Source organism: Legionella fairfieldensis ATCC 49588 (assembly GCF_000621525.1).
Taxonomy (GTDB): Bacteria; Pseudomonadota; Gammaproteobacteria; order Legionellales; family Legionellaceae; genus Tatlockia; species Tatlockia fairfieldensis.
The window spans coordinates 57,672-115,342 of the sequence record NZ_KK211300.1 but is presented as its reverse complement, the minus strand read 5'-3'; the positions used below and the strand labels follow the sequence as shown (position 1 = coordinate 115,342).

Below are 57,671 nucleotides of genomic sequence, written 5' to 3'. Positions count from 1 at the left end.
ATTAATTAATGAGTAGCAAGTGTACATGATAGTTAGTATTTGATCAAATGCTTGTCGTTTTAGACTCCACTCGCTTTGCGAAGAATTGCTGTTAGCTCGAAATGTGATTATTGAAAGAGAAGAATTATGAACTTTGGCGGAGAGGCAGGGATTCGAACCCTGGGAAGGTTGCCCTTCAACGGTTTTCAAGACCGCCGCTTTCGACCGCTCAGCCACCTCTCCGACAGAGCAGAATACTATATCAATCGCTGAGTCATTGCAAATAGTTTTCATCTGTTTGAAATTCTTTTTTTTAAGGATTTTTCCTTATTCTTATAGTTCGCAAAATTTTAGCGGATGAGTATAATGAGCGCATCGAAATAGTTGTTGTAACAGGTATTTATATGAAACGAATGAAAGCGCTGCTGCTGATTAGCTTATTAATTTCTTTGTCAGCCTGCTCAAAATGGTGGTCGCGTAGTGAAGATGATAATCCTTATCAAGGGATGACTGCCAAACAATTGTTTACTGAATCCAAACAGGCGATAGCTAAAGAACAATATGAAAGTGCTACAAAGCGTTTGGAAGCGTTAGAGTCGATGTATCCATTTAGTGATTATGCAGAAAGTGCTCAAATGGATCTGATTTATGCTTATTATAAAAAAGGGGACTATGCTTCGACGGCAGCAACTGCGGAGCGTTTTATCCATCTTTATCCGCGAGCCAAGCATGTTGATTATGCTTACTATATGAAAGGGTTGGCTAATTTTCAACAAACCAGAGGGGCTTTGGCTTCCACGTTACCTATTGATGAGTCTTGGCGTGATCCGGGTACGCAATCACAGGCTTATTCTGATTTTGCAACGTTGATACAGAAATTTCCAGAAAGTCGTTATAAACCCAATGCCCTGCAACGCATGATTTATTTACGTAATATGTTTGCCCATCGCGAACTGAATACAGCAAAATATTATTATGAGCGTAAAATGTACGTGGCTGCGGCTGAGAGGGCTGGCTTTTTAGTAGAGAATTATCCCCAGGCCCCTAGTGCTAAAGAGGCTTTGGTTATTCTTTATCATGCCAATTCGGCCATGGGTTTGAAAAAAGCAGCCAATGATGCGCTAGCTGTTTATCAGGCCACCTATCATAGCCAGCTTCCTGGCATGCCTGCTACTGGCTAATTAGAATGAAGCAGCCGAGGGGATTAATTTATCTGTTTATATTAGGGTTTTTCTTCCTTTCTTCAGCGTGTGCGTTGTCAGTAAAAGAAGCTCAATTGGTGGAGAAAGGGCATCAACAGTATCGGGCCTGGGTATTAAGCCGAGATTATTTTTTCGGTATGACACGCAAGAAGGACTGCATTAAAGCGTTGGCCTGGCAGTTCGTCTATGTTGGACTTCTGCCTCCTTCCTATCCTCAAAAAGAACAGTTACTTGCCTTCTATAAAGATAATTTATCGTCAACGGAAATTTCCTATGCTAGTCAAATAGCGAAAAATTTGCGCCAACGCCATCATTTACAGCAGCCTTTTAGCGAAGCAGAGTTATCTATTGCCTATGCGTTGCAAGAAGAAACTCAAGAGAGCAATAAAAAAACAGGGGTTGTTGGTCGTGTTTTACCCTGGTTTGGGGTTGAAAAATCTAATATGTTATTGCGTTTAATAGAAAAAAGAAAAGATAACAACACGTCACATTATTCTGCAATTTTTTTAACAGTAACTAATAACGGCCAATTTTACGTAACCGGTTTAAATCCAGGACGTTATGAATTGTTTATTAATACCGCAAACATTCAAGCTACGAAACGATTTTCGATCCGGGAAGGTGAAATTCGAGGTTTATCATTAATTGATTTACGAAAAAAGATTTAGAGATACCTTACACATTCCTTTTAGTCCCCCGTCAATGGCGTCAATTTAAGAAGAATGCCTACGTTCCACGGCTTGTCCGTGGAATCCAGAACGTACGTCAATCCTGGGTCTTGCGGACAAGCTGTGGTACGTAGGCGGTAGATGAATTGTCAACACGTTAAACTTTCTTTATCCGGGAGATTGATGCTATCTTGTGTTGGTGTAAATTCTGCCAGTAAATCATTCGTCAGAGCGCGTAATTCCCCGCTAAGCAAAGTAAGCTCTGCATCGCGTTGTTGAAAGTCTTCTTCCAATTGGTGGATTTCATTAAATTCGTCAATTAAATAATCAAGACATTTCAAGCGCTTAATGTTAAGGTCGTGCGTTAAGGTGAATTGAATGCGCTCATTCCAGATTAAGGAAATTTCAGCGGCGGCTAACCCTTGAGATAACAGTGTTATTATTTCTTCTGCCGGCATTTCATAACCTTTACAGCTAATACGTTTTTTTTCATCATCCAGCGCAAACAAAAGACAATCCGAAGCCAGCTGAAAATTCGAAGAGAGAAGAGCAGGATTGTTAATCCATTGTGCAAAGCGTAAGGCCAGATTTTCTGCTGGTACCAGAGGTTCCATATGAATGCCAGGTATTGACTTACGTAATAAAGCGGTTAGTTGAGAGGCCTGATTTGCGCTTGATGCATTGATAATCAAGCGATGAGTTACCTTATCTAACAAGGCCATTAATCTTTTTTGTATACAGAAAGATTTGGGTAATAATTCAAACTCCAGATCTTCTGCCAGTTGTGCTTTTTCTGCACGTTTAATAGTTCTTCCCTGCTGAGTTTCTATCATCTGAATACGTTCAGCAAGTAGACGTTTGATGACTCCATTGGGTAAAATTCGTTCTTCTTTTCCGAGGCAAATCAACGAGCAACCTGCAACTTCCTGTACGAGTTCATCAGTAAGAGCAGGTAGCCAGCCATAAATAAAGCGGGCATGTGGTGGACAAGATTTAAGCACATCTTCAGCAAGTAGTGATGTCAAATCAACCTTATCGTTCATTTCATAATGATAAATCATTGCATTATTAAACCACATTGGCTTGTCCTTTCTTTGCAAAAAAACGCATGCTAACAAATTAATGAGGATCTTACCAATAGGCATTTAATGCAATGATATAAGAAATAAATTTAGAGGCGTTGCGCCCTGTTACTACAAACCAGGGGCCGCCGATAAGGCCGACATTGGCATTGAAATTATATTCAAGGGCTGGCGCCAGGGTGATCAGATCAATAGTACCATGGCCAATTGTGCCTGGTGTTCCATCAGGTTCATTACCGATAATCCCCCTGAAATGAGAACGATCTCTGCGAGCAATAAAGGTTTCCATTACTGCGACCCAGTTCTGTTTCAGTATCAATTCTCCCGCTAAATCAATACTGGAAAGATTACCGGGACGGATAATACCCTCTGTCCTGTAGGTTCCTCCGTAAACACTCACACCCTGAATATCTACCCGCGCTGCATAAACATAATTTAAAACCAAACGGGTGCGAAGATAATTGATCTCGTTAAACTGTAGTAAATGTTGAAAATTAAGTGCGAAGACAGTTTGATAACTGCCCAGACCGCTTACATCGGTACCATTCATCGACGGATCAAGATTTTTAAAATGACCAAGAGGTATAATTTCTTGCAGGCTCAGGCGTAAATTGGGCTGCCATTTTGACTCCTTTTGCTCAATGAGTTGATAACCCAGAGCAATGGAAGTATCTCCTATATAATGAGCATTAGCGCCGTGGCTTCGATTATAAGCATCGGGTAGGCTGAATTGTATGTCCATTTTGTCTGTAATACCATGAGTAAAAACAGGGTTGAAAACAATGCTGTTGCTCGTAGGTCTGCGAACTCTAACCCAATGATTGTTGTAACCTCCAAGATTTAATGTGTAAAAATTGTAAACTTCAATACTGGTATGGCCATTAGGTACTGTTCGCCCCGCAGCAGCAAGCAGGGGACCTGTGAACCACGGTTCGGCTAATACTATCTGGTTTGAAAAAAGGAAAATAAACCAGACAAAGAAAACGGCAAAAAAACGTTGCATAGAAATCCCTTAAATGCTGAATAAAAAGACGGCGGCATTCAATACAATCTGAAGAGGAGCATTTCGCCAGATTGAGTCAAAAATACTTATATTCCAGCCTTACACCCTGAAACAGGGGGATGATGGACAGCATGGAATATCAAGGTTTTTGGATAAGATAGTAGAAATGGTCACTCACCCTGGTGTAGATTAGCTGACTTTTAGTCTTTGGGAAATAGAAATGAAAGCTGCGGTTTATTTACATAAAACCAAACAAAATACGGTAAGTCGTGGACATCCCTGGATTTTTCCAAAAGCGATTACCAAAACAACCGGACCATTGACCAACGGGGCTTTGGTTGATGTGATGAGTGCAGAAGGAAAATGCCTTGCGATAGGTATCTATAATGAGCACTCTCTTTATCGGGTTCGCGTTGTGGCGCAGGCATGGGAGAAGGCAGATAATTGTTCGTTGGATTTCATTGTTAATAAGCGTTTGCGTCAGGCATTGGCGATAAGACAAAGTCTTAATCTTCCTAATGAAATGACTACTGCTTACCGGTTATTCAATAGTGAAGCAGATGGTTTGTCAGGTTTGACCATAGATCGATTTAATCGGATTTGTGTAGTAGCCAGTTCGGCTTATTGGGTGGAAGCCAATAAAGCATTAATCAGTCAATGTCTGCATGAATTAATGCCTGATGATGAAATCATCTGGCTGGCTCAGGCAAAACCACTTGCGCAGGATGGATGGACGTTGAAGGAAGAGCCGCCTCAGGGAACCACTACTCAGGTTCGTGAAGCTGGCATAGTTTATCAGGTCGATTTTTCAAATACTCAAAAAACAGGATTATTTCTTGATCAGCGAGAAAATCATCAACGTATCGCTGCTCTGGCCAAAGGAAGACGGGTATTGGATTTGTACTCCTATACGGGGGGATTTGCGCTGCATGCAGCAAAAGCAGGCGCAGTGAAGGTAACCGCCGTGGACAGTTCTGCTTCAGCTATCTTACAGGCGAAACAAAACGCGGAGCTTAATCATCTCGAATCCATTGATTTTATTGAATCGGATGCACGATCTTACTTAAGCACAGCAGGAGATTACGATCTGGTCATTCTGGATCCCCCTAAATTAGTACCTTCCAGACAGCATCTTGAGCGAGCAAAAAATTATTACCGCTTTTTACATCGTGAGTTATTCAAAGTCATGCGTTCCGGTACTTTACTCATGACATGCAATTGCTCGTCTGCGCTTTCCGCTGAAGAGTTTACGAGTCTTGTGAGCAGCCAGGGTATGATGGTAGGTAAGCAGATAAGATTATTAGGTATTTTTGGCCCGGCAAGTTGTCATCCTACTTTAGCTGCATTTCCAGAAGGGCATTATTTAACGGCAGTTTTGCTGGCGCTGGTTTAAGAATACTGGTTGAAGCGTTCTTGACAGCCTTCATAATTTACGTTGTGATGGTGTTTTTGCTGGAGGAAGAAAATGCTGCTAACGAGAGAAAACTCATGTTTATTACTTATTGATGTCCAGGAAAAATTAGCGCCGCTGGTTCAACAGGCGGATAATTTAATGAGTCGTTGCCAGTGGTTAATCCGTTTGGCGAAAGACTTGGATGTTCCTCTCCTTATTAGCGAGCAATACCCGAGTGGCTTAGGATTAACTGTTGAATCTTTACGTACATTGACACCACAAAGCGAGCCTGTTGAGAAAATACAATTTTCCTGTTTAAGAGAGCCACTATTCAAACACCATTTGCAAATACTCAATAAGAAGCAACTTGTATTGGCAGGCATTGAAACGCATGTTTGTATTTTGCAAACTGCTCTGGATTTGCAAGAAGCAGGTTATGAGGTTTTTGTGGTGGTTGATGCGGTGAGTAGCCGTGCCGAACTTGATTATCAATATGGCCTTCAACGTATGAAACAACAGGGCGTCCATTTGGTGACCTCGGAAATGGTTTTTTTTGAATGGGTAGGACAAGCAGGTACCCCACAATTTAAAGCATTAAGTAAAGCCTACCTCCAATAACTTCAGGAAAAGGAGATCACAATGAATTTAGATAATCAGATTGCTGTAATTACGGGGGGCGCATCGGGCATGGGGCTGGCTTGTGCACAGCAATTAAGTGCCCGCGGTGCTCAGGTCGTTGTCTGGGATAAGCAACAACATTCGGATGACAAGGTAGCTTTGGCTCTCTCTTGTGATGTCAGCTCGGCAGAGGAAATTGAACAGGCAATACAAACAACGGTTTCCCGGATTGGCATACCAAGAATTTGCATTAATTGTGCAGGTATTGCGCCAGCCAAACGGATGGTCGGAAAGGAAGGTGCCATGCCTTTAATGGCTTTTAAACAGGTTATTGATGTTAATTTGGTGGGAACTTTTAATGTCATGCGGGTAGTTGCAAAAGCCATGTTAAATCTTGATCTGGAACCTGACTCTCAGGAACGAGGTGTTATTATCAACACGGCCTCTGTCGCTGCGTTTGAAGGACAGATTGGTCAGACAGCTTATAGTGCCTCAAAAGGTGGCGTAGTTGCCATGACTCTCCCTGCGGCGCGTGAACTGGCTCAACAGGCTATCAGAGTTAACGCAATCGCCCCTGGTTTAATTGCTACACCGATGCTTCTCAATATGCCGCAAGAGGTACAAGAGAGTTTGGCTGCCACGGTGACCTTCCCCAAACGTTTAGGAAAACCGGAGGAGTTTGCAGCTTTGGCTATCCATTTGGTTGAAAATACGTTGATTAATGGAGAGGTGATTCGCCTGGACGGCGCGTTACGCATGCAGGCACGCTAATTCGGCAAGTAAAAAGGCTCAATCCAGTGTTTTAAGCCTCTTCATGTCGGTGTGATTCCGCGGTTTTTTTAACATCACCGTGAGCAGTATAAATATCAATTGCAGCGGAACTGCTCTGACCCGACAAAATAGTAATTAACTCCTGCCGCCTGCTTAAATTAGAGCTGATGACTTGCCCATTTATTGTATTAAGCTCTCGGCAAGTGGTCAGTTCTTCTGCAAGATGGTTATTTAACTGATTGATTTCACTAACTTCTTCTGCTGAGCAATGAGTTAAAAAAGCCTGTAAAGCCACTTTGGCCTGATTTTCATGGTGATTAATTTCAAGCAGCTCCATCCGTTCTTTGGCACTTTGTTCGAGCTTGCCGGAAAGCAACTCCTTTTGCTCGGCCAGATTTTCTAAATTATTAAATTGTCGCGCGGACAGCGCAGTTTTTTCTTCGGTCAATAATGTAATTAATTCCTTAACCCATTGGATTTCCTGCTGGAGAAGACGGGTAAGTTTAGCTGCTTTTTGATCGGTCATATTATTCCTTTTAGCCTTGTACAAAAGTATGTCCTGTTGTTTGGATGTTCTTGCGTCAGGCTATTTCGACATCGGCAAACATCTTCATGGCAATTTGATCATTCCCAATGCGATAACGTCCACCTGACAATTCTTCTTTTAAGAACTCCACGCGTGCTTTATTGATATCTGGAGCTGTGAGAATGTATTCTTTCAGGGCTGCCATTTGTTTTGAAATGTCGCTTAAAGTAACCGGGTTCATTTCATCGGCAGATTTTTCAGCGGAGGACGTTTTCGCCTCTGGCCAATTATCCGTATCAATACGCTTGAAATTATTTGAATCATTAAGAGGACTGACCATAACATTACTCTCAATTGCACTCATGGTTATATCGGCTCCTGTATCAAAATCTTTAGGGTTATGTCACCTTAAAAATTGGGAATTTTTCTCTATCATATTGTTATTTTGTGTTTATTAGCAACTCATTCTTAATGAATTAAGTATTTTATGCCGGCCAACTGTTGAAAAAGTGGTTCCTCATGGTGAAGCGTTATTGTCTGGCATAATGGTTAAGAATAAGAAAAATTTCAAATAGAAACTTTCACGAGTTGATTTCCACTAACCTGCGCTTCTATTATTTTTTTAGAGGAAAGATTTTGTACTTTAATGAGGTCGCCTAAAGCACCATCACTTAGGGCTATCCCGTTCATACTGACATTGATCATTTCATTAATTGCCTGAATACTGACTTGCTCACCTTTATGTACTAATGGTGCAGTTTGTAGATCATAAAGAGTAAGAACACTTCCTTCCCCTATAGGGTGTTTACAAAGTTGACCTATAACGTCGCTTTTTTTCGTGAAATAACCACTTTTGAGTTGACTGAGATCTTTTTTCTCTTTTTCAAGATCATTGTCAGTAATTTGGGTACCCTTGGACAAAAGATGTTTGGCAACCAGGACATTTCTTTGCAAAGTAATTTTAACAGGAACATATAACGTCCAGTGAGCGTCTGTTTCCTGACATTTAATACCCATAATAGTGGCATGTAATAATGACGTTTTATAAGGATTGAAGACTTCAAGTTTATCTTCCCGGCAAGGTTTAAGATTTAGCCTTGGATCAATCTTTTCAGCCGATACCTGAAGCTCAACATCGTCATTATGACGGTTAGATAATTCATTAATCAGGTGATTTTCTATTTTTTGTTTGATTAATGCCAGAGATTGGATGGTTTCAGCTTGGGATGAAAAACCTGTAGCAATCAGTAAAAACAGGAAAGTAATACGTTGTAACATGGGGTTATCTCAGTCTAAAAAGGCTCAAGTAAAGCAAATTATGTGCCACTTTTTGTGCGCCCCAACGATTTAATATACAATTATTTACAGAAAAAATTAAAGAGATGTAGCATGGTTGGGTGTGTAAAGTATTTTTTTATCAGTCTGCTTATTGGTTTGCCTTTTTCTTTTGCTTTGGCGCAAACTCATCGCCCCCAGGAATTTCTTGATTCCATTAGACGATCTAAAAATGAAGGAGAGCAAATTGTGCAACATTTTTGCGCTAATTGTCATGCTCTTAAACCTGTAATCGAGTTGGGCGCCCCTAAAACAGGTCAAAAAAAAGATTGGGAAATAAGAGTTAAACAAGGTCTAAATACCTTATTAGATCATACCAAAGAAGGTTTTAATGCTATGCCAGCAAGAGGAGGTTGTTTTGAATGCAGCGATGAGCAATTACTTTTGGCTATTTTGGCAATGCTTCCTCAGGCTATGAAAAACGAGAATAAAGATCATAAATAAAACAATTAGTTAAAAATAAATGTAAAAAATACTAAATATAATCAAAATTATCCCGATAACATAAAAAAAGAAGGAGGGATAATAATGAAAAAACAGCTACTCGTTGGCTCTTTATCAGTATTGGCTGCTTCATGTGCCTCAATAAATCGTTCAGTACCTATTGTTGATGATGCAGGTTTTACGCATTATACGATGAGTCTGGATTCAGATACCAAGGGCAGTTATCATTTTCCCCAAAAACGCGAGGCAACAGGTCGAAAAGTTTTCATTTTTGATCCTAAAGCTACGGCGTGGGCTGCTTATGATGCTCAGGGAAATCGAGTCAGAACGGGTAGTGCCTCTGGGGGGAAAGACTATTGTGAAGATATTGGCAGAGGTTGTCGTACTGTCACAGGGACCTATCGTGTTTATTCCAAAAAAGGAGAAGAGTGTAAATCCAGTCTTTATCCTGTAGAAACGAATGGGGGCGCGCGAATGCCTTATTGCATGCATTTCCATGGTGGTTATTCTATTCATGCCGCTTATGAAGTGCCCAATTATAATGCCAGCCATGGTTGTATAAGAGTTTTACCCAGCGCTGCCAAATGGTTGAATCAGGATTTTATGGATATTGGAACGACGGTAGTTGTAAAGTCTTATTAAACAGTCACCACAATCTGCTTTTAGCAGATTGTGGTTTTATCAGCTCCTCCCAGGTTGAGTGCTTTCACCAATTGATGTTGAGCAGTTTTCACCTGGTGCTCTTATCAGAATATTCAAACCCATCTTTAACTGTAACTGGACGGCTCTCCCATTATAATCAGCCAGGATTATTACGTGAACGTTTTGCTTCGGGTGCATTTGTTTCTTCTGGTTCAATTTGTACTTGAACCGGATTTCTGTTATCAATATTTGGGGGTACGGAGGTTAAAGGCCGCTTATTGTTGACAGCGGTGGCTGGTCTAAAGAAACCAGGTACACCTGGAGCTGTATGTACATTGACTGTAGAAAGATTGTGCGAAATAGGCTTTTGATTGAATGTTGGAGGAAAAGAGTCTTTTGGTTCTGGTTGAATTAATACCAGGCCAGGGTAAGGTTCTTGCACGATAGGTCGTTGATTGTTTGGATTTGCCGCCGAATTGTTCGCAATGGTTCCAGCAGTATTTTCTTTTGCCTGTAGCATACCCTGTCGTATTAATCCGAAAAGAGCATGAAATAGCCGAGTGTTTTGTGCCAAATATTTTTTATTTTCTCGATACGGTACCAGGTTCGTAAAGAATCTGCTGGCATCTTTTTTCGCTTGAGGCGTACCCTGTTGCATTAATGTGGCAAGAGCAGGAATCAGTTGAGGCACTTGTGCCATAGTTTTTTGATTGTCTGGATTCACTGCCAGGTTCGCAATAGATAAGACTATTTGATTTATTATCTGGATGTGGTTTTCATTGGGTTTTACTTTTAGGATAGGTATCAATAAATTGAGTTGGTTTATTATATACTCTTCAATGATAATCATTGTGTACCAGTTCGTAATATAAAAGGTGTTTCATTATCCATGATTTATTTTTTAGATCAATAATATTTAAGAGACTGAACTGGTGTAAATGGGTATGTTAATTTAAATAGTCTCTCAGTATACGATTAGCCTGTTCAGGGTCGGCTCGTCCTTGAGTTTGTTTCATTACCTGCCCCACAAAAAAGGCCAATAATTTTTCTTTGCCAGCGCGATAGTCGGCAGTTTGTTGGGGATATTGATTAATAATATTTCGAACAATATCTTCCAATAGTTGGTCATCATCGAGTTGGGTATAACCCTCCTTTTGCATGATTTCATCGACATTGCCTTCACCAGCCCATAGTTTGGCAAAAATCTGTTTGGCGATTTTATTGGACACGGTCTGATTAGCTAATTGCTGCAATAAAGGAGCTAAGGCCGCGGCAGATACGGGTGGATTGGTAAAATCAAGATTTGCTTCATTAAGAAAGGCGGTATAAGGCCCTCGCAGCCAATTAACAATTATTTTTTCATCCACCTGACTGATCTGTTTTAATTCATGAAAAAATGGGTAAGTTTCTGGTGACGAGAGAAGAAAATGAATATCTTCTTCATGCAGTGTTTTATTTTCCTTAAGTGTCTTTTTAATCTGATCCGGTAAAGTTGGCATAGACTGCCTGATTTTTTCCAGATCTTGTCGATTAATGACAATGGGTAGTAAGTCAGGATCGGGAAAATAGCGATAATCGTTTTCATTTTCCTTGACTCTTAAGACTTGTGTGGTATCGGTTGCAGGACAATAAAGCCGGGTTTCCTGCTGAATAGGTTGACCATTTTCCAGTAAATCCTGGTGCCTTGCCTGTTCATAAGCAATGGCTTTTTCAATAAAACGAAAAGAATTAAGGTTTTTTAATTCAGTTCGTGTGCCTAAAGTAGTTGAACCCTGTGGTTTAAGCGAAATATTGACATCACAACGAAATGAGCCTTCTTGCATATTGCCATCACAAATTCCTAAAAAACGGACCAGGAGATGCAGGGTTTTCAGGTAATTTATTGCTTCCATCACTGAAAAAAGGCAGGGAGCGGTAACGATTTCAAGCAGGGGGGTCCCTGCACGATTGAGATCGATTGCCGTATAGTTTGAATGCCTGTCATGCAAGGATTTGCCTGCATCTTCTTCTAAATGAGCGCGGGCAATCGTCACTTTTTTTTCATTTCCATCAGGAGTAACAATAGTCAGGTACCCATTAGAAACAATAGGGCGCTGATATTGACTAATCTGATAGCCTTTAGGTAAATCAGGATAAAAATAATTTTTACGTTCAAAATACGAATGATTATTAATCTCTGCTTGAATGGCCATGCCAAACTGAATTGCCATGGCGACAGCCTGTTGATTAAGTACTGGTAAAACACCAGGAAGACCCGCGTCAATCAACGAAGTTTGCGAATTGGGTTTTGCACCAAAGGTGGTTGCAGCCCCTGAAAAAAGCTTGGATTTCGTTTTTAATTGCGCGTGAACTTCAAGGCCAATTACAGTATCCCATGCCATAAATCACCTTTTGTCGGTTGGTCTGGCTTTATGCCAGCCAGTATGTTGCTGATAAAAATGAGCGCTTTTTAATAAGAGCGCTTCGTTAAAATGATTACCCATTAATTGCATACCAATCGGTAAGCCTTGACTAAATCCTGCGGGAATGGAAAGAGCGGGTAGACCTGCCAGATTCGCTGCAACAGTAAAAATATCAGCAAGATAATTTTGTACCGGATTGATGTTGGTTTCCCCTGACTTAAATGCACAAGCAGGCGTTGTTGGACCCAGGATCAGATCAACCTTATCTAAAGTTTGCAGTAGTTCCTGTTGTATTAATCGTCTGATTTTCAGGGCCTGTAAATAATAAGCATCAAAATAACCCGATGAAAGTACATAAGTCCCTGTAAGAATACGCCTTTTAACCTCAAGTCCGAAACCCTCTATGCGGGTATTCGTAATTTGTTCGCGTAAACTGTTGCCTTTTGTACTGCGGTAACCAAATCGTATGCCATCGTAACGCGCCAGGTTTGATGAAGCTTCTGCACACGCAATGACGTAATAACAGGGTACCCATAACGGTTGAAGCGAAAGATTAAGTTCAATAATGATAGCGCCTTCCTGTTGAAACAATGTGACCGCTTTATGAATGGCTTGCTGAATGTCCTCATTAATTTCTTTTGAGAAAAAACAGGAAGGTAAACCAATCCGTAAACCTTTTATAGAACCATTTAAGGTAGATAAATAATCAGGAATTATCCGATTGGCTGAAGTGGAATCGTTATGATCAAAACCTGCCATCGCCTGTAAAATCAACGCCAGATCTGCTGCGCTGCGCGCCATGGGGCCGGCTTGATCAAGGCTTGAAGCATAGGCCACCATGCCAAAGCGAGAGATTAAACTGTAAGTAGGTTTAATGCCTGAAATACCACAGAAAGCAGCGGGTTGTCTGATAGAACCTCCTGTATCTGAACCGGTAGCAAAAGGAACCAAATCAGCCGCCACTGCCGCTGCAGAACCTCCTGATGAACCTCCCGGCACGTAATCGAGATTCCACGGGTTTTTTACAGCACCAAAGTAACTATTCTCGTTTGCTGAACCCATGGCAAATTCATCCATGTTGGTTTTGCCCAGTAAAACAGCCTTTTGTTCCCTTAATTTTTTTACCAGGGTTGCTTCATAAGGCGCATAAAAATGCTCCAGCATTTTTGACCCACAAGTGGTGGGCAGATTTTTTGTGCAAAAAATATCTTTATGAGCCATCGGTATACCTGTTAAGGCATTGGCCCGGCCCGTTTGCAGTTGTTGATCCGCAATCGCAGCAAATTTTAGTGCCTGCTCTTCATCGATACTGATAAAGGCATTCAGTGAGCTATGTTGTTTAATTCGCTGGAGATAATGTTGAGTCAATTCCTCGCTGGAAAATTCACCTTGCTGCAATGACTGAGATAATTCAAATAATGATTGATTGTGCATGTCTTATTGTTCTCATTCAATGACTTTGGGTACGAGATAGAAACCATCTTCGAACAACGGGCTGATTTCTTCCAATTGTTCAATGCAATCATTTTCACTGATTACATCGGCTCTTAGAGGCTGGTGTAAGTCAAGAGGGTGAAAAAGAGGAGCGACTTCTTTGGTATCGAGTTGACGTAATTTTCCCACAAAATCCAGTATGGCGTTAATTTCTTCGGCCAATTGGGCTGTATTTTCTGGTTCATCATCAAGGTACGCGAGAGAGGCTACCGTCTCTAATGTAAAATTATTTTTACCAGCTGTCATGATTTTCTTCCCAAAATAAAGCAGGAAAAGTATACCTTGCCTCTTGCAAGATACAATCCTTTTGCTATAGCCATTTTGTGAACTATACTGAAATTATTGAGCGGATCTTATGCCGGACAATATTTGTTGCACTACCTTCTGCCTATTTGCAGGGGCTTTTGTTCGGCACAAAGTTGGTTGATGTATGTAAACATGTTTTAAAGTTCATAGATAAGAACAATAATAATTGGTGGGAGTAAACCAATATGAATGAGCAAAACAAGGATGTTATACAACTTCAACAGTTTTTTGAGCGCTCAGCTGATAATTTCCCGGATAATATTGCACTTGTCTGTGATAACAGAAGCTTTACTTATCAGGAACTGGAGCAGCGCGCCAATCAATTAGCGAATTTTCTATTAAGTGAAGGGATCAGACCGACCAGCATTGTCGGAATACTCATTGAGCGCTCTGCAGATTGTTATATTGCTATTCTGGCAATTTTAAAAACAGGTGCGACCTATGTGCCCATTGAAGTAGAGCATCCTGTTGAGCGTATTAATTATATTTTTTCCGATTTATCGTTTCAGGCAGTTCTTATTTCTTCATTACAGCAGGCTCGCGAAGGTTTGGAACCGCCTCAAATGATTACCATTGATGATCAGTTAAAAGAGCGTCTTGCTAACCAGTCTGTGGAAAGACCAGTTTTATTGGCTGGTGAACGATCTCCCGATGACTTAAGTTATATTATCTATACGTCAGGTTCAACTGGTAAGCCTAAAGGAGTAGAAATTACTCATCGGAGTATTTGTCATTATGTTCGTACGGTAAGCACCATTTATCAAATGACCGAACAAGATAGAGTTTATCAGGGATTTTCCCTGGCTTTTGATGCGTCACTGGAAGAAATCTGGATGGCGTTTTCTCACGGCGCTTCATTAATAGCCTGTACTGATAAAGATACTCGCTCTGGTGTAGGATTGATTGAATTTTTACAGCAACATCAAGTCAGCGTTTTTTCTACTGTTCCTACCTTGTTATCCACGCTGGAAGGCGGTTTGGCGGAGTTACGTTTATTAATTCTTGGTGGTGAAGCCTGTACTGCCAATTTAATAAAACGATGGAGCAGACCTGGTTTAAGAATACTGAATACTTATGGTCCAACTGAAGCAACGGTCATCACAACTTACTCGGAATGCCACCCGGATAAACCAATGACGATCGGGCAACCTTTACCGGGATGTGAAGTCCTCATACTTGATGCTGATTTACAGTGTATGCCTGATGGTGAAGAAGGGGAGTTATACATTGGTGGTTGTGGTCTGGCGCGAGGGTATGCCAATCTTCCTGAGATGACAGCTATTAAATTTGTGCCGCATCCTTTTCATAAGGACCAGCGATTGTATCGTACTGGTGACCTGGCGTTGCGATCAGCGAATGGTGATATTCAATTTGCTGGCCGCGCGGATGATCAAATAAAATTACGTGGTTTCCGTATCGAATTAAACGAAATAGAAACAGTTATGTTAGAGCATGAGGCTATTAATCAAGCGGTGGTTCTATTGCATAATTTAGAACAACCTACATTAATTGCTTATCTGCTTGTTGATAAAAAAGTCAAGTTTGATTTGGAGCAATTCAAGTCTTTTTTACGGAGTCGTTTACCTCATTACATGATCCCGGGCTGTTTCGAAATGGTAGAGATGTTTCCTTTGTTAGCCAGTGGAAAAGTTGATCGCAAACAATTACCTTTGCCACAGCAAATAATAAAAACGATGGATTACGAGGCGCCATCAACTGTCTTGGAACAGGAAATTGCTCACGTATGGGAAAACGTTATCCAACATTCCCCTATTTCCATTTCGGCCGATTTCTTTTACGATTTGGGCGGGCATTCTTTAATAGCAGCGAAAGTAGTTTCTAATTTGCGTCAAATACCTGCTTTGGAAAATATATCCATTCTCGATTTATATCAAAATCCGACTATTAAACAATTAGCTCACAAGTTTGAAAAATCTTCCGCAGAAAAACCTGCCTCAAGCCAACAAAGCAGGCCACGAAAGCAAAAAAATAATGCAACGCCTTCATGGATGTATTATTTGTGTGCTGTAGGACAGTTTTTTGGTGTTTTATTCCAGTGTACTATCAATGCCTGGCAACTTATTGCAGTGATTATCTGTTACACTTGGGCAACAGAACAATACCCATTATTTTCATGGCATTCATTCGGGATTTTTTTAAGTCTTTTCCTAATCATGCCTGTTGCGTCGTTGGCACTGACTATTAGTGCAAAATGGTTGCTGCTCGGCCGGGTAAAACCAGGGAAATACCCTTTATGGGGTTGGTTTTATCTACGCTGGTGGTTAGTTGAGCGTTTGCAAAAAAATATCTTTTCACCAAGACATTTAATAGGCTCTCCTCTTATTGTCCTCTACTATCGTTTATTGGGCGCTAAAATAGGAAAAAACTGCTATATTGCTTCAGTCTATTTGTCTACACATGATACGTTGGAAATTGGTGATAATACGTCGATTGGTTATGATGCTAAATTGCTAGGCTATGTGGTTGAGGACGGTTGGTTAAAAATAGGTAAAACTACCATTGGCAACAATTGTTTTTTAGGCGCTCGCAGTGTTGTAAGTATTGATACTTTTATTGAAGATAATGCTGCCCTGGATGATATGTCCATGTTGCCGCGATACAGCATTATTCCTACAGGCCAGTTCTTTTCCGGTTCGCCAGCCTGTCTTGCTATTGCGCCTTTTAATCATATTACCAAACAAAATAAAGTAAGCAGCGCTACGCGGACAAAAACAGTGACTTATGGTTTCTTACATTATTTTTGTCTGACTTTTGCCATGGCAGTTTATTATTTGACTTATTTACCGGGCATCATGGTGGTGACTCATTTTTATGAGCATAGCTCCTATGTCAGTACGATATTTTTTGCCACGATTACGGGTGCTGTGATCTTCATGACTCTTTATTTTTTTTCTATCTTTGTCTGTAAAAAACTAATTATGGACAAGGTTAAACCCGGAACTTATCCGCTGAAGAGTTTTTATTATTTAAGGCAATGGACCATTGTACAAATGCTGGATCGCGATGAATTATACGTCATGGCTGATAGTTTGTTCTTCCCTGTTTTATTGCGTTTTTTAGGTGCAAAAATAGGGAAAAAAGTAGAAATGGGGGAAGTACCTCATATTATTCCAGATTTGGTTACCATTGAAGAAGGGGGATTTACAGCGAGTGTGGTGGCTCTGGCCTGGCCAAATGTTTTTAACGATTCGATTTGTTTTGCACCAGTTACTATTGGCAAACGTGGTTTTGCCGGTAATATGAGTTTGCTCCCCTCAGGAGCACGAATTGGAGAGGGTGGTTTGTTAGGCTGTATGAGTATCACACCCCCTAATAATAAAGCGGCAGACGCCAATACCGCCTGGCTTGGCTCTCCCGCTGTTTTTCTCCCCAAACGTGAATTGGTAACAGGCTATTCAGAGCAACAAACCTTCAATCCATCTAAACGTTTATATTTAACACGATTAGCTATTGAATTTTTTAGAATAATTACTCCGACTACTTTTTCCTTAATCATGTTATTTAACATCCTTTATGCTCTTGATTTCCTGCTTGGAAAATATTCATTATTAACGACGTTACTGGTATTACCCGTGATGGAGCTAGGTATTGTTGTTAGCCTGGTTGCTGCTTTAGTAGGACTGAAATGGCTTATACTTGGCAAAATAAAACCGGCAACGAAACCCATATGGGATATTTTTATCTGGAAAAATGATGTAATTGAATATTCCTATAATTATTTTGTGAATCCCTTTTTTACCAACATGATATTGGGAACGCCTTTCGTTTCGTGGTTATATCGTAGTTATGGAGCAAAAATAGGAAAAAGAGTTTTTATTGATACCGCTGATTTTACTGAGTTCGATCTGATTAAAGTGAGTGACGAGGTTTGTCTCAATGCAGAAGCAGTGATGCAAACTCATCTTTATGAAGACAGAATATTCAAAATGTCGCCTATTGAGATTAAACAAGGCTGTAATGTAGGGACTGCTTCAACAGTGCTTTACAACACAGTAATGGAAGAAAACTCAACACTTGGTAATTTTTCTTTATTAATGAAAGGGGAACGTTTACCTGCTGATACAAGCTGGCGAGGGGTTCCTGCTCAGGCCGTATCAGTTGATGAGGTTATGCATTCCGATAATTTGCTAATCCCGATATAGGAAGCATTCACACAATGATGTTACTTCAATGCGAATCAAGGAGCAAAAAGCGATCATTTTATTTTTGTTCTTGATTCGCGTACAGAGAGGTTATTTTCTCCTATGAAAACTTCACGAAGCGAGGCTCTTTAAATGTTCATGAGTGGTAGCAGTTCCTTGTTGCTGATTTGAACTCATAAAAAAATTAGCGGAAGAGGTAGCTGTAGACGTCATGGTTGGTGGAAGAGTCTGAATGATTTTTTTAAATAAAGGGATGAGCGATAATTCGTCTTTATTGAGAACAGGTAATACTAATTGGTCTAACAGGGCTTGTAACCAAATCTGTCTGATTTTGGCTCGTATATTTTCCCATAAAAAGCGCTTGAATTTATTGAGGGTGTTATCCACTTGTTCGATGAGTTCTTTGTTATCTGAACCATGCTGTGAAATTCCTGGCCAAAATAAAGTGGCTAAAAGTAATAACCAGGCTTCGTTATCCGATAGGTTATAAAAGGTTATTTCGCTTAAAATCTGAGGAATGAGCTCTACATTGGCCTGTTCTTTTTTAAGCAAGGATAATAATTGAAATTGATTTAATAAATTGAAGCATTCAATGGCTTTTTTATTAATCAATAATTTATGAAGCTCTTGCAATAACCGCATGGGTGGCTCAATTTCAAAGGAAGCACATTGCCTGATTGTTTGTTTTGTTTGCTCTTCAATCGAAAAATTTAATTTTACGGCGAGGCGGACTATTCTTAACATTCTTACCGCATCTGTGCGAAAACTATCCAGAGGGTTGCCAATGGTGCTTAACTCATTTCGGTCAAAACTTGCCCAACCTTCGCCGGTAGGATCTTCTATTTCATCAGTGAGCAGATTGAGGTACATCGCATTCACAGGTACGTCTCTATTTTGAGCATCTTCTTTAATGTCGGTGCCTGAAAAGATGGGCACGACCAGCCCATTATCTAACGTGACATAATGTAGCTTTTTTTGTGGAGAAGTGCCTTCCAGAGTAGCAAAATCATAATGTTCCTCAGGATTAGGCCCTGTTTGGATACGAGCAATCGGTTTTCTGGTGCCAATAATCTGAACGGTGTATCCCCGCTTTTCTGCTATTTCCCGAATTTCCTGAGGGATGGCGGTAGTCACGATATCAATATCAGTGGGTACCTGCTCTACCTTCTTATCGCTGTCAGCAATGACATAGCTGTCAGCAATAACCCCCGTGACAGCACCACCGACGATGTAACAGCGATGGTTCCGTTGATGTAATTCATCAATAATGGCTTGTAATGGAGGAGGAATCGAGTTTTTTATCGTATTAACGATAGTTTCTGGCGAAGGCCGTTTTTTCTTACTCGGGACCGTATCAGGTTGTGCCACGGCCAAGCTGGTTGGATTGAGAATCAGCGCACCCGCTACTATTCCATTATTTGAGACAAGGGAATGCTGTGCATCAAAAAACGTTAATTTCTTCGTTGAGGTTTTTGCAGGCAGTTTCGCTGTTTTTTTAAGTGAAGAAGTATTTTTATTTGCATCAGTCAACGCGGTCTCTTGTTTTTCTACTTCTTTTTTGAGTTCATCCCAATAATTTTGGGGTCTGAGCGAGTGGAGTGATTCATTAATAAAGTAAGACCATGCGCGCCATTCCTCGTTATCCGCGTTTTGTTTTGCCCCCACCGTGATTTGCTCTAAAGCTTGTGTATAAAAAGAAATCGCTTTTTTTTCTAACTCTAAACCAAGCTTATCTCCTCCCGATTTTTTTTGAAATTCAAACCTGGACCAATAGTTGTAACAATCACCAATGCTGGCTAATATTCTAACGTGTTTTAAGCGATTTTGTTTCGTTACTTTTTCTTCTTTCAAGCTGGTATAGGCTCGTATTGCTTCTCTAAAATTTTGGTTTTTAAATAATTCATAAGCAATATCTTCCGGATTAGACGTTGGTGTTTGATTCCTTTTCTCGGGGGCATTACTTTTTCTGGGCTTTTGAGCAGGAGAAGTCGTTTGATGAGAAACAGGTTTAAGAGATTTTCTTCTTATTAAATCCTGTCGTGTCAGTTCTTTTATAAATTCGTCAGATTGGATTTCTTTTATCTTAATACGATTATTAACTTCCTCTAAATAAAATTGATGATATTGATGAACTTTCAATAACTTTTTTTTATACTCCATTAAATCTGTATTAAAATTCATGGAAAAAAAATTGCTTGCCTCTGAAATTCCTATGGAAAAATCCATAAATAACTTGATCTTTTTTATATCAGAACCAAAAAAATCGTTCATAACGATATCAATGGACTCAATGAAGGGTTTTTGAAGGTTATCAAATTTGTATAAACGATAAATACCAAATATTTTATAGAAATATTCATGATAAAAAAGTTGTGCAATAGGGTGATTTATTTCTTTAAAAAATGAGCCATCCAAAATATTTTTTGGAAAGTTATTCCATGCTTTAAAAACTATCATAATTAAATATTTTATTGACTCAAAACTATAATATGGATATTTAACTATAAACAGTTCAGAGGCTTTATTAATTAGATTTGTTTTTGTTATTTTTATTTTTTCACGCTTATTATTTATTATTAAATTTGTTTTAATTAAGAGGTATTCTCGTTTAAATTCTTTATGTATATTTTCAAAAAAAGAAATTAATTCTAATAAAACAGTATAGGACTTAACTTGTTGTTGATTAGCCAGATGAGGAAGAAGATTTTTAATTTCATCACGACAAGCCCTTGCTTTTTCTTTTAATGACTCATTTCCTGGGGGGGATAATAACATCAAAGCTATTTGTGCCAGATGATCCAGTTTGATGTCAAGAGGGCATTGATCATGGACTTCCTCTTGAATCTTAATAGCAGCGTTCTGAATATTGTATAATGTTTGTGCAAAAGGATTTTTATAGTGAATATTAATGAAATTATTTTGGTGTTCTTTCAAAATTTTTATTTGATCATTAAGAGTATGCATCTCGTTCGCTTTCCACTGTGAATTAATAATTATTTAAAGAATTTAATTTATTAGAGTGGCGTGTTTTAACAGAAATATTCTGGAATAGTAAGAGTTGTCTTTAGTATTATTCGGTTATGTGTAAAACTTCTTTGTGTCGTACAAAAAATTCAAAAAGCACCGAATTGCCGATGAAAGTCGGTAATTCATGTCAATGGGTATTTTTTGTGCGACACAAAGGGGAAAAACTTGTATTTTTTAAGGCTATTAAAAAAAAATGGCAGAGCTATGATAAATAGAAAGCAGAACATACAAAATAAAAGGAACTGATTTCTGTAAATTATGTTGTTTTTTCATGGGCTTATCATCATTCATCAGAGGTTAACTGTATTAGATTCAAGAATTATGCCGTTTGAAATAAGAGTAGTGTGCCCTTGAATTGGCGAGTGGTAAAGTAAAGATAGCATGACCGGCAGCGTAACTAATTTGCCGTTATCCGGCAAAAATTGGATCAATTGTTTGGAAATAACGGCATTTATTAGCGATGTAAAAGGTGTCAGACTGCAGTTTTTCGTCTACACTAAATTTACCACAAGGCAGTTCATTAATGAAAATAATTTCAGGGAGAAGACATGAACAATCGCGTTTATCAAATTATTGAATTGGTAGGTACTGCAGAAGAAGGGATTGAAGAGGCAATTAATAACGCCATTGCTCAGGCTGCGAAATTGCATGGTAAGCTGGATTGGTATGAAGTGGTAGAGACTCGGGGCTTTATTGATGGTTCTAAAAGCAAATACTATCAAGTCCATTTAAAAATAGGATGTCATGCTCATTAGTAATAGCTGCCAAGTCAGGATAAAAACCCGGTGTTCAGGAATTACCCCTATAAGTACGCAGACATTTTAAAAAATGCGAACCATAATGATTGAGTTTATGCTGTCCTACACCAGAGATAGCCAGCAATTGCTCGGTGGTTTGGGGTTTATCTCGTACCATCTGATGTAAGGTTGTGTCACTAAAGATCATAAAGGGTGGTTTATTTTCTTCATCAGCCAATTTGCGTCTTAATGTACGCAGGATTTCAAATAACGGGTTTTCCGTAGGAGGTGATAATCTGTTGGCTTTATGAGTGTTTGATTTAGTTTTTAAATCGGGTTTTGGCATAGAAATGAATACTTTTTCCTCACCTTTTAAGACAGTAATTGCTTTTTTAGAGAGTCGTAACACATTAAAATGACTGATATCCTGATAACAATAATCACGGTGGATTAACTGCCAGGCTAATTGTTTCCAGTAATGGGTCGATTTGTCTTTTCCAATAGCAAAAGTGCTTAAGAGATGATGTCCAGCCTGTTGAATTTTTTCCGAAGTACTGCCTCGCAATACGTCTGTAACATGTGTCATACCATAGCTTTGGCGTAGTCTGTAAACACAAGAGAGAAATTTTTGTGCGTCTTCCGTTGCATCTACTGTTTGAGGTGGATTATCGCAGATATCGCAGTAATTGCAGGTTTTATCACCTGACTCGTCAAAATAACGTAATAAAATCTGGCGGCGGCAGTGAGTTGCTTCCGCAAAAGCTAACATTTGATTGAGTTTACCGGTTTCAATTTGCTGTTGAGTTTCATTGGATGTATTGGTAATCCAGCCTCGTAATCTGGCGCTATCTGCCGGATCATAAAGAAGTAAGGCAAGCGCTGGTAAGCCATCACGCCCTGCTCGCCCTGTTTCCTGATAATAACTTTCAATATTTTTAGGTAAATCAAAATGAACCACAAAGCGTACATTAGGTTTATCAATACCCATGCCAAAAGCAAGGGTGGCTACTACAATGTCAATGCGATCATAACGAAATAAAGACTGTACTTTCCTGCGTTCATTATAAGGAAGTCCTGCGTGATAGGCTTCAGCACGGTAACCTAGTTCTTGAAGTTTGGTCGTTAACCGTTCAACACCATTGCGTGTACCGCAGTAAATAATACCGGATTGCTGTACTTGAGTTTGCAGAAACTGATTCAATTGTTTGAGTGGATTATTTTTAATAATGACACTGTAATGAATGTTAGGCCGATTAAACGACGCTACAAATTGTTTAGGGTGGTAATTGAGTTTTGTCACAATATCCTGTCGTGTCTGCTGATCGGCCGTGGCCGTAAGAGCAATAACAGGAATGTTTGGAAAATGGGTTTTTAATAACCCTAGCGCTGCGTATTCAGGACGAAAATCATGCCCCCATTGCGAAATACAATGAGCTTCATCAATAGCGAAGAGTGCAATGGAACAATCCTGCAAACGATCGAGAAAAGAGGGGCTTATCAGGCGCTCAGGTGCGATATAAAGTAAATCCAGTTCATTATGATGTAATTGGGTCAAGACCTGCCTTGCTTCTTCACTGGTTAGAGACGAGTTGTAATAAGCGGCGCGAATACCCTGTAATCTAAGAGCGGCAACCTGATCTTCCATCAAGGCAATCAGAGGAGAGACAACTATTCCCACGCCCGCGCGAGCCAGGGCGGGAATCTGATAGCAAAGTGATTTTCCACCGCCGGTTGGCATAAGAACGAGTAAATCATTACCCGCTACCAGATCATTAATAATTTCTGCCTGGGGGTCGCGAAATGAATCAAAGCCAAAGTAATCTTTTAATATATGTGTTGTTTTTACACAAACAGGTTCAGGGTATATCGCGGTTTCCATGTGATTTATTCTTTTTTTGTTTCACGGACGCCAAAAATTGGTAATAATATCATTATTTAAAGAGGTATCATAAAGATTGTTGGGAAAATCGGGGCTTATTTTTCTTATTGACTAAAAGCGTAGGCCCTGTCGAGACGGTTAATTAAAGGATGAATCATGGACTTTAAACTCAATGATGAGCACTTGGCTTTCAGAGAAATGGCAGCCGAATTTGCGCGTAACAAATTGGCTCCTCAGGCCCAGAAATGGGATGAAGAAAAGTATTTTCCACTGGATACCTTGCGTGAAGCTGCAACGTTAGGCATGGCTGGTATGGTCTCAGCAGAAGATATTGGGGGCGCCAATTTAACGCGTCTTGGTGCGGCTCTTATTTTTGAGCAATTAGCTATTGGTTGTATTACTACCAGTGCTTATCTTTCGATTCATAATATGGTTACTTCTTTGATTGATCGTTACGCTGATAAAACACTGCGTGCGGTCTGGGGGCCACGCCTGACATCCATGGAGGTATTGGCAAGTTATTGCTTGACCGAACCTGATGCTGGCTCTGATGCTGCTTCGCTAAAAAGTCGTGCAATCAAGGAAGGAGATCATTACCTCTTAAATGGCGCAAAGGCATTTATTTCCGGAGGCAGTGTCAGCGATGTCTATTTGTGCATGGTCAGGACGGGCGATGATTCTCATCATGGGATATCTTGCTTGCTTATTGAAAAAGATACCCCGGGTCTGAGCTTTGGCAAGCTTGAAAAAAAATTGGGTTGGCGCAGTCAACCCACTTGTATGGTTTATTTTGAAAATTGTCGTGTACCGGTTTCTCACCGCGTGGGCGATGAAGGTACTGGGTTTAAAATTGCTTTAAATGCGCTAAATGGCGGGCGAGTCAATATTGCTTCTTGTTCCTTGGGAGGCGCTACCGCTTGCTTGCGGTTGACTCAAAATTATCTCCATGAGCGCAGGCAATTTGGTAAATCGTTAACTCAGATGCAGGCATTGCGGTTTTATTTTGCGGATATGTTGACTGATTTTGAAGCAGCTCGATTAATGGTTTATCGTGCAGCGGACGCTTTGGATAAAAATGAGCCGCAGGCTCCTATGTATTGTGCGATGGCCAAGCGTCTGGCCACAGATGTTGCTTTTCGTATCAGTGATAAAGCGATGCAGCTTCATGGAGGCTATGGTTATTTACAGGATTATCAAATAGAGCGTTTATTTCGTGATCTCCGTGTGCATCAAATTCTGGAAGGCACGAATGAAATCATGCGAGAAATTATTGCCAAAGCAAGTTTGGACGAAGACTATTTTATTGATTAACAGGAGGTTTTAATGAATTTAATTGAACAGAAATTAGATGACGATGGTATTCTTACACTGACTTTGAATCGCCCGGAAAAGTTAAATGCACTCAATACAGAGGTTTTGCAGCATTTAAGTGAGATTTTTAATACAGCCAAAGAAAAGCCGACTGTGAAAGCGTTACTTTTAACGGGTTCTGGCAAAGCGTTTTGTGCCGGAGCAGATATTTCCCGATTGGCGGAATGTAACGCACAAAGTGGGTATCAGTTTGCCTGTGAAGGTCAAGAGGTATTCAGACAATTAGAAACCTTAGGTAAACCCTCTTTGGTCGCTGTTAATGGCTTTGCATTTGGAGGTGGCTGTGAACTTGCTCTTGCGGCAACGTTACGTATTGCCGCAATAACAGCTCAATTTGGGCAACCCGAGGTGAAACTGGGTATTATTCCAGGTTATGGGGGCACCCAACGTCTGGCGCGATTAATCGGGAAAGGACGCGCCATGGATTTATGCTTAACAGGCCGATTTATTAATGCAGAAACTGCCTTGCATTGGGGGCTGGTGAGCGAGGTGGTGGAGAGTGATTTTCTTTTGGAACGAGGCAAACAAATTTTAAATAGTATTTTATCCATGGCTCCTTTGGCTGTTACTGGCATCATGGAGGTTATCGATCATGGTTTTAATATGTCTTTAGAGGATGCTCTTCATCTTGAAGCAATCCATTTTGCCAAATTATGTGCCAGTGAGGATAAACAAGAAGGCGTTTCTGCCTTTCTCGCGAAACGACAGGCCGAATTTAAGGGAGAGTAGTATGACGGCTGATATTGCTTTTACTGAGGAGGGACATCTTGGTATAGTCACTTTAAATCGTCCTCAAGCATTAAATGCACTGACTTTGGATATGATTAAAGCCTTGCAACAGCAATTGTTATGTTGGGAAAAAGAGAATAGTATCCATGCTGTAATAGTGCGGGCAGAAGGTGGAAAAGCATTTTGCGCAGGGGGTGATATACGGCGATTGTATGAAACTGGCCGCAATGGTGAGGATAAAATGTCATTTTTTTGGCATGAATACCGTTTGAACCATTATATTCATCAGTTTTCAAAGCCGTATATTCCTTTAATGGATGGGATCACGATGGGCGGAGGTGTTGGCATTTCTTTACATGGCTCTCATCCAATAGCCACGCAAAATTTCAGTTTTGCCATGCCCGAAACGGGGATAGGTTTTTTTCCTGATATTGGTGCCAGTTATTTACTGTCACGTTGTCCTGGGGCAATGGGTATTTATTTAGGATTGACTGGTAATCGTTTATCTGCCGAAGAGGCTAAAGCACTCGGCTTGGTGAAAGAAGTAGTCGCTGCTGACAGGCAGGAAACAATATTAGAGCAGCTTCTTACAATCGATTTATCAACTAATGCCTCTGAAAAAGTAACGGCTACTTTGCGAAAGTTTGCCTTACCCCTTGAGGAGTTTGCTTTAAAAGACGAGCAGCAGGCAATTAATACCTGTTTTGCACTTAATACCGTAGAAAAAATTTATGCAGCGTTAGAGCAAAGAGACGATGAATGGGCAACGAATGTTTTGTGTAATTTAGAGAAGAAATCACCTCTAAGTTTGAAAATTACTTTGGCGCAAATTCTTAAAGCAGAATTTCTTTCTTTGAAAGAGTGTTTGGAAATGGATTATTGCCTGGTGAGTCATTTTATGCGGGATCATGATTTTTATGAGGGAGTGAGGGCTTTATTAGTTGATAAAGATAAAAGACCTCATTGGCAGCCGGAAAATTTATCTTTAGTAAGTGATACGAAAGTGGCTGGTTATTTTGAATGTAATGAGCAACTATTTTTTTGATTAAAGAGGTGAGCAATGTTTAAAACTAACTATACGAATGAACTTTTATTAGTAGATGATACCCCATCTTTTTTCAGTGATCATCGAATAGAGCCTGCCGAATGGCCAAGTTCCTACAATGATTATCAATCCGACAATCATTCTCAACAAAATGTTTTATCTGAGGCTATAGATCCTGATGTAGAAATAAAGTTAGAGGCTGAACCACCTGTTATTAATCAGACCTACCTATCCCCATTCGGTTTTTTTCATTTTCAGCCAGATATTAATTTTTCTCATGATAACAGGGCTTCTCAGTCACAAACAGCAAAGATATTACCCGCTGCTAATCTTTTTTTCGTTACAGAAGAAAAGCATTCTTTCAGGAAAGAAAAATCCAATGAAAATTCTGAGAAATCGTTGGTCTCATTGGAACTATTGGAAAAGAAAGAAAAAAAAAACTCTTAAGGCAGATGAAAAAAAGGAATATCGAAGGTTAAAGAATCTACGCTCTGCACGCGAGTTCCGGCAAAGAAAAGTCGAGCAATTTAAAGCGATGGAGGCTAGAATACAAGAACTTGAAAAAGAAAACAGTGAACTTCGAGGTCAATTAAAAACGTTGCAGGAACAACGAAGTAATGCTTATCAATCTTTTCCATAACCATCAAAAGATGAAATAATGGCATTGTCAGTAAAATGCTTTCAGGTTTCGGAGCCAGTTTTATTTTGTTATCTTAATCCTGTCCAGGTAAGCTATTTCCTGCCTTTGAATTTGTTGATGTGGGTAAATAACTTAATATTGTAATTGCTCTTTCATTTCCCTTAAAATGCATAATTCAGTGGATTACAGGTTTTTTTATGGTTTCTTTTTACGAAGATTTCGCCAAACGGCGGACATTTGCTATTATTTCTCACCCTGATGCCGGTAAAACGACAGTAACTGAGAAATTGCTGTTATTTGGAGGTGCAATACAGCTTGCCGGGACGGTTAAAGGACGTAAGGCAGATAGGCACGCTACTTCCGATTGGATGGAAATGGAAAAGGAACGGGGGATCTCTATCACCACTTCGGTAATGCAATTTGTGCATAATGAGCATGTAATGAATTTGCTGGACACGCCCGGTCACGAGGATTTTTCGGAGGATACTTATCGTACTTTAACGGCTGTTGATTCTGCGTTGATGGTTATTGACGTTGCAAAAGGGGTTGAAGAAAGAACAGTTAAATTAATGGAAGTCTGTCGTTTGCGGGATACACCTATCATGACTTTTATTAACAAATTGGATCGTGAAGGACGCGAACCAATCAGTTTGCTTGATGAGGTTGAAACTGTGTTAGGCATTCAATGTGCTCCCGTTACCTGGCCTGTGGGTATGGGGAAGCGTTTTAAAGGAATTTATCATCTTTATCAGGATACTACCTATTTATATCAGCCCGGTAAAAATACCCAGAAACAAAGTGCATTTCAGATTAAAGGGTTGCACAATGCCCAATTGGATGAACTTTTAGGGGAGGCAGCACAGGAATTGCGTGACGAAATCGAATTAGTCAAAGGCGCCTCCCATGAGTTTAATCTTTCTGATTATTTATCAGGCAAAATGACCCCCGTTTATTTTGGTTCCGCCATTAATAATTTTGGCATCAAGGAATTGCTGGATGATTTTGCTCAATATGCGCCAGGCCCCATGCCTCGTGCAGCCATTGAGCGATGTGTTAAACCAGAAGAAAATGCTTTTACTGGTTTTGTATTTAAAATTCAAGCCAATATGGATCCCAAACATCGCGATCGTATTGCTTTTTTGCGTATTTGCTCAGGAACTTTTAAAAAAGGAATGAAGCTAAGTCATTTGCGTTTAGGCAAAGAGGTGCAAATTGCCAATGCCCTGACCTTTATGGCGGGTGATAGGGCACATGCCGATACGGCTATGGCAGGAGACATTATTGGTTTACATAATCACGGAACTATTCGTATTGGGGATACATTTACGCAAGGCGAACATTTAAAATTCACTGGTATTCCTAATTTTGCTCCGGAACTTTTCCGTCTGGTTCGCTTAAAAGATCCTTTAAAAAGTAAAGCGCTGCTTAAAGGTTTGATTGAATTATCAGAAGAAGGGGCTACGCAGATATTTAGACCGCTTAATAGTAATCAATTAATTCTCGGGGCCGTAGGTGTTTTGCAATTTGATGTGGTGGCCCATCGTTTAAAGCATGAATATAAAGTAGATTGTGTTTATGAGGCTGTTAATACCAGTTGCGCTCGCTGGGTGTATGCTGAAGATGATAAAGCTATGACAGAATTTCGCACAAAGGCTTATGATTATCTGGCATTGGACGGTAGTGAGGCGTTAATGTATCTGGCACCTACAAAAGTTAATTTAACAATGGCAGAAGAGCGTTATCCAAAAATAAGATTTTCTGCTACACGAGAACATTAGTCCTTAATAATGAGTCTGAAGTATTCGTAGGCATACCGCGGCCTGTTCTTGATTGATTCCTGCGAATTGCAAAATATGCCTAAACTCATGAGATGAGCCGGATGGATTTTAATGGACGTTTATTCATGGTCATCCGGCCATTCTTTATCACCAAACAGAGGGCCAAAAACAGCAGGTTGTTTCACTGCCCGACTCCAGAACAGATTGCCTATATCAAAATGCCACCATTCATATTGATAAGACGTAAAACCGGCGTGATTCATGGTTGTATGTAAAAGATTTCTTCTATACTTAAAGTGCTTTTCTTGAGCTGAGAGCCGGGTTTTAAGATTAAAATAATTACTGTGAGCTCGCTCTGAACTTTCGTCAAATGGTGTTCCCATGTCTAATTCTTTGTTGGTGGTCATCTCGAACAATGTTAAATCAATGGCGCCGCCACTAAGGTGAGGTGGACAATAATCTTCGCCAACTCTGGAAGGGGGGGATATATATTTTTTTGTTTCCTCATAATTTTCTTCTTCGCTTAGGGCAGGTAATTTTAAACGGATCTCTTCCCTCACCCAATTGAAAAGTGTTTTCTGCACAGATCGAGGCCGGTATACATCCCAAATGAGAAAACCATAATCTTGAGGCAAAAATTTCAATGCCTGAAGTAGACTTTTAAGCACAATAGCGCGACCGAAAACCTGTGCTATTGAGCTAAATCCCAATTTAAAATACATGGGATAAACTTGAATCCGCTCATTGATGTTATTATGAAATTCAACTATCTCATAATCATTTTTAGAAAACTTACGAATGGTCAAAATTTCCCTGATGTCGATCAAAATCCTGCAACTATTATATTTTAATTTTAATGCACTTGCTATTTTACACAGTATTGTCTTTTATTAATAATGTATTGATTCAAATAAAGAAAGTGTATCAAATTCCAAAACATCTTTTTAAGGAGTGGAAAAAATTGTTCCCAGAAGTTATACCCAGATATTTTTCTTTTAACCTCGCATCCTCTTTTAATTGAGCGGACTTAGTGGTTGGAAATTGTTTTACAATACCAGTTATAAACCGGTAGCCAGAGTATAAATTTATATCACCTCCTATAAGAGATCGAGTTGTCCCGATATTGGTTTCGTACCATTCACTATATTCTGGTTCGTGTTGAATCAGAAGTTTGGGAAGCTCTTTTTTTAAATCATCCACATCCATATGTAATAAAACTTTATGCGTTAAATCTTTTAATGCAGTAACTAAAGTACCAGCAAAAAAATAAGTCGAATTTATTTGTGAATAATAAGAAGCTATCAGGTCTAAATAATGGTGACATGTTGTATTCTCATCACTCAATTCCAGGTTATTTTTCAATTCAATAAAAATTTTTTTACCAGCTTGATTTTTAGATTTTTTAAAATTAAAGTTGGAAATCATAAGTAATGATTTTTTTAAATCACCAAGTAATTTATCATCAAGATCATCGGGAATCATTTTTCTGTTTTTGTTCTTGCCAAAAAGCCCTTTATTTTCAATGAAATCTATGCAAATTTCTTTTAAACTTTTTGGTTGATTAAACACTTTTTTTCCTAAAATAATTGCTTACGTATCATTATAACTGGTTTTCATTAAGAAAAAATTAAATGCGTTTTTATTGGTTTGGACTCTTTTCGTGCCGGACAAAAAATCAAAAAGTACCGCGTTGCTACCAAGTTGGCGCTTCGCGTCAATGGCTATTTTTGTCCGGTAAAAAGTTTTTAGGTGCTTTTACCATTGGCCATCGGTACTGATAGAAAGATCCTTCCAATTAGTGAGTTCAGTCTGCTTTTGTTCAATCACGTTTTTTGCCCAATCAATGGCATCTGAACCGGCTACAAATGATACGGGAGGATTTTTAACTTCCGTCAAGTGGAGAATAACAGTGGCAAGTTTTGCAGGATCACCCAATTGATTGTGAGAACGATTGTTGAGAAAATCCTGGTAATCGTTCATCGCTTTATCATAATCACTGATGAACCGCTTTGAATAGTTCACGGAACGTTCATCAAGGAAATCAGTACGGAAAAATCCTGGAGAGATACAGGTTACATAAATGTTAAAAGGTGCTAATTCTTCGGCAATTGATTGGGAAAATCCCTCAACTGCGAATTTGCTCGAATGATAGAGCGCGCCACCAAAACTACCCTTAAGGCCGGCAATTGAAGAGATATTGAAAATATGCCCGCTACGCTGCCTTCGCATATGAGGGATGATGGCTCTTGTTACATCCATAAGGCCAAAGACATTCGTATTAAACTGCTCCCGGACTTCTTCGGAAGTCGATTCTTCAAAGACACCCAGATGACCATATCCTGCATTATTGATGAGCACATCTATATTTCCAAATTTCTTAATGGCAGTATCGATGGCAACATTGATTTGCATTTCCTGAGTGATATCAAGATCCAGAGCAAGCAGGTTATCAGACGTTGCCAATTGATCGCTTATCTTGCTTGAATTACGAGCGGTAGCTATGACATTATCGCCTTTTTTAAGCACTGTTTTTACGATTTCTAATCCAATACCGCGGGAAGCCCCCGTAATAAACCAGGTTTTAGCCATACTTTTATCTCCATTGAATGATGGATAAATTATAATTAAAGTTACCAAAATAGTCGATGACGTTTGCTTTAACCACACTGCTTAATCATAAGATAAAAACAGGAAGGACAAGTATATAGGATAAAGGAAAGCATAGAGTAAAAGCCAGAGAACACTCTGGCTTTTCTACTTGTTTTAAACCGGAGGATTCGATTCGAAAGTCACCTCATTTCGTTTGCATTTCATCCCCAGACAAGCACCTATGCAACTGGATAATGCACCAATAAAGAACAAGGTAAATATTATCCACGAGCTGCCTGTTAAAGTGTCTGATGATACTTTAACAACAACAGGTTGATCGGTCTTGTCTGAAACAGTAGTAGAAGGCGAAGTATTCTTTTCTGTTGTGACATCAATTTTTTGTGGCATTGAATCCGAAACGACTACTTTGGGAGCCAATGTTTTACTATAAGCCGACGTGTGTTGTGCCAGAGGGATAGCAAATATTGCAGCTAATAACAGGGCCATAGTCCATGTCAGAAAGCCATAAAGAACCCCTCCACAGTGGGAATGGTGAAAAAATCGTCCCAGATAGCCTGCTACAAAGCCCGCAGCGCCCATTGAAGCAATAGTTCCTATTAAAAGTCCAAGTAATCCTCCAACAGCAATGGTAGTAGCAGCTCCAGCGGAAGGTGCGTTATAGGCACTCAAGCTGATGGCCATACCAAACAGATGAAGTAAAAAACCCAACCCTAATCCTACGAAGGCACCGGAAAAAACGGCGGACCAGGATACGCGAGAATGATAGGGTGAATGACAAGTCTCTGTAATTGTATTGTTTTTCATAATAAATCCCTTTTAAATGTGAGAAACTATCCAAATTAATAATAAAATACTAATAGGGACGCCTAATAACCATCCAATGATGTAACCCATGATAATCTCCTTAATCATTATTAGTATAGTAAGGAGTATAGTAAAGATACAAAATTATTTAAATGAGAAATAGTATTAATAAACTCTCCTCATAAAACTTGTCTTAAATCAGTCAATTTTCAGAAGGTATATTCAACAGCCTGTTTCTTTCTCTTCAAAAGAAAGTCAGGATTTTCTGTCTAACCACCATTGAATAGATTGTTCGGTGTCATGAATCACTTTAATTAGTTGCTGATAGAGTTTATCAAGTAATCTGTCATGTCCTGCTTTACGATATCGCTCAAGGTATTGGCAGGCATATTTCAGGCGTATTGTGCCGCAATAAAGGGCGCTGCTTTTTAAATGATGAGCTAATTTTTCAATACTGTCCCAATTCAAAACCTTGTAAGCTTCTTTTAAGCGACATAAGACCTGGGGAATTTCTTCTGAAATCATTGAGTTGAGTAATTCGCGCAAAATAGTTTCATCACCGAGATGGGTAAGGCTCTCTTTCACATCAAGTAAAGAATAATCGTTCAGTAAAAATAACTTATTCTCCGTATCCGGCAGATCAGAGGCGAAAGAGATATTTTTATTCTCTTCGTCAGGGGAGAGCGGCGTGAATTGAGCAGGGAGAAAGTGAGTAAGAACAGACTTTAACATGGATAATTTAATGGGTTTTGAAAGTATTTGATTCATCCCTGCCTGGAGGGAGGTATTTTCTGTTTCATCCAAACCATGAGCTGTTAAACCAATTATTGGTACGGGCGATTTATTGAAACGTTTCTCCCACTCTCGAATTTGTTGAGTTAATTCATTACCTGATAATCCCGGTAAACCAATGTCTGTAATAATTAAATCGAATTTTCTCGATTTAGCTATTTTGAGTGCTTCTTCTCCATTGGTGACTGAGATGTAATGACAGCCTGTTTTTTCGGCGTTCATTTCAATCATTCGTAAGGCGATCTCATTATCTTCGACCAATAAAAGTAAGGGTTGAGAATTCGCAGCAGAATTTAGAGAGGATTTTGCCGTGCTTTTTGTAAGTGAAGCAGGGTGGTCATTATTTTTTGTAGGAGTTAAAGGCTTGGCTAATGAATTTTTTTCCTCACCGATGGCTAAAGAGAGAATAAAATAAAAAGTTGCGCCTTGTCCTTCAACACTTTCCAGTTGAAGTTTACCGCCTAATAAATTGACATATTTTTCAGCAATATGTAAACCAACGCCATGACCTTGATGATCGCCTAAATAAGAAGGAGTAATACGATAAAATTGTTCAAAGACTCTGGATTGCAAGGATTTGGGAATACCTGGACCGGTATCACTGACACTAAACAGTAGTTTCACGGTGTTTTGATCGCTGGAAAGTTGTTTAATGTCCAGTGCAATATAGCCTTGTTGAGTAAATTTTATCGCATTACCTATCAAATTAAGTAAAATGCGATTTAATTTAAAACGGTCGCAAATAATAAATTGTGGAACCTGCTTATCGATATTGATTCTGAATTCAAGATTTTTCATTTGAACGGTAGGTTTTTCCAATTGAACAATATCCTCTACACTTTGGCGGATATCAAAACAGTCGGTTAGAAGATCATGTTCCGAAAGATGTGCGGCGGATACTACATCAAGAACCCCGTTTAATAATTTTAGTAATTGCTCCCCACTTTCATTGACCCATCGCGCATATTGTTTTTCTTCCGGATCGCTTGTTTTTTCTTCTAAAAAACGAGACATACCAATTATACCGCTAAGTGGTGTGCGAATATCATGGCTCATATTGGCGATAAACTCCGTTTTGGCAAGATTTGCCAACTCAGCGTTTTCTTTGGCAAGTTTCAGATCTTCTAATAATTTTTTTTGCCTGGTAATATCTATGGATGTTCCAACAATACCAACGGTATTTCCTTCATTATCTCGTAAAGGTGCTTTAATCGCAGTAAAATATTTTAATTCACCCGTTGCTATATCCGCAATTGCTTCTTCCTGAGCAAGAGTTTTTCCTGTTCTCATTACCTCTTCATTGTGACGTTTAATATGATTGGCCATTTCCGGCGGATATAATTCAAAAAGTGATTTGCCCACATAGGCTTCAGCAAGCATCGCACCAGTTGCGCTAAAAACGGCTTCATTACCACCCAAAAGAACACTATCCACATCTTCCCAATAAATTGGAGCAGGTAAAATTGGAGCGACTATTTTAAGAAGTTCGAGTATATTCATTTTACTTGTCACGACCTATCTCCTTTTTTAAATAGTTGCTCACAGTTTCGTCTGTTACAGGAGTCCATTCAAAATTCATTGCTCTTAAAATATGTTGGGTCCTGTCTTGTAAAATACGAATATTGGTTGCATAGCGACGCTGTTCGTTTAACCAGCGTCTATGAAGCAAAAAAAGCTCAATGGCCTGATTATATTCAGGATTATCCAATTGATTAATGATAGTAGTAATAAATTGATTAATAGTCACCATCTTAACATTGAAGAGTTCTTCTTGTGCAAGGATCTCCCCCCAATGACATGGGGTGGGGTTGAATACATGAAAGGTATTATTGGACAATTCTTTCTTATCAAATAGCTTTACAATTGCTTGTGCTGTTGAATCAACGGGAGAAATTTCTTCCATGCTGATTTCAGGAGCAACCATTTTCAAAGTGATCAAACAAGAAAGGCGAGTAAAAAAACCATTATCATCAATATTTTCCTGCGCTCGATGGTTAGACGCCATGAACGCTAAATTGCCTACCCGGTAAATATTTCCCATAATACCGTGTTTCCTATACTTGATAACCATTTTTTCACCTTCATATTTAGTTTTTACGTAAATATTAGAACGATCTTCCAGGTTATCGCCCTCATCGTCTTCTGTAAAAACATAATGGTCGCAGTTAGGAACATATCCTTCATTTAATACAGAAATGGTTGAAATATAATGAAAGTGTTTTAATTCCGTTAATCGGCATAATTCTAGTAGATTACTGGTGACCTGGACATTGGCCAGGTAAAATGTGTCATATTCACCGTAATGTTTTGTAAGAGCCGCTGAATGAATAATACTATCAATTTGGGAAGCCAGGGTTTGATAAGTTTCTTTTGAAACACCCAGATCTTTTTTTTCAATATCGCCTGCATAAACAAAAAGTCTTTTATTATGATAAGGATATAAATTTTTTTCAAAGTAAAATTCAAATTTTTTATTTACTCGTTCAAAGGCTTCGTCGTTGGACTGTGCACGAACTAACAAAAAGATACTGTAATCGGTTGTCGTTAATAATGTATTCAGTAAATTCGATCCTAAAAATCCAGTAGCGCCTGTAAGTAATACATGGGTGATAGGTGCTTTCTCCACGCTAATTTTTAATTGATGAATGTCTTCAAAATAGTTATCTAATTTTGTTTGAAAAGGTTGCTCATCAAAGGAGCGAGTAGCTAATAATTGATAGTCAGATCTGATTTTTTCCAGATTATTCTTCAAATTATTTTTGATAAAAGGAATATCTCGTGCAATTTTTTTAGCGGTTTTCAAGTTAAAAATATCCATCACGTTCACATCAAAATTGGCTTGCAAGTTTGCAACCAAACTAATCGCCATGATTGAATTTCCACCTAATTTAAAGAAATCATCCTCAATACCCACTTTTCCTAAACCTAATACCTTCGCAAAAGCATTACAAACGATGATCTCCTGATCGTTAGTAGGAGCAATGTAATTATCTGACCGTGTTAATTCAGGTGTGGGTAATGCATTTCTATCCAGTTTTCCGTTAGAGGTAACGGGTAATTGCGGTAAGTGAACCAAGGCACTGGGTTGCATATAGTTGGGTAAATGGAGAGCCAAATACTCCTGAATTTTGTGTTCGTCAATTGTTTCATCAGCAACATAATAGCCAACCAGAAATTTATGGCTTGTCAGAGCATCCTCTCCATCGCTAAAATTTTTCACTAATACGACCGCTTGTTTGACATCAGGATAATTAGCTAAAGCGTTTTCAATTTCTCCAAGCTCTATGCGGTATCCTCTAATTTTTATTTGAAAATCGTTACGACCAATATACTCTATATTGCCATCGGAGCACCATCGAACTAAATCCCCTGTTTTATAAATGCGATTATTGATGCCTTGTATTTTTTCATTATCTGTTTGAAAGGGATTAGAGATAAACCGTTCTTCGGTTAGCTCTCGTTGATTTAAATAACCTTTAGCTACACCTTGCCCTCCTATATACAACTCTCCGATAATGCCAACTGGTTGGGGTTTTTTTTCGGCATTTAATACGTAAGCTGTAGTATTAGCTATGGGTTTGCCTATCAAATGGACCTCATCTGTCTTTATTTGGAGTCCTGTGGCGTAGATAGACGTTTCCGTAGGGCCATAATAATTATACAATTTGGTTTTATTTGACCAATAACGTGCTGTTTCACTATCGCAAGGTTCTCCCGCATAAATCAGTCCTTTAAGGGAAGGGTATTTAATTCGTGGCAAGTTAGCAAGCAAGACAGGGGGTAAATAGACATAATTGATCTGATTTTCATTAATGTATTTACTGGTTGCTAAAATATCCCTTCTTAGGGTTTCACTTAAAAGATGTAGCTCATCGCCTCGCAAGAGAGGAACAAAAAATTCAGAAACAGAAACATCAAAGGCATAGCTGGTGAAGGCAGTAATTTTTAAAGGTGATTTGGGTGTTTCCTCGTTTCGTTGATACACCTCATTCAAAGCATACAACGTATTGAGAACGTTTTTATGTTCCACCATAACACCTTTAGGTTTTCCCGTGGTACCGCTCGTGTAAATGACATAGACAAGATTAGTACCCGTGTCTGCCGTAATGATGTTTGTTTTCTCAAATTCTGCCAGTTTTTTTTGAATTTTTTGACTGTCAATAACAATAATATCTGCTCCATTGCGAGTAGATTTATATTCATTTTCAGAATTTAAACAAGGAGTCAGCTTATCCAAATGACTTTCATTGACAAGAATCATTTTTACTTGTGTATCGTCAAGAATGTATTCAATTCGTTCGGGTGGATAGCTGAAATCAAGAGGAACATAGGCGCCTCCGGCTTTTAAAATAGCCAGAATAGCAATAATGGTATGTTCATTTCTTTCCAACAGCAAAGCAATTAAATCATCCGGTTTAACCTGATGATGGGTTGTCAGGTAATGAGCAAGCTGATTGGCTTTTTCATTTAATTCCTTGTAAGTAAGTTTAATATCTTCAAATATCAGCGCTATTCTTTCTGGTGTTTTTTGAACTTGCTCTTCAAATAAATCAATGATTGTGCCACCTTGGGGAAAGTTTTGAGTGGTCCTGTTAAATTCCGATAAAATAAGTTTTTCTTCGGCAGGAAACAGTAAGTCAAGGTTTGATAACAATTGATTTGGATTATTCAATAATTTATCGCAATAGTTAAAAAACCGAGGCAGAATTGTCTCCGAAAAATAGTCAGGAAATATTCCGGTTAATAGATCCATACTAAAAAAAAGCTCTTCATTTTCTTCTTTGTATTTTACATTCAGACTTGAATTAGCAATTTGAGGATAGCCTTTGCCCACCAAAGGTTTGCCATTCATTACCAAATTCCCAGGTTTGGCAAAATAGGAATTGGCAAAACTTGAGATTGGACCCAAATTAAGGCGAGTTCTCAGTTCAATTTTGGCGAGTTGCTTAAACAGAGAAAATTTATGGATTAACCCTTTGATTAAGGACAAATAGGTCGCTTCAGGTGTGAGGTTTAAGGGAAAGACAATCATATTGACAAAGCAGCCTGATATGGATTTATCCTTGCGAATATTAACAGGGTAGTTCACCAACGTATTTTTTGTATTGCCGAGCTTGATAACAAAGACGCTCCAGGCCAATAATAATAAGTTAAAAATGCTAAGATTATACTGCCTGCTTGCATTATCCAGTTTCTTCCTGATGGAATCAGGGAGTGCTTGCGTAAAATAAAGCACTTCATTTTTGGTATTGGTATCCACATAGTCCAGATTATTCGCAATATCCTGAACATCTTGCAGGTAGGTGATAACGTCCGTATTATTATGTTCTTCTTCCAGAGACAACTCATTTTTTAATCGCGATAGATAAGTGTTGGCATTTTCCCCGGCAATTTTTTCCCCCGCAATTAACCGATTTAAGTCACTGATGAATTGTTCTAAACTATAACCGTCCAAAAGAATATGATGGATATTAAAGAGCGCAATACGACAGTCATTAGTGGTTATTTTTATTATATTCAGGCGAATGGCAGAGTGGGTTTCGAGATCATGCTGTTCTTTAACAAGCGTTTTTTCCAGATTATCCAGCTCTTCAGGCGAAGAAGTAAAAAAGTGGATTTCAGGTGGAAGATCATTATGAATCTTTGTTATTACCTTATCGTTTTCCAGGGTAAAGGTTTGTCTTAAATGAGCTTGTGATTTGACAAGTTCTTTCACCTTTTCAATTAATAAAATGGTCTGACTCTCATCCTCTAATGAATAGGAAAAGCATAAATTATATCTATTTTCGTTATTAACCTGAAATTGATGGGCTAAATAAAAAGGCAATAAGCTATTATGTGCATTATATTTTTTCATAATTAACCTTTATTTGGCTGGAAAGCGGAATTAAGTAATTCATCATGTGGTACTCTTTTTTTTATTGGTTATAAAGTAGTAATTAAAACCATTGGTTATGAGGCAAGTGTTACCCATGAGTACGCTTACTTGCCTCGACCGGTGATTAATTATCACTCTAAACATGATTATATTTTAGCATGAATGCTTGTAATTTAATTAACTTTGAGGAAAATCGTAGAGAGGTATTAATAAAGTCGATAGTTTCATGTTAGGAATTCATTAATAGATTAGGGTTGATAAAATGGGTTTTTACTGATTTCAGGTAATTGATTGTTGGAGGAAATTTCTTTAGGAGTAAGGGTACAATCTTGCAAAAATTCCTGGATTTTACCTTTAAAAACCTCAGGCTCTGGAGATTTTAGTAAATAAACGTGCCAGTCACCTTCTTTTTCTTCGGGCGGCACTATTCGAGTTTTCCCTTCGTTGTGCATTGAGGTTTTAATAGTCAGTTTTCGACCCTGATTTAAAAAAGCTTTTCCTAAACTCATTCCATAATTTAGTAGCGAGCTATCTTCATCGGCATCGGAGACAATAATCTCTATTTCTTTAACAGAGGAAGGCAATCCATTTTCTAATAATTTATTGGCTAAAATTTTTGGAGCTATTTTTTTTTGAAAAGAACCATCTGCTTTTAAAGAAAGTAAAATCAGTTTACTATCCTCATTTTTTTCGAATTCTAAATAAGGGAACTTTCTAATTAAAGTATGATTTCCTTCTAACTTTAAAGCCTCAATCCCTTTTTCGTTTAAACTCGAACCAAAATCAAAAGAAATAATCATTTAATTATCCCCATTATTTAAACTTTACTTTTCAATTTCTTTGCAATTGAATTAATCAAAAGTTAATAATGTCAATTTATTCTATAATAATAGCAAATATCTATAAAAGGTTATTATTATGATAATTATGTTAGATGCAGATAATACAATTATCAAGGCAAAGGACATAATTAAAGGAAATGATTCAGTTGAAAAGGTTCAACGAACCAGAGAAGGAAATTATACGCTAAGGGCGAAAAACCATAAATTTTTAACTGAAAATGAGGGAAAACCCGTAACCCGGATCACGTTTATCGGGCATAGTGCCTATGAAGAAGAGACCGGTATTCAATGTTATGGCGGCTATGCAGCAGAAGATTTTTCAGATTTGCTCATAGAGCGACTTAATCAAGCAAATGACTCTTCAGGAAGAGAGAAAGGATTTACACAGAACCTGATTGCTATTGATTTAATAGGCTGTTTTCCAGGTTACGTTTCTCCTGCAGGGAAAAGTTTTGCTGGAGAGGTTGCAGAGCGATTATTGAAAGCTGGTTATGATATTCCTGTCAATGCATTTACTAACCGAAATCTTCCTGAACCCCATGCTATTTTCAGTATGATTTCCATGCCCTGTGTGGAGGAAGGAAAATTATATATTCGCGGATTTTCCAGCCCAGACTATCAGGAAAAATATAATAAAATGAAGGTGGTAATTGCCGGCATTATAAACGATAGAGATGCTGATAACTATAATTTGGCAGAAATAACAGAGACAATCAGACTAAAAGAAGAGGAAAAGGGCGCGCTTGAAAAAAAATACACGGTTGTCGAAAGCAAAATGCATGAAATGCAAGGCCAATATGAGTCCATAAAAAAAGAGATTAAAGAACTGGAGGATAAAATAAAAATCAATGATAAGAAAAACTTTTCTCGTGAAGAACTGGCTAATCAGGTCAAGTCGGTTGTGAAATATGCGGACAACACCAATTCCAAATGGAAAGATAAAGTAGGTGTTTTATATAAAGAAATCGAACAAATAAATTCTTCTCAAAAAACAGAAAAGGAGAAGTCCAACGCGACTATGGCAATGATAGAAAGAACTATAAATAATATACGTAGCCATTTTTTTACGGGAAGGGGAAGCACTACTGCCAGTTTACTGCAAGATATAATCGATAATAAAGAAAATGATAATTCGTTTAATTCGCTGAAATCCCTTTTAACTGCTATTCAGCAGGATGCAACAATCAGACAGTCAAAGTGGAAAGCAAAAACAGATGATTTACTGGTAAAAATTAACAGTATTGCTCAATCTGATAAAAATGAGCATGAAAAATTTACCAAGGCATTCGAATTAATTAAGCATACATCTAAAGATATTCGCGGCCATTTTTTTGGCGGAAAAAGAAGTACAGTAGCTACTCGATTAGAAAAAATACTGGAAAAAAAAGACAGGTATTTTTCTCAAGCTATAGAACAAGATGATCTCCATAATAAATTATTAGCGAAACAACATGAATTAAATGAACTTAAGACGGGATCTGAGGTTAAAAATACAAAAATTAGTGCTTCTAAATTGAAAAAAAATATTGATATTCTGGAGGGAGAAATACAGCGTCTCAAACCAGACGAACAAACTTTCAAACAAAAGGTAAAAGGCTTGAATAAAAAAATAGAGGAAGCTACAGCAAGAATGGTTTCTTTTGCTATAAATATAGTGTGTACTGATAATGTGCGTAATTATCTGGATTCTCATCCTGAATGCAATTTCACGCAGGCAGTGAAAGATAGACGGTTAAAAAAAGATCGTACAATCCAAAATTCAGGGCAGGCCGGTTTTTTTCAGCAACCTTCGCGTAATACTCCAGCGTCATGTAAAACCGCTGCTATGGTGATACCATCCCGGACTAATAAAATACGATAGGAGAATTCTTATATTCTTCCGAGATTGAAGCGGTTATTCTAAATAAGTTGCCAGAGAGCAATTCACTTGATATCTTATAAATAGATTAAAAGTTGAAAGGTGTTATTTTATTGATCAATGGAGTGAATAATGAAAAAAATTATCATTGTGACTTTTTCCATTCTGTTTTTAACACAGTATGCTTATGCTACGGCTTCAGGACCATCAAATCAGTCGATAGAACAATTAAATAACCAGCTACAAACGCAGTTAAAGCAGCTACAAGCCCAGCAACAAGAACAAGTTACTACATTAAATTCGCAATTACAAAACCAGATTAAGCAGGTGCAAACTCAATTAGAGGAGCAAATTCAAAAACTCAATACACAAACTCAAGCTCAAATACAACAGGTTCAAACCACTCTTCAACAGCAAATTAAAGAAGTCCAACAAGAAGTAATTCAGGCTCAGGCGGTAAAAAAATAAATTTCAATCCAGGATAAGCGTGGATCACGGTAAATGCCGCCTACGCTCGCTATTTATCTCATAATTTTTAATAGAGTTAACTCTGATCACGCAAGTAATCTGAATGCATTTAACAACGAAAATGATATGATCAGAAAATAGCACAAATCATATAGAACCCACTGATTGATGCAAATAATTTATTTAATAATAACAATCTTCATGAATCTGTTCTTTCTTACAAAAAGCGCTTGTGGCGCTGTGGATCAACTATTAAATAATAATTTTTTTCAAAACCCGGCAGAGCTTAACCTGATTAAGCAACGTCAATTGATAATAGGTAATGTATTTATTGCTCCAGCATTAAAATTTACAGGAACAACGGTTTCAGGTTCTGGTATTGTCAGAAGTAAGGTCAATGATTCGCTTCCTTATTTATTAACAGCGTACCGATTTACCGATCGTTTTGTAATTGGGTTAAATATAACCCCCAGTGGATACGGCCACCTGGATTGGCCAGTTGATTCTATTGTTGCTGCGCAATCAACCATAACCCGTTTATTTTATTACAGGATAGGTGCCCAATCGAGTTATCAATTAACTGATAATTTGGCGATAGGAGGAGGATTTAACTTGCACTATAACAAACGTGAAGAGCTGGATTTTGTGATACTCAATAAGGGTAATCAAATTAATAAGGTAAACGGGATTAATTATAGCGGTGATGTTGGTCTTTATTACAAGCTTACTCCACGGAATTATTTAACTATGATGATTTATACACCGGTAAACACCTTTGGTTATGGTACGAGTTCGCTCGGCCCAACGACTGTTAATAATTTTGCGCTCAATATACGAGAAGCGGCAGTAGCTGCTATTGGACTTCAACATCCAATAAACAATAAATGGTTTTTGGAAGAAAAGATATATTGGTCTGGCTGGTCTATTGAAAAAGAAATTAATTTCATTAATACCACCACAGGTAATACTACCATTCCAGCCAAATGGAGGGATACATGGTCATTTCAGGGGATTACTCGTTATGTAACCACAGATAACACAGCGCTTCTTGGTGCCATTATTTACGAAACCAATGCCGCGCCAATATCCACTAACGCAATCGGGTATCCTTTGGCAGCGTTTGGTTCTATCTCGGCAGGACTCGATTTAACGTTAAAAAAAGCACTTTCAACACAGTTAGTTTACAGTTATGGACGATTTCTTCCTAAAGCAAAGATAGCAAATGCTCTCAGCTATGGATCGATATCGGCCAAGACGCAAGCAGGCGTACTGCAATTTACTTATAAAGTATAAATGTATTTAACCACTTCACACTCTATTAGCTTTTCTTTTTTAACCAACTATTTATTGATTTGTTATTTTCACCAATAACTTGAATTAATTGATGGTATAATGGTTCAAGTAATTTATTATGCCCCGCTTCACGATAGCGTTCTAAATATTATTTAAAAAAATGGATTCCAAATCCATTCGTCAGTTGGCTATAGAATTAGCTGTTTTAGGAGGTGAAATACTTAGAGCTCTTTTAGGTAAAAGCCAACCAAAAAATTATTCGGCAACTGATGGTAATATATATTATCGGCTTTCATCCTATATACCTATTAATGAAGATAAAATATTCACAGATGCTAACAATTATTTATTATTAAAAAATATATTTGAAGCAAATGAAGTTTTTCCAACAGAGGGAAAGCCAGTTATAGGGGCAGTCATGCAGGCTGTTTTTTCTTTTTTCTTATATGATATTGATCATCGTAATTTTGGATCTATTAATGAAGAGGAAAAAAAATTTGTGAGAATTATTCGGTTTGATCCTGGATGCTGTTTTGGATATCCTTTTTGGGAATTTGAAGAGAGAGATATTTTAAAAAATATACAATTTATTGCGGATTCTAAACTGGATGATCTTGACGATGAGAAAGAGGAATACGATAAATTTGAATTTAGGTTAGAATATCTTGAAGAAGAGAAAAATAATGAAAAAAATTCCAATTATTGTAATAAAATATACCTTTCATGTTGGCGAAACTTTGAAGCTTATGCTGCATTGTCCAGATTATTTGAGTTGCCTTGGAAATTATATGAAGATTTAATTGAAACAAATATAAATCCAAAATTTGTTGAAAAGCAAAGTTGAAAAATATATTTCGAAAACGTCTTGAAATTTTTAAAACATGTGCTTACGCTTTGAAAGATTTTGAAAAATATTACCAAGCTTATTCTGGTCCTACTCATTTAGGAAATTTTTGGCACTCTTTTTTTGATGATAAATTTATGAAAAAATCAGTAGCCTATAATATTCTCCCTTTAACTCCTTCTTATGAATGTTATGAGCCGAATTATTTAAAAAATGAAACTCCTGAAAATTTTAGAAAAAGAAGATATGAACATAATAATGCCGATTCTCGTCATCTCTTTTTTAAGAAAATTCCACAATATACAGTCTCTGCCTATATATTGAAAAGTGAAGTGGCGGAAACAGTAAGTGTAATCGATGAACTTAAACAGCTAGGGAGTTCACTGTAGTGAGTTACTAAAAAATAATTGAATGGAATTTAAAAGATTTACGTCTTTTATCCCAACTTTCAATACATAAAATCGGTTGGTTTTCTGGTAACTACTGATCTAGAGTGAGTCACTGCGTAATCAAAAAAAATTGCTGTCGTTTTTGTTAAGCAATTAGTGTTTGAGCGAGTTAACATTACCAGTTTAGTTGGATATGCAGAAAATCCTGATTAAAACTAAACAGGAGAGGCCAATAATTCTTGCAATAATTCACCTGCTAAATTTCCTCCTGTGAGTAGACAGACTATTTTGCGATGTTTTTTTTCTTTTAAAATGTTTAATCCCGCTGCCAAACTACAAGCAGAAGCTCCTTCACATAATAATTTATTATTAAATAATAAGGTTCTAACTGCCTGTTTAACGCTTTCCAGATTTACTACAATACTATCAGTCAAGAAAGGGGATAATTGCTGAAAAACGGCAGGTAAAACTTCTGGTGTACCAATAGCATCAACAAAAGAAACTATTCTGGATACAGAAGTCGGTTTTCCTTGTCTCAGTGAGTTATACATAGGTGCTGCAGTTTCAGGCTCGCAAGTATAAATTGCAATCTTCGGATTATACTGATGAATAACTCTGCTAATCGCAATACTTAATCCACCGACGCCAAAAGGTATTATAATGGCATCCAGATCAGGTAAGTCTTCAATAATTTCATAAGCAATTGCTTCATAGCCTGCAAGTAATGCCTCAGAGAAAACAGGATGAATAAAAATACTCTCCGTAGAAGGGCTAATATCACCTCGAACAATTTGCCATATTGCTTCAAAAGGCTTTTCATGAAGGTTAGCTCCTGATTTTTTAATACGATCTTTCTTTATCTGAGGGGTTGTATCGGGCACATAAATATGGCAAGGAATAGCAAGTTGTCTGGCAACAAATGCAATGGCTTGTCCCATATTACCTGCACTTGCTGCTGAAAGCCCTTTACTGAGTAGTAAAGGTTCACTGTTTTTAATTACAGATACAACCCCTCTTATTTTATAAGAGCCAAATTGTTGCAGGTTTTCTGGTTTGAGATAAATTTGCGACTCCTCTATTTCATTAAAGGATAGTAATGGCGTACGTATAACCAATTGGTTAAGTGCAATATTATTTTTTATCATAAAGTAATTTTCTGTCCAATTTGTTGTTTTAATGCCTTTTTATAAAAATAGTCAGCAGCATAAACATCCTCAATACCCAAACCTACCCCCTTAAAAAGCGTAATTTCTTTTTTACTAGTACGTCCAGCTATCTTATGGGTAAGGCAATCACCTAACTCACCAATTATAGATTCTTCTGAGAGTTTTTTTTGAGTAAGCGGATTGATAATTTCATCACTTTCTAGTAAGCAAGCGTCTTTACAATCAAAATAAATTTTGAGAGAGTAATGATCATATAAATTTATTTCTTGAAAACCTGGTTGACAAGCACCAATTGCGTTTATATGAACACCTTCCTTAAAATCCGCAAGGTCAAGAAGAGCTTTCTTCGAAGGTGTAGACGTAACAACAATATCAGCTTTTTGTACAGCCTCTTTCGGCTCCTCACTAACTACAATTTTAAAAATTTGCTCCAGCTGCAATTTATGAATAAATCGGCTAATCGTTTTTGTGGAGCGTGAGTAAAGGTAAACTGTATCAATAGGTCTAATTTTCGCGATAGCTTTGATATGTTCAAGAGCTTGGCGCCCCGCTCCTATTAATGCCAAACGAGTAGAGTCAGGCCGGCTTAACAAGTCAGTGGCCACAGCGCTCACAGCAGCAGTACGCAATGCTGTAAGTGTAGAACCCTCAATAAGGCAATTTATTAAACCTTTTTTAGCATCCAATAATACTACAAGTCCTTGATGTGGATTAAGGCCATAATGAACATTATCGTGAAACACTGATATCGCTTTATAGCCTAAAAGCTGATTTGATATATCCATGGAGGGCATAAAGCGAGTGCCGCTCTGGAGTCAAGATTAAACACAGCACGCTGAAAATTCCTCGTTTTTTGCTGTGATACAGCCTGTAATGCATTTGACATGCACAACCTCAGATCATCCAAATCGAGACACTTAATCAAGTCATTTGAGCTTAAAACCAACATTTATAAACCTTAATTCTCTAAAATCGGACTAATGGCAGGATGTCTAATTATTCGCTGTCTCATATTCTCATTTACTTGTTTCAAAAGTAGTTTTTTTCTGCAGTGTACAATGCCTCATTAATAAATCAAAAACCTTCTTCTGTCCAATCAGAACTACTGCAAAAGAGTTTTAGAGCTGGTTACGTCAAGGTGACATGATTTTTCTAACGTAGCTCTTGAAGAAACTGCATTTTGCAGCCGTGGTGCTTGGTTGAAAAAACGTTGTCCTGCAAAAGCAAGTACTGTTGCTGATGCAGCAGCTACCACCCCAAACTCTATCTTGTTATTTACAAGAACTTCAAAAATTGTCATGAATAACACTAAGCTTAATGCGCCTAGAATAAAATGACGCTGATCCATGTTCGCGCAAGCATTTAATAAAAACGCATAATTAGGTTCAATTTTTTTGTTTGGTTCATAGATAGGATATACAAGAGCAAAATTTTCTTCCGAATCAACTTCGTTGATAAATGAAAAAATATTTGCTTTAACTAATTCATTTATATAGCTATCTGTCTCAAACTTACTATACTTTCCTTCATAGATTTCATCTATAGCTTTACTAATAATATTTTGTAATTTTGTAAAAAATGCTAAACTATCTAGAACTAACTTATTGTAAAGTCTAGAAACGATTAAATTATTAACAAGCGTTTCATCTATAGTTTGAAGGTTATAATATTTAATTTCATCTTGCCCATATTCTATTGCAAGCTGTCCAATGTCGATAAATTTATGAGCATTTTTATCTCCTCTTAAAGATTTAAAATGTTTTAAATCTTTATCGCGATATAAAGTTAATAAATTGTTATCAATAATTGAAAGCAAAGAGTCTAAATAACCTTCATGCCCGAATAAGATACTTAAGGTTTTCATTACAAAATGGAAGGGAACTTGTCTCTTGCGATCCCCCACGTGTGCCTGATCAAAAAACCAAATATTTTGCAGATTATTTTGAATTTCGGAGATCATAAATAAAACGCGTATCCACTTATTGACCACATGCTTTAGTCCATCTTCAATTAATGGTTCTTTAAGTTGACCAATGCAGTATTTTTTCAATAAAGATTTGATATTTTCTATATCATAGAAATGCGCTTGTTTAAGCTCCACTGTCATATCAGTGCCAGCTAAACTTTTTATAATTCTATGACCACCAGGATGACTTTCAGCAATTGAAGTTAAGTCAAAAACTCTATTTTCGAAGATTCCTAATATCTTTCCATTAGGGTTAGTATGTGCGATTTCATGTCTTTTATAATAAATTTCCTGGTTGGGGTAATCTATCGTTTTCTCCCAAACTTTTTCATCGGAATCAAGGCCTAGCTTATGCATAAATGCTTTATATGAGAAAGCTATATATTTTTCAGCGATGTATAGTTCTATTCCATGCCTTGATAATCACTTTATAAGAAAGGAGTTGGAATCTCTAATTTTGCACAAATACCGCGATAATGAAGATTATGTATTATTTTGTTCAAGCCAACGGCGTAATTCTTTATTGATTTCATGTGCATAGAATTTTCCGAAAATTCGTTGAGTTTTCTGACTCAATTTTAGGCTCCATCCCAATAGGAGAGCCTAAAATTGTCATCAATCAAATGGAAGTAATTATTGTAGAGCTCATTCAACGTCGAAACTTTGAAAATTATAGGTTAAGGGTTAAGGTTTGTGTTCTTGATTAATACTCCCTAAAGTGGAGATGAGCCCCATGTTTTTAATTAACTCAAAATAATAGAGCGATGTAGTACTTCGATGTGGATCATTCGGATTAGCTTTAATCCCTTGAGGAGTGTACTTAGAACGAACTTCCTTTAAATAGTTTATAACTACTTGCTTCGATTCAGGTTCAAGTAAGTCTTTTCCTATTCCTTGATAGGCGATAGATAATGGACCAAATAAATAACTATCCAGATCTGAATCGTTGGCTCTTTTTAATTCATTTACCAATGATTTCATGTAGATTTTTTGTAGCTCTTTTGACTTAAATGTTAATGTGTATTTCAACATCACAGAAGAATGATGATTCACATGCTTTAGCGATTCATTTATTTTATCTACGTTATTGGTGATTTCATCAGCTGTATGTGTATCAATATACCCCCTTGCTCCTGTGTCGACCATATGCGAAGTCAGTGATTTGTCATCTAAAAGCTTTTCAAAAAAATCTTTAATTATAGGCATATCGTTATCAATATATGATTTTTCAGTACGGTGTTGTTGGTTATAAAGCATTAAATTTTCTACAATCTTGCTTTTTATTTCCACACGATCTGTTTCATTATAAATAGTTAATAATTTTTTAACCAAATCAGGTTCTGTGGATCTTGAAACAAGCCTATCTATCATAATTCCACGTTTAACGTCATTTAGCTCGGGATTTGCAGCTAATTGTATTTGAATAGTAGATGGGGATGTCACATAATGGGCTGGCGGGCTGTCCATTATCATTTGGAATTCCTCATAAGGCATTAAATTAAGTTCTTGAGCAGATACATCTTCCAGTGTTCTATTGTTCGCAACATTTGCGAGGGTAGGAGGGTCTTCTTTTAATCTCTCATCATTGAAATAAGGGAAATAATTAAATAGATTTCGGGGTAGCCAAACATGACCTGGCATAGTATCAAATCCTTGGCTATAAAATGCCCACCAAACGTAAGTATCACATCGCCATCTTCCACATTCAATTACTTGACCTGTTGTTGGAATTCCTGAGCCAATATGATAATCAGTATTAGAAGTATAAACAGGACACCACCATCTTTGATGATTTGCTTCCACGAGAACTTTATAACCTGCTACGCCTCTGTCTGCAATGCCATACTTGCTTCCCCAATAAGGAGAGCGAGCCTTGAAATTGCTTATACTGTTTAATTGACCTACAACGTTCTCATTAAGAATTTCAATAACCAAGTTTGCATTTTGTGTCATTCCACTTGGGTCCATCATTTGAGCATTTGCAATACCCACATGACCTAACCATCCAAGTCCAGGGTAGTTTAAATCTCTCCCCATCACTTCAGCGGGATAAATTTTCTTGGCGTGTGTTGCTGAAGATAATAAACCTGCTATTGTAATACTTACACTTAATGTTACTAATTTTCTACATCTCATCTCTTCTAACCTTGTTATTTAATTGATTTATCTTTGTAGGCTGCTCTTCTTGTATTGAAAAATAATCTGACCACTTTATAGCCCATAGCAAATAAACAATGAACAATTAGCAACGAACCTGTGATTACAAAAAAAGTATCAACATTCCCTATTAATGGGAGAGATATATAATGAGGGAAAAAATTTCCCAAAGAAATCAGTGCAACAATTAAGGACGAAAAAATCATCGTATATATTTTGTGGTTTTTTATCAAAAGAGCTATGAGCGAGAAAATCAGGGAAAAAAACAAACCATACAAAGTAATGAAGTAAACAATTAATACCCACCAACCTTTGGCATCACTATTATCATAAGCAAATAATAATGAGATAAGGCATGCAAGCAAAAAACTAAAACTTAATATAAAAGTGTCTCGATTAAATATTTCTGTTTTTTTTAAGTTGCTTTCGGGTTGCTTTATGAAGTATGCCGATTTTTCGCACCAGGAAATGAAGACAATAATTAGAGGAAGTACCTGAAAAAAATCCTTGATGTGGATACTAGCTGTATGATATTGCATCGCAAGTGTTGCACATATAAATGCAAGAATAACAGACCACGAATATTCATTTAATTGTCTAAGTTGAATTTTTGACTGGCCCATGTGCAATCCTTTAATGGGATGTGTTGTTATTTCTAAGTGCCCTGTTATTACAATAGAGCTTTACTAGACCGCATGAAAATGGCGCGCCCGGAAGGATTCGAACCTCCGACCCCCTGGTTCGTAGCCAGATACTCTATCCAACTGAGCTACGGGCGCGTGTTCTGGCGGAGAGAGAGGGATTCGAACCCTCGATGAGATTTCTCCCATACTCCCTTAGCAGGGGAGCGCCTTCGACCTCTCGGCCATCTCTCCTTAATGGAGGCGAAGTATAGCAGGTATTTATGTGGCGTCAACTCTATTATTCAATTTCGAGTCATTTAAATTTTTTTAGTGTAACTCATTGTTTTTTGAGCATTCGTAAAAGAGATAATTTCCCAAATTGCAGGTTTACTGATATCTTTTATAGGAAAAATTTGGCGGTTGTCAGTTACATGGCAAGTATCAGGAGGAGTAATGAAGCAGAAGTCGAATTTAGGTGGCAGGGATGTGTATGTGGTGGATGGAAATCGGACTCCATTTTTAAAGGCAAAGGGGGTGGGGCCTTTTACTGGCTCTGATTTGGCGGTGGCAGCAGGGTTGCCTTTGTTAAATCGACAGTCTGTTTCTCCCACTCAATTGGATGAAGTGATTATTGGCTCGGCTATGCCTGGCCCTGACGAAGCGAATATCGCGCGGGTGGTTGCTTTACGATTGGGGTGTGGCAATAAGGTGCCTGCATTTACTGTGATGAGAAACTGTGCCTCGGGTATGCAGGCGATTGATAATGCCGCCTTGCAAATTGCCAGTGGACGTAGTGATCTTATTTTAGCAGGGGGTACTGATGCGATGAGTCATGCACCCTTGTTGTTTAATGAACAAATGGCTGCCTGGTTAGCGCGCTGGTTTGCGGCAAAAAGTACGGGCCAACGTCTTGGTTTACTAACGCAATTCAGACCGTCTTATTTTGCGCCGGTGATTGCTTTGCTGCGGGGGTTAACTGATCCCATTGTTGGTTTAAATATGGGGCAAACAGCCGAAAAAGTTGCTTATCGTTTTAATATTACTCGTAAACAAATGGATGAATTTGCTTGCGAAAGTCATCACCGTTTAGCCCATGCTTATGCAGAAGGGCGAATGGAGGAGGTGACTCCTGTCATTGATAGTAAAGGACGAGTCTATACACAGGATGATGGCATTCGAGCCGATTCTACCGTTGAAAAATTAGCTCAATTAAAACCGTTCTTTGACAAGAAATACGGGATGGTCACGCCGGGTAACAGTTCACAAATTACAGACGGAGCCTGTTTATTGTTATTAGCCAGTGCAGATGCCGTTGAAAAATATCATTTGCCTGTGCTTGGTCGTATTGTGGATTCGCAGTGGGCGGCTCTTGACCCTGCGCAAATGGGCTTGGGGCCAGTTCATGCGGCTACCCCTATTATGCAACGCCATCATTTAAAACCAAAAGATTTTGATTGTTGGGAAATTAATGAAGCATTTGCTGCTCAGGTGCTTGGTTGTCTGGCAGCCTGGGATGATGCTGAATACTGTCGTGAACAGTTAGGTTTGGAAAATTCCATAGGCAGCCCTTCGCTAGCTCAGCTTAATAAAGAGGGTGGGGCAATTGCTGCGGGGCATCCCATTGGAGCCAGTGGAGCTCGCATCGTGTTACATGTGCTGCAATCGCTTAAACAAAATAATGGCACGCGTGGTATGGCTGCCATTTGTATTGGCGGAGGACAAGGTGGTGCAATGTATCTCGAACGTGTAACAGGAGTGAAGAGCAATGGATAATTATAAACATTGGGAAATGGAAAAAGATGAGGATCATATCATCTGGTTGGGAATTAATCGACAGGATGCATCGGTTAATACCATTAATGATGAGGTTTTGGATGAGTTAAACAGTCTTTTACAGGAAATAGCGCAAATTTCCGATGCAAAGGGCCTTATTATTTACTCTGCAAAGAACAAAGGATTTATTGCTGGCGCCGATGTTCATGCGTTTTCCAAATTCGATCCTTCTGTTGGCGCCGTGAATTTTTTAAGGAAAGGCCAGAATGTTTTTTCCCGTCTTGAGGCTTTATCCCTACCTACAGTGGCTATGATTGATGGTTTCTGTATGGGAGGCGGGTTAGAACTTGCTCTGGCTTGTGATTATCGTGTGGCAACTGAAGATTCACGACTTGGTTTACCGGAAATCATGTTGGGTTTCCATCCTGGTTGGGGTGGCACAGTTCGTTTGCCTCGGTTGATTGGGGGGTTTGATGCGCTATCTAAAGTTATTTTGACAGGAATACCTCTTGTTGCTATTAAAGCAAAGCGTTTAGGTATTCTTGACGATGTAGTGCCTTTAAGACAACTTAAACGAGCAGCGGTATATTTTATAAAAAATAAGCCGTCCCTGCATAAACCAAAATTCATGCAGGCATTGACCAACTATTCCTGGGTTCGTGCCATACTGGCTCCTTTGCTTCGTTATAATGTTGCAAAGCGTGTAAGAAAAAAGCATTATCCTGCACCTTTTGCTGTGATTGATCTTTGGGAAAAAGAAGGAGGAATTGGCGAGCGTGCTTATTTGAAAGAGGCCGACTCAGTCGAGCAATTAGTAAGTCAGGGCGATACCGCTACGAATCTGATCCGTGCTTTTCTTTTGCGTGAGCGTATGAAGAGCTTTGCCAAAGACAGTAATTTTAAAGCAGAGCAAGTTCATGTCATTGGTGCCGGGGTCATGGGTGGTGATATAGCAGCCTGGTGTGCTTTGCGAGGTCTTCACGTGACTTTGCAGGATAAATCCTATGCGCAAATTGCTCCTGCAATGGGGCGTGCCTATAAGTTGTTTAAAAAGAAATTGCGTCAACCGCGCTTGATTCAGGCTGCAATGGACAGATTGGTGGCTGATCCGGACGGCCATGGTATTGGACGTGCCGATGTAATTATTGAAGCGGTCTTTGAAAACCTGGACGTTAAACAGGCTATCATGAAACAAGTTGAAGCTCAGGCTAAAAAAACTGCAATTATAGCGACTAATACATCCAGTATTCCTTTGGATGAAATTAGCCAGATAATGGCTGATCCGACACGTCTGGTGAGTATTCATTTTTTTAATCCAGTTGCCAAAATGGAATTAGTAGAAGTAGTAAGTAGTCCTAAAACCAAAAAAATGATTACGCAGCATTCTTGTTCGTTCGTTAACCAGATTGGTCGCTTGCCTTTACCTGTAAAATCAAGTCCCGGCTTTTTAATTAATCGGGTGCTAACCCCTTATTTAATGGAGTGTGTGCAACTGCTTGAAGAAGGTTACAGTGCTGAAGAAATCGATGAGGCTGCCACCTCGTTTGGCATGGTAATGGGGCCTGTGGAGTTAGCTGATACCGTGGGTATGGATGTGTGCCTTGCTGTTGCTGAGAATTTAACTGCCCATTTTGGGGGTACTGTTCCGGAAAAATTGAGGCAAATGGTAAAAGAAGGCAAGCTGGGGCGTAAGTCCGGGGAAGGTTTTTATCATTATAAAAACGGTAAGCCTGTCAAACGGAAATTGAAAGCCAATAAATCAAATCAAGAGATTGCGAATCGTTTAATTCTGCGTATGGTTAATGAAGCAGCCGCTTGCCTGCGCGAAAAGGTGGTTGCTGATAGTGATTTATTGGATGGCGGTATGATATTTGCCACCGGTTTTGCGCCGTTTCGTGGCGGGCCTATGAATTATGCCAAACACTTTGGTCATGACAAGCTTAATGAACTTTTTACCAAATTGGCAAGTCAATATGGAGAGCGTTTTAAAGCGGATGCCAGTTTGGAATCTATTTAAAACAAGGACTGTTTTAATTAGGTAATAAGGGCTATTTGGCAATAAATAGTCAAATACAGCTTGATCTTATTGCGATATACCGCGGAGTTCCGCGGTATTATCTGATTAATACCTTCTGAGTTTCAGGTTGGTATACAATTATGAGTCCAGCATCGCTTATTAAGCGGACTATGGTTGCTTTTTAGTTAATTGAGCAGATATTCTTGGGTTGTCATTCCGGTAAATAATTAATTATGTCCTTAAAATATGTACAAATTTTAATATTACTTTTATCAGTTTGGAACTCAAGCTGGGGGATAAATCTTGTTCTACCTTTAACAGGTGACCTGGTGGGGCAAATTGAGTACACTCATTCAGAAGCAGGCGAAACGCTCAGTGATGTAGGGATACGTTATGATATTGGCTATTATGAAATGGTCAGAGCAAACCCGCGAGTAGACCCAGTAAGACCGTTACCTCCCGCCACTCGTCTTCTTATTCCTTCCCAATTTATTCTGCCAAAAGGATCGCGCACGGGGTTGGTAATTAATTTGCCTGAATATCGTTTATATTACTATCCGCCGAATGACAATATAGTAATTACTATGCCAGTTGGAATTGGACGAGAAGGATGGACAACGCCCATAGGTACTACAAAAGTAACCTTTAAAGAAAGATCCCCTGTTTGGCGCCCAACGGCTAATGTACGTGCTGAAGCTGCAAAAAATGGTACGCCGATCCCTGATAGTTTTCCACCCGGTGAGGGTAATCCTTTAGGGCGACATGTTTTGCGCTTGGGGTGGTCGACTTATCTCATTCATGGAACCAATCGTCGTGATGGGGTAGGGGCGCGAGTGAGTGCTGGTTGTATCCGAATGATGCCGGAAGATATTGAATATTTGTTTGATCTAGTTACGGTAGGTACACCAGTACGTGTGGTCAATGAGTCGATAAAATCAGGTTACCTTAATAAAGACCTCTATATTCAGGTCTATCCATTACTTTTGGAGTATAAGAATAACAATTTAAATTATTTAATGCACAAACAATTAAGTAAAATCACGGCGGCAAAAATAAACAGGAAAGTAATAAAAGACGAATTGGATTATCCCACGGGAATACCTCGAAAAATTACCTGACCTGGCAATCATTATCAGTAGTGTTGTATTGCTTTACGCAATAAAAGTAAACACTATGTGCTACTAACAGAACAATAAGACTACCGATCAGATCGATGAAGTAATGCCATCCTAGTAATACACAGGCAGCAATTAATAATAAATTAATTGGCAATAATAAAATAAAAACAAGAGGCCAACAGCGGACTGTATAAAGGCAGAGCCAGGCCCAGATGGTATGAAAAGAAGGCATGGAAATCAGCCCGCCTTCGATGGTTGACGGTAATTGATAATGATGAAGCTCGTTGAATTTTAGGCCCGTTGCGTACTGTTCCTGAAAGAAATAGGAGCTTGAAATGAAACTCGCTGGCCCCATTGTCGGCAGGAAATAATAAATTAAAAAACCAATGAATGTGGTGGAAAGAAGTAGAGCATAATATTCTCTCACATAACCATATTTTTGTAGCACAATAAGCGCGAGCGGTATGTAACACATTTGATAGGGCAAACTGCAATAGCTTAATAAAAGTACTTCTTTAAATTTTGGCTGAGTAGATGTCCATGCCATAATTTTTTGTAAATTTATGGATAACGTGTTATCTATAGCTATTAATTGTCTATCAATAGGATGAAATGGAGTAAATTGCACAGCACAAGTTGCAAAAACAATAACAGTCATGACTAAAAGAAAGTAAATTAATTCCCGGATGGTTAGAAAATACAGACTATTTGTACCAAATAGAATATAAGTTCCCAGCAAAATTAAAAATAAAATAATCGCTATCAGGTACGTACCTGGAGGGAAGTAATCTACCCCGGGGTATTTAAATATAAAATAATTAACAGCGAAGGCCACGGACGATAATACACATATAAGACATGCTGTAAATAAAGTTTTACTGGCAAAAAACCGCATCAAATTTATTATTCTATAGTGAGATTTTGCTGTTTTTGTTTAATGGCATGATAAATTTCTTCACGATGTACTTCAATAGAGCGGGGAGCCTGCACCCCAAATTTCACATTACCATGTTCCAGAGTTTTAAAAGCGATAACCTGTACAATTTCGCCCTTAACGCAAACAGTTAATGGTTCTTCAAAAGGAATAGTCACTATGTTCATGCAAAACCTCTTTAGTTTTTAATACGTTATATCGCATGGGCAGTTCAAAAGCAATGATTTTTCGAACACATAGCTAACTTTTCCAATCTGACTGCCCTTTTCATTACTATTTGATAATAAAAGAAATTTACTGAATCAGGCAAGCCGTTACGCTATATTTTTGAAAATAAGTTTTAACACGGGCGAATCCCCGCCGTTTCCTAAATTAATCAGGTTTGTGCCAGACAAAAAATTCAAAATTCGCGTCAATGGCTATTTTTTGTCTGGCCCAAGGATAAATTATATTGAGTTGTCTCCTGTTAACTCTAATGGCCAGTAATAGGGAGTTCTGGTTGAATTATTTTCGCAAGATAGGAGCAGTTTTCCATGAGAGTTGTTTTCCCATCGCAGTATTTTAATGAATGATTTTTTAATTAATTAATAAACTTACTTTTATAAAGTTTGCTACTCACTAAAAAATCAGTTAACATTGTGCGTTTTTTAAACCTTGCCTTATCCTGACCAGTTTTAGGAAAGGCTATAATCCACAAGGAGATACCAATGAGACATTATGAAATTATGTTTCTGGTGCATCCCGATCAAAGCGAGCAGGTACCAGCAATGGTAGAGCGCTATGAAGGGATCATTGCGAAGCATTCAGGACTTATTCATCGTAAAGAAGATTTGGGACGCAGGCAACTGGCTTATGCAATTAAAGATGTACACAAAGCTCATTATGTTTTAATGAATATCGAATGC

48 protein-coding genes and 3 tRNA genes (1 of these 51 only partly in view) are annotated in these 57,671 nt (G+C 38.4%); 23 read left to right on the top strand and 28 right to left on the bottom strand.

The genetic code is table 11. The features are described from left to right. Positions 1 to 134: 134 nt before the first annotated feature. Positions 135 to 222 (bottom strand) — tRNA-Ser (locus tag T345_RS0112130). Between the two features lie 161 nt (positions 223 to 383). On the opposite strand from T345_RS0112130, the gene T345_RS0112125 reads away from it, so the two are divergent. Together T345_RS0112125 and T345_RS0112120 are read left to right on the top strand one after the other, a co-directional pair. Then, complete coding sequence (locus T345_RS0112125) at positions 384 to 1,160, top strand: outer membrane protein assembly factor BamD (RefSeq protein WP_028389574.1); 777 nt, start codon at positions 384 to 386, stop codon at positions 1,158 to 1,160. Between the two features lie 5 nt (positions 1,161 to 1,165). Continuing rightward, on the top strand, positions 1,166 to 1,849 hold the full coding sequence (locus tag T345_RS0112120; RefSeq protein ID WP_028389573.1) for a hypothetical protein: 684 nt from the start codon (positions 1,166 to 1,168) through the stop codon (positions 1,847 to 1,849). 149 nt (positions 1,850 to 1,998) lie between these two features. On the opposite strand, the gene T345_RS14335 is transcribed toward T345_RS0112120, so the two are convergent. Both T345_RS14335 and T345_RS0112110 read right to left on the bottom strand, forming a co-directional pair. Continuing rightward, complete coding sequence (locus tag T345_RS14335; protein ID WP_051555264.1) at positions 1,999 to 2,928, bottom strand: recombination-associated protein RdgC; 930 nt, start codon at positions 2,926 to 2,928, stop codon at positions 1,999 to 2,001. Positions 2,929 to 2,980: 52 nt separating this feature from the next. Further along, positions 2,981 to 3,934, bottom strand: a complete 954-nt coding sequence (locus tag T345_RS0112110; protein ID WP_028389572.1) for a hypothetical protein — start codon at positions 3,932 to 3,934, stop codon at positions 2,981 to 2,983. Between the two features lie 220 nt (positions 3,935 to 4,154). Here T345_RS0112110 and T345_RS0112105 point away from each other — a divergent pair, with 220 nt between their 5' ends. From T345_RS0112105 to T345_RS0112095, 3 genes are all read left to right on the top strand, one after another. After that, complete coding sequence (locus T345_RS0112105) at positions 4,155 to 5,327, top strand: class I SAM-dependent rRNA methyltransferase (protein WP_028389571.1); 1,173 nt, start codon at positions 4,155 to 4,157, stop codon at positions 5,325 to 5,327. Between the two features lie 72 nt (positions 5,328 to 5,399). After that, the gene (locus tag T345_RS0112100; protein WP_028389570.1) at positions 5,400 to 5,945 is read left to right on the top strand and encodes a hydrolase; all 546 of its coding nucleotides are present in this window, start codon (positions 5,400 to 5,402) and stop codon (positions 5,943 to 5,945) included. A 21-nt stretch (positions 5,946 to 5,966) separates the two neighbouring features. Then, the gene (locus tag T345_RS0112095) at positions 5,967 to 6,716 is read left to right on the top strand and encodes an SDR family NAD(P)-dependent oxidoreductase (RefSeq protein WP_028389569.1); all 750 of its coding nucleotides are present in this window, start codon (positions 5,967 to 5,969) and stop codon (positions 6,714 to 6,716) included. A gap of 31 nt (positions 6,717 to 6,747) precedes the next feature. Here the strand turns inward: T345_RS0112095 and T345_RS0112090 are convergent, their stop codons facing one another. From T345_RS0112090 to flgA, 3 genes are all read right to left on the bottom strand, one after another. Then, positions 6,748 to 7,242 carry a flagella synthesis protein FlgN gene (locus T345_RS0112090; RefSeq protein WP_028389568.1) on the bottom strand — a complete coding sequence of 165 codons (495 nt, stop codon included), beginning with the start codon at positions 7,240 to 7,242 and terminating at the stop codon, positions 6,748 to 6,750. A gap of 55 nt (positions 7,243 to 7,297) precedes the next feature. Continuing rightward, on the bottom strand, positions 7,298 to 7,606 hold the full coding sequence (gene flgM, locus T345_RS0112085) for a flagellar biosynthesis anti-sigma factor FlgM (protein WP_028389567.1): 309 nt from the start codon (positions 7,604 to 7,606) through the stop codon (positions 7,298 to 7,300). 203 nt (positions 7,607 to 7,809) lie between these two features. Then, positions 7,810 to 8,520 carry a flagellar basal body P-ring formation chaperone FlgA gene (gene flgA / locus T345_RS0112080; protein WP_051555263.1) on the bottom strand — a complete coding sequence of 237 codons (711 nt, stop codon included), beginning with the start codon at positions 8,518 to 8,520 and terminating at the stop codon, positions 7,810 to 7,812. 111 nt (positions 8,521 to 8,631) lie between these two features. Between flgA and T345_RS0112075 the strand changes: the two genes are divergently transcribed. Both T345_RS0112075 and T345_RS0112070 read left to right on the top strand, forming a co-directional pair. After that, complete coding sequence (locus tag T345_RS0112075; RefSeq protein WP_035919023.1) at positions 8,632 to 9,021, top strand: c-type cytochrome; 390 nt, start codon at positions 8,632 to 8,634, stop codon at positions 9,019 to 9,021. A gap of 84 nt (positions 9,022 to 9,105) precedes the next feature. Beyond that, on the top strand, positions 9,106 to 9,663 hold the full coding sequence (locus T345_RS0112070) for a L,D-transpeptidase (RefSeq protein ID WP_028389564.1): 558 nt from the start codon (positions 9,106 to 9,108) through the stop codon (positions 9,661 to 9,663). A 157-nt stretch (positions 9,664 to 9,820) separates the two neighbouring features. On the opposite strand, the gene T345_RS0112065 is transcribed toward T345_RS0112070, so the two are convergent. From T345_RS0112065 to gatC, 4 genes are all read right to left on the bottom strand, one after another. Then, the gene (locus T345_RS0112065) at positions 9,821 to 10,513 is read right to left on the bottom strand and encodes a hypothetical protein (RefSeq protein WP_028389563.1); all 693 of its coding nucleotides are present in this window, start codon (positions 10,511 to 10,513) and stop codon (positions 9,821 to 9,823) included. Positions 10,514 to 10,610: 97 nt separating this feature from the next. Continuing rightward, positions 10,611 to 12,044 carry an Asp-tRNA(Asn)/Glu-tRNA(Gln) amidotransferase subunit GatB gene (gene gatB, locus T345_RS0112060; protein WP_028389562.1) on the bottom strand — a complete coding sequence of 478 codons (1,434 nt, stop codon included), beginning with the start codon at positions 12,042 to 12,044 and terminating at the stop codon, positions 10,611 to 10,613. Between the two features lie 3 nt (positions 12,045 to 12,047). Beyond that, on the bottom strand, positions 12,048 to 13,499 hold the full coding sequence (gene gatA, locus T345_RS0112055) for an Asp-tRNA(Asn)/Glu-tRNA(Gln) amidotransferase subunit GatA (RefSeq protein WP_028389561.1): 1,452 nt from the start codon (positions 13,497 to 13,499) through the stop codon (positions 12,048 to 12,050). A gap of 12 nt (positions 13,500 to 13,511) precedes the next feature. Continuing rightward, the gene (gene gatC, locus T345_RS0112050; RefSeq protein WP_028389560.1) at positions 13,512 to 13,805 is read right to left on the bottom strand and encodes an Asp-tRNA(Asn)/Glu-tRNA(Gln) amidotransferase subunit GatC; all 294 of its coding nucleotides are present in this window, start codon (positions 13,803 to 13,805) and stop codon (positions 13,512 to 13,514) included. A gap of 245 nt (positions 13,806 to 14,050) precedes the next feature. Here gatC and T345_RS14330 point away from each other — a divergent pair, with 245 nt between their 5' ends. Next, positions 14,051 to 18,028, top strand: coding sequence for a Pls/PosA family non-ribosomal peptide synthetase (locus T345_RS14330; RefSeq protein WP_242604547.1), 3,978 nt, complete (start codon positions 14,051 to 14,053; stop codon positions 18,026 to 18,028). A gap of 111 nt (positions 18,029 to 18,139) precedes the next feature. Here the strand turns inward: T345_RS14330 and T345_RS0112040 are convergent, their stop codons facing one another. Next, on the bottom strand, positions 18,140 to 20,992 hold the full coding sequence (locus T345_RS0112040) for a tRNA nucleotidyltransferase/poly(A) polymerase-related protein (protein ID WP_028389559.1): 2,853 nt from the start codon (positions 20,990 to 20,992) through the stop codon (positions 18,140 to 18,142). A 611-nt stretch (positions 20,993 to 21,603) separates the two neighbouring features. On the opposite strand from T345_RS0112040, the gene T345_RS0112025 reads away from it, so the two are divergent. Beyond that, positions 21,604 to 21,810: a dodecin gene (locus tag T345_RS0112025; protein ID WP_028389558.1), complete on the top strand. Its 207-nt coding sequence runs from the start codon at positions 21,604 to 21,606 to the stop codon at positions 21,808 to 21,810. Positions 21,811 to 21,844: 34 nt separating this feature from the next. On the opposite strand, the gene recQ is transcribed toward T345_RS0112025, so the two are convergent. Continuing rightward, positions 21,845 to 23,671, bottom strand: a complete 1,827-nt coding sequence (gene recQ / locus T345_RS0112020) for a DNA helicase RecQ (protein ID WP_028389557.1) — start codon at positions 23,669 to 23,671, stop codon at positions 21,845 to 21,847. Positions 23,672 to 23,827: 156 nt separating this feature from the next. On the opposite strand from recQ, the gene T345_RS0112015 reads away from it, so the two are divergent. The 5 genes from T345_RS0112015 (at position 23,828) to T345_RS0111990 (ending at position 29,234) form a co-directional block, all read left to right on the top strand. Beyond that, positions 23,828 to 24,982: an acyl-CoA dehydrogenase family protein gene (locus T345_RS0112015; RefSeq protein WP_028389556.1), complete on the top strand. Its 1,155-nt coding sequence runs from the start codon at positions 23,828 to 23,830 to the stop codon at positions 24,980 to 24,982. A 12-nt stretch (positions 24,983 to 24,994) separates the two neighbouring features. After that, on the top strand, positions 24,995 to 25,771 hold the full coding sequence (locus tag T345_RS0112010; RefSeq protein ID WP_028389555.1) for an enoyl-CoA hydratase/isomerase family protein: 777 nt from the start codon (positions 24,995 to 24,997) through the stop codon (positions 25,769 to 25,771). A gap of 1 nt (position 25,772) precedes the next feature. Then, positions 25,773 to 26,816, top strand: a complete 1,044-nt coding sequence (locus tag T345_RS0112005) for an enoyl-CoA hydratase/isomerase family protein (protein ID WP_028389554.1) — start codon at positions 25,773 to 25,775, stop codon at positions 26,814 to 26,816. Between the two features lie 15 nt (positions 26,817 to 26,831). Then, on the top strand, positions 26,832 to 27,263 hold the full coding sequence (locus T345_RS15250; protein ID WP_028389553.1) for a hypothetical protein: 432 nt from the start codon (positions 26,832 to 26,834) through the stop codon (positions 27,261 to 27,263). Between the two features lie 390 nt (positions 27,264 to 27,653). Further along, entirely contained in the window at positions 27,654 to 29,234 is a 1,581-nt protein-coding gene (locus tag T345_RS0111990) for a peptide chain release factor 3 (protein WP_028389552.1), read from the top strand. A 119-nt stretch (positions 29,235 to 29,353) separates the two neighbouring features. On the opposite strand, the gene T345_RS14325 is transcribed toward T345_RS0111990, so the two are convergent. From T345_RS14325 to T345_RS0111955, 7 genes are all read right to left on the bottom strand, one after another. Next, on the bottom strand, positions 29,354 to 30,040 hold the full coding sequence (locus T345_RS14325) for a M15 family metallopeptidase (RefSeq protein ID WP_131777699.1): 687 nt from the start codon (positions 30,038 to 30,040) through the stop codon (positions 29,354 to 29,356). A 118-nt stretch (positions 30,041 to 30,158) separates the two neighbouring features. Further along, positions 30,159 to 30,803 carry a hypothetical protein gene (locus tag T345_RS0111980; protein ID WP_028389551.1) on the bottom strand — a complete coding sequence of 215 codons (645 nt, stop codon included), beginning with the start codon at positions 30,801 to 30,803 and terminating at the stop codon, positions 30,159 to 30,161. A gap of 186 nt (positions 30,804 to 30,989) precedes the next feature. Beyond that, complete coding sequence (locus T345_RS0111975) at positions 30,990 to 31,823, bottom strand: oxidoreductase (RefSeq protein WP_028389550.1); 834 nt, start codon at positions 31,821 to 31,823, stop codon at positions 30,990 to 30,992. Positions 31,824 to 31,997: 174 nt separating this feature from the next. Further along, positions 31,998 to 32,648, bottom strand: coding sequence for a hypothetical protein (locus T345_RS0111970; RefSeq protein ID WP_051555261.1), 651 nt, complete (start codon positions 32,646 to 32,648; stop codon positions 31,998 to 32,000). 255 nt (positions 32,649 to 32,903) lie between these two features. Further along, the gene (locus T345_RS14320; protein WP_131777700.1) at positions 32,904 to 34,952 is read right to left on the bottom strand and encodes a PAS domain-containing hybrid sensor histidine kinase/response regulator; all 2,049 of its coding nucleotides are present in this window, start codon (positions 34,950 to 34,952) and stop codon (positions 32,904 to 32,906) included. Further along, complete coding sequence (locus T345_RS0111960; protein ID WP_028389548.1) at positions 34,942 to 39,297, bottom strand: non-ribosomal peptide synthetase; 4,356 nt, start codon at positions 39,295 to 39,297, stop codon at positions 34,942 to 34,944. The genes T345_RS14320 and T345_RS0111960 overlap by 11 nt, the downstream gene beginning before the upstream one ends. Positions 39,298 to 39,566: 269 nt before the next feature. Continuing rightward, complete coding sequence (locus T345_RS0111955; RefSeq protein WP_028389547.1) at positions 39,567 to 40,118, bottom strand: hypothetical protein; 552 nt, start codon at positions 40,116 to 40,118, stop codon at positions 39,567 to 39,569. Between the two features lie 118 nt (positions 40,119 to 40,236). Here T345_RS0111955 and T345_RS0111950 point away from each other — a divergent pair, with 118 nt between their 5' ends. The 5 genes from T345_RS0111950 (at position 40,237) to T345_RS0111930 (ending at position 45,012) form a co-directional block, all read left to right on the top strand. Further along, a complete protein-coding gene (locus T345_RS0111950) occupies positions 40,237 to 42,021 on the top strand; it encodes a hypothetical protein (protein ID WP_028389546.1) in 1,785 nt (594 codons plus the stop codon). Between the two features lie 129 nt (positions 42,022 to 42,150). After that, on the top strand, positions 42,151 to 42,486 hold the full coding sequence (locus T345_RS0111945; protein WP_028389545.1) for a hypothetical protein: 336 nt from the start codon (positions 42,151 to 42,153) through the stop codon (positions 42,484 to 42,486). A 201-nt stretch (positions 42,487 to 42,687) separates the two neighbouring features. Beyond that, positions 42,688 to 43,779, top strand: a complete 1,092-nt coding sequence (locus T345_RS0111940; protein ID WP_028389544.1) for an OmpP1/FadL family transporter — start codon at positions 42,688 to 42,690, stop codon at positions 43,777 to 43,779. A 160-nt stretch (positions 43,780 to 43,939) separates the two neighbouring features. Continuing rightward, entirely contained in the window at positions 43,940 to 44,623 is a 684-nt protein-coding gene (locus T345_RS0111935; protein ID WP_028389543.1) for a hypothetical protein, read from the top strand. Positions 44,624 to 44,673: 50 nt separating this feature from the next. Further along, positions 44,674 to 45,012, top strand: coding sequence for a hypothetical protein (locus T345_RS0111930; RefSeq protein ID WP_131777701.1), 339 nt, complete (start codon positions 44,674 to 44,676; stop codon positions 45,010 to 45,012). A gap of 215 nt (positions 45,013 to 45,227) precedes the next feature. Here T345_RS0111930 and T345_RS0111925 read toward each other — a convergent pair whose 3' ends face one another. The 7 genes from T345_RS0111925 to T345_RS0111895 all read right to left on the bottom strand — a co-directional run bounded on the left by T345_RS0111925 (position 45,228) and on the right by T345_RS0111895 (position 51,176). Then, positions 45,228 to 46,157 carry a pyridoxal-phosphate dependent enzyme gene (locus T345_RS0111925; protein WP_028389541.1) on the bottom strand — a complete coding sequence of 310 codons (930 nt, stop codon included), beginning with the start codon at positions 46,155 to 46,157 and terminating at the stop codon, positions 45,228 to 45,230. Then, positions 46,154 to 46,972 (bottom strand): ornithine cyclodeaminase family protein, encoded by an 819-nt coding sequence (locus T345_RS0111920; RefSeq protein WP_028389540.1) that lies wholly within the window; start codon positions 46,970 to 46,972, stop codon positions 46,154 to 46,156. Before T345_RS0111920 ends, T345_RS0111925 begins: the two co-directional genes overlap by 4 nt. A 308-nt stretch (positions 46,973 to 47,280) precedes the next feature. Continuing rightward, a complete protein-coding gene (locus T345_RS0111915; RefSeq protein ID WP_028389539.1) occupies positions 47,281 to 48,501 on the bottom strand; it encodes a cytochrome b5-like heme/steroid binding domain-containing protein in 1,221 nt (406 codons plus the stop codon). A gap of 327 nt (positions 48,502 to 48,828) precedes the next feature. Beyond that, complete coding sequence (locus tag T345_RS14315; RefSeq protein WP_051555259.1) at positions 48,829 to 50,280, bottom strand: hypothetical protein; 1,452 nt, start codon at positions 50,278 to 50,280, stop codon at positions 48,829 to 48,831. Between the two features lie 14 nt (positions 50,281 to 50,294). Further along, on the bottom strand, positions 50,295 to 50,924 hold the full coding sequence (locus T345_RS14310; RefSeq protein ID WP_051555258.1) for a hypothetical protein: 630 nt from the start codon (positions 50,922 to 50,924) through the stop codon (positions 50,295 to 50,297). Between the two features lie 79 nt (positions 50,925 to 51,003). Beyond that, a tRNA-Arg gene (locus T345_RS0111900) sits at positions 51,004 to 51,080 on the bottom strand. Between the two features lie 6 nt (positions 51,081 to 51,086). Then, positions 51,087 to 51,176: transfer RNA gene (locus tag T345_RS0111895), tRNA-Ser, on the bottom strand. A gap of 201 nt (positions 51,177 to 51,377) precedes the next feature. Between T345_RS0111895 and T345_RS0111890 the strand changes: the two genes are divergently transcribed. The 3 genes from T345_RS0111890 to T345_RS0111880 all read left to right on the top strand — a co-directional run bounded on the left by T345_RS0111890 (position 51,378) and on the right by T345_RS0111880 (position 55,832). Then, complete coding sequence (locus T345_RS0111890; protein WP_028389538.1) at positions 51,378 to 52,697, top strand: acetyl-CoA C-acetyltransferase; 1,320 nt, start codon at positions 51,378 to 51,380, stop codon at positions 52,695 to 52,697. Then, positions 52,690 to 54,714, top strand: a complete 2,025-nt coding sequence (locus tag T345_RS0111885; RefSeq protein WP_028389537.1) for a 3-hydroxyacyl-CoA dehydrogenase NAD-binding domain-containing protein — start codon at positions 52,690 to 52,692, stop codon at positions 54,712 to 54,714. The genes T345_RS0111890 and T345_RS0111885 overlap by 8 nt, the downstream gene beginning before the upstream one ends. Positions 54,715 to 55,043: 329 nt before the next feature. Next, positions 55,044 to 55,832, top strand: coding sequence for a L,D-transpeptidase family protein (locus T345_RS0111880; protein ID WP_242604548.1), 789 nt, complete (start codon positions 55,044 to 55,046; stop codon positions 55,830 to 55,832). On the opposite strand, the gene T345_RS14305 is transcribed toward T345_RS0111880, so the two are convergent. Both T345_RS14305 and T345_RS0111870 read right to left on the bottom strand, forming a co-directional pair. After that, on the bottom strand, positions 55,825 to 56,667 hold the full coding sequence (locus T345_RS14305) for a phosphatase PAP2 family protein (RefSeq protein ID WP_242604549.1): 843 nt from the start codon (positions 56,665 to 56,667) through the stop codon (positions 55,825 to 55,827). The two genes, T345_RS0111880 and T345_RS14305, sit on opposite strands and share 8 nt — an antisense overlap. 68 nt (positions 56,668 to 56,735) lie before the next feature. Beyond that, the gene (locus T345_RS0111870; RefSeq protein ID WP_028389535.1) at positions 56,736 to 56,933 is read right to left on the bottom strand and encodes a carbon storage regulator; all 198 of its coding nucleotides are present in this window, start codon (positions 56,931 to 56,933) and stop codon (positions 56,736 to 56,738) included. Positions 56,934 to 57,473: 540 nt separating this feature from the next. Here T345_RS0111870 and rpsF point away from each other — a divergent pair. Beyond that, positions 57,474 to 57,671, top strand: the 5' portion of a protein-coding gene (rpsF, locus tag T345_RS0111865) for a 30S ribosomal protein S6 (RefSeq protein ID WP_028389534.1). 141 nt of this gene lie beyond the right edge of the window; the window shows 198 of its 339 coding nt (coding positions 1-198); it begins with the start codon at positions 57,474 to 57,476; its stop codon lies off the right edge, out of view.

Coding starts and splice junctions, on each gene's coding strand:
- T345_RS0112040 (WP_028389559.1), bottom strand. CDS start 20,992: ATGCATACTCTTAATGATCAAATAAAAATTTTGAAAGAACACCAAAAT.
- flgA (WP_051555263.1), bottom strand. CDS start 8,520: ATGTTACAACGTATTACTTTCCTGTTTTTACTGATTGCTACAGGTTTT.
- T345_RS14330 (WP_242604547.1), top strand. CDS start 14,051: ATGAATGAGCAAAACAAGGATGTTATACAACTTCAACAGTTTTTTGAG.
- T345_RS0111950 (WP_028389546.1), top strand. CDS start 40,237: ATGATAATTATGTTAGATGCAGATAATACAATTATCAAGGCAAAGGAC.
- T345_RS0112065 (WP_028389563.1), bottom strand. CDS start 10,513: ATGATTATCATTGAAGAGTATATAATAAACCAACTCAATTTATTGATA.
- T345_RS0112025 (WP_028389558.1), top strand. CDS start 21,604: ATGAACAATCGCGTTTATCAAATTATTGAATTGGTAGGTACTGCAGAA.
- T345_RS0111915 (WP_028389539.1), bottom strand. CDS start 48,501: ATGCATAAGCTAGGCCTTGATTCCGATGAAAAAGTTTGGGAGAAAACG.
- T345_RS0112110 (WP_028389572.1), bottom strand. CDS start 3,934: ATGCAACGTTTTTTTGCCGTTTTCTTTGTCTGGTTTATTTTCCTTTTT.
- T345_RS0112010 (WP_028389555.1), top strand. CDS start 24,995: ATGAATTTAATTGAACAGAAATTAGATGACGATGGTATTCTTACACTG.
- T345_RS14310 (WP_051555258.1), bottom strand. CDS start 50,924: ATGGGCCAGTCAAAAATTCAACTTAGACAATTAAATGAATATTCGTGG.
- T345_RS0111885 (WP_028389537.1), top strand. CDS start 52,690: ATGGATAATTATAAACATTGGGAAATGGAAAAAGATGAGGATCATATC.
- T345_RS0111935 (WP_028389543.1), top strand. CDS start 43,940: ATGGATTCCAAATCCATTCGTCAGTTGGCTATAGAATTAGCTGTTTTA.
- gatC (WP_028389560.1), bottom strand. CDS start 13,805: ATGACAGCTGGTAAAAATAATTTTACATTAGAGACGGTAGCCTCTCTC.
- T345_RS0111960 (WP_028389548.1), bottom strand. CDS start 39,297: ATGAAAAAATATAATGCACATAATAGCTTATTGCCTTTTTATTTAGCC.
- T345_RS0111955 (WP_028389547.1), bottom strand. CDS start 40,118: ATGATTATTTCTTTTGATTTTGGTTCGAGTTTAAACGAAAAAGGGATT.
- T345_RS0111990 (WP_028389552.1), top strand. CDS start 27,654: ATGGTTTCTTTTTACGAAGATTTCGCCAAACGGCGGACATTTGCTATT.
- T345_RS15250 (WP_028389553.1), top strand. CDS start 26,832: ATGTTTAAAACTAACTATACGAATGAACTTTTATTAGTAGATGATACC.
- T345_RS0112120 (WP_028389573.1), top strand. CDS start 1,166: ATGAAGCAGCCGAGGGGATTAATTTATCTGTTTATATTAGGGTTTTTC.
- T345_RS0111940 (WP_028389544.1), top strand. CDS start 42,688: ATGAATCTGTTCTTTCTTACAAAAAGCGCTTGTGGCGCTGTGGATCAA.
- T345_RS0112090 (WP_028389568.1), bottom strand. CDS start 7,242: ATGACCGATCAAAAAGCAGCTAAACTTACCCGTCTTCTCCAGCAGGAA.
- T345_RS0111890 (WP_028389538.1), top strand. CDS start 51,378: ATGAAGCAGAAGTCGAATTTAGGTGGCAGGGATGTGTATGTGGTGGAT.
- T345_RS14315 (WP_051555259.1), bottom strand. CDS start 50,280: ATGAGATGTAGAAAATTAGTAACATTAAGTGTAAGTATTACAATAGCA.
- T345_RS0111975 (WP_028389550.1), bottom strand. CDS start 31,823: ATGGCTAAAACCTGGTTTATTACGGGGGCTTCCCGCGGTATTGGATTA.
- flgM (WP_028389567.1), bottom strand. CDS start 7,606: ATGAGTGCAATTGAGAGTAATGTTATGGTCAGTCCTCTTAATGATTCA.
- T345_RS0111970 (WP_051555261.1), bottom strand. CDS start 32,648: ATGAAAAACAATACAATTACAGAGACTTGTCATTCACCCTATCATTCT.
- T345_RS0111925 (WP_028389541.1), bottom strand. CDS start 46,157: ATGATAAAAAATAATATTGCACTTAACCAATTGGTTATACGTACGCCA.
- T345_RS0111945 (WP_028389545.1), top strand. CDS start 42,151: ATGAAAAAAATTATCATTGTGACTTTTTCCATTCTGTTTTTAACACAG.
- T345_RS0112105 (WP_028389571.1), top strand. CDS start 4,155: ATGAAAGCTGCGGTTTATTTACATAAAACCAAACAAAATACGGTAAGT.
- T345_RS0112015 (WP_028389556.1), top strand. CDS start 23,828: ATGGACTTTAAACTCAATGATGAGCACTTGGCTTTCAGAGAAATGGCA.
- T345_RS0112005 (WP_028389554.1), top strand. CDS start 25,773: ATGACGGCTGATATTGCTTTTACTGAGGAGGGACATCTTGGTATAGTC.
- T345_RS0112125 (WP_028389574.1), top strand. CDS start 384: ATGAAACGAATGAAAGCGCTGCTGCTGATTAGCTTATTAATTTCTTTG.
- T345_RS0111870 (WP_028389535.1), bottom strand. CDS start 56,933: ATGAACATAGTGACTATTCCTTTTGAAGAACCATTAACTGTTTGCGTT.
- recQ (WP_028389557.1), bottom strand. CDS start 23,671: ATGGAAACCGCGATATACCCTGAACCTGTTTGTGTAAAAACAACACAT.
- gatB (WP_028389562.1), bottom strand. CDS start 12,044: ATGGCATGGGATACTGTAATTGGCCTTGAAGTTCACGCGCAATTAAAA.
- T345_RS0112075 (WP_035919023.1), top strand. CDS start 8,632: ATGGTTGGGTGTGTAAAGTATTTTTTTATCAGTCTGCTTATTGGTTTG.
- T345_RS0112095 (WP_028389569.1), top strand. CDS start 5,967: ATGAATTTAGATAATCAGATTGCTGTAATTACGGGGGGCGCATCGGGC.
- T345_RS0111920 (WP_028389540.1), bottom strand. CDS start 46,972: ATGCCCTCCATGGATATATCAAATCAGCTTTTAGGCTATAAAGCGATA.
- gatA (WP_028389561.1), bottom strand. CDS start 13,499: ATGCACAATCAATCATTATTTGAATTATCTCAGTCATTGCAGCAAGGT.
- T345_RS0112100 (WP_028389570.1), top strand. CDS start 5,400: ATGCTGCTAACGAGAGAAAACTCATGTTTATTACTTATTGATGTCCAG.
- T345_RS14335 (WP_051555264.1), bottom strand. CDS start 2,928: ATGTGGTTTAATAATGCAATGATTTATCATTATGAAATGAACGATAAG.
- T345_RS0112070 (WP_028389564.1), top strand. CDS start 9,106: ATGAAAAAACAGCTACTCGTTGGCTCTTTATCAGTATTGGCTGCTTCA.